General features: G+C 70.9%; 47 protein-coding genes, 1 pseudogene and 1 riboswitch (1 of these 49 cut by a window edge). Of the genes and pseudogenes, 26 read left to right on the top strand and 22 right to left on the bottom strand.

The window, feature by feature from the left end; all coding sequences use genetic code 11:
- The 10 genes in view from nuoE to nuoN are tightly spaced (at most 14 nt apart) and all read left to right on the top strand, a layout consistent with a single transcriptional unit that may run on beyond the window.
- On the top strand, positions 1–382 hold the end of the coding sequence (gene nuoE / locus ACFULQ_RS22855; protein WP_383546677.1) for an NADH-quinone oxidoreductase subunit NuoE. 521 nt of this gene lie to the left of the window's left edge; 382 of the gene's 903 nt are visible here — the last part of the coding sequence; its start codon lies off the left edge, out of view; its stop codon occupies positions 380–382.
- A complete protein-coding gene (gene nuoF, locus ACFULQ_RS22850) occupies positions 382–1,728 on the top strand; it encodes an NADH-quinone oxidoreductase subunit NuoF (protein WP_383546676.1) in 1,347 nt (448 codons plus the stop codon). Before nuoE ends, nuoF begins: the two co-directional genes overlap by 1 nt.
- Positions 1,725–4,229, top strand: a complete 2,505-nt coding sequence (locus ACFULQ_RS22845; protein WP_383546675.1) for an NADH-quinone oxidoreductase subunit G — start codon at positions 1,725–1,727, stop codon at positions 4,227–4,229. Before nuoF ends, ACFULQ_RS22845 begins: the two co-directional genes overlap by 4 nt.
- On the top strand, positions 4,226–5,605 hold the full coding sequence (gene nuoH, locus ACFULQ_RS22840) for an NADH-quinone oxidoreductase subunit NuoH (RefSeq protein WP_383546674.1): 1,380 nt from the start codon (positions 4,226–4,228) through the stop codon (positions 5,603–5,605). Before ACFULQ_RS22845 ends, nuoH begins: the two co-directional genes overlap by 4 nt.
- Positions 5,598–6,239, top strand: a complete 642-nt coding sequence (nuoI, locus tag ACFULQ_RS22835; protein ID WP_383546673.1) for an NADH-quinone oxidoreductase subunit NuoI — start codon at positions 5,598–5,600, stop codon at positions 6,237–6,239. Before nuoH ends, nuoI begins: the two co-directional genes overlap by 8 nt.
- Positions 6,236–7,078 (top strand): NADH-quinone oxidoreductase subunit J, encoded by an 843-nt coding sequence (locus ACFULQ_RS22830; RefSeq protein WP_383546671.1) that lies wholly within the window; start codon positions 6,236–6,238, stop codon positions 7,076–7,078. Before nuoI ends, ACFULQ_RS22830 begins: the two co-directional genes overlap by 4 nt.
- Complete coding sequence (nuoK, locus tag ACFULQ_RS22825; protein WP_003974374.1) at positions 7,075–7,374, top strand: NADH-quinone oxidoreductase subunit NuoK; 300 nt, start codon at positions 7,075–7,077, stop codon at positions 7,372–7,374. The genes ACFULQ_RS22830 and nuoK overlap by 4 nt, the downstream gene beginning before the upstream one ends.
- Positions 7,375–7,388: 14 nt before the next feature.
- Positions 7,389–9,353, top strand: a complete 1,965-nt coding sequence (gene nuoL, locus ACFULQ_RS22820) for an NADH-quinone oxidoreductase subunit L (RefSeq protein ID WP_383546670.1) — start codon at positions 7,389–7,391, stop codon at positions 9,351–9,353.
- A gap of 5 nt (positions 9,354–9,358) precedes the next feature.
- Positions 9,359–10,930, top strand: a complete 1,572-nt coding sequence (locus ACFULQ_RS22815; protein WP_383546669.1) for an NADH-quinone oxidoreductase subunit M — start codon at positions 9,359–9,361, stop codon at positions 10,928–10,930.
- Positions 10,927–12,576: an NADH-quinone oxidoreductase subunit NuoN gene (gene nuoN / locus ACFULQ_RS22810; protein WP_383546668.1), complete on the top strand. Its 1,650-nt coding sequence runs from the start codon at positions 10,927–10,929 to the stop codon at positions 12,574–12,576. Before ACFULQ_RS22815 ends, nuoN begins: the two co-directional genes overlap by 4 nt.
- 63 nt (positions 12,577–12,639) lie before the next feature.
- Here the strand turns inward: nuoN and ACFULQ_RS22805 are convergent, their stop codons facing one another.
- Positions 12,640–13,200: a hypothetical protein gene (locus ACFULQ_RS22805; RefSeq protein ID WP_383546666.1), complete on the bottom strand. Its 561-nt coding sequence runs from the start codon at positions 13,198–13,200 to the stop codon at positions 12,640–12,642.
- Between the two features lie 256 nt (positions 13,201–13,456).
- On the opposite strand from ACFULQ_RS22805, the gene recQ reads away from it, so the two are divergent.
- Positions 13,457–15,457 carry a DNA helicase RecQ gene (gene recQ / locus ACFULQ_RS22800; protein WP_383546700.1) on the top strand — a complete coding sequence of 667 codons (2,001 nt, stop codon included), beginning with the start codon at positions 13,457–13,459 and terminating at the stop codon, positions 15,455–15,457.
- Positions 15,458–15,484: 27 nt separating this feature from the next.
- Here the strand turns inward: recQ and ACFULQ_RS22795 are convergent, their stop codons facing one another.
- From ACFULQ_RS22795 to fahA, 8 genes are all read right to left on the bottom strand, one after another.
- The gene (locus tag ACFULQ_RS22795) at positions 15,485–18,463 is read right to left on the bottom strand and encodes a fumarate reductase/succinate dehydrogenase flavoprotein subunit (RefSeq protein ID WP_383546664.1); all 2,979 of its coding nucleotides are present in this window, start codon (positions 18,461–18,463) and stop codon (positions 15,485–15,487) included.
- 11 nt (positions 18,464–18,474) lie between these two features.
- A complete protein-coding gene (locus tag ACFULQ_RS22790) occupies positions 18,475–19,263 on the bottom strand; it encodes an ABC transporter ATP-binding protein (protein WP_383546662.1) in 789 nt (262 codons plus the stop codon).
- The gene (locus ACFULQ_RS22785; protein WP_383546661.1) at positions 19,247–20,200 is read right to left on the bottom strand and encodes an ABC transporter permease; all 954 of its coding nucleotides are present in this window, start codon (positions 20,198–20,200) and stop codon (positions 19,247–19,249) included. The genes ACFULQ_RS22790 and ACFULQ_RS22785 overlap by 17 nt, the downstream gene beginning before the upstream one ends.
- A complete protein-coding gene (locus tag ACFULQ_RS22780) occupies positions 20,197–21,534 on the bottom strand; it encodes an ABC transporter substrate-binding protein (protein ID WP_383546660.1) in 1,338 nt (445 codons plus the stop codon). The genes ACFULQ_RS22785 and ACFULQ_RS22780 overlap by 4 nt, the downstream gene beginning before the upstream one ends.
- 16 nt (positions 21,535–21,550) lie before the next feature.
- Complete coding sequence (locus ACFULQ_RS22775; protein ID WP_383546658.1) at positions 21,551–21,778, bottom strand: ferredoxin family protein; 228 nt, start codon at positions 21,776–21,778, stop codon at positions 21,551–21,553.
- A 31-nt stretch (positions 21,779–21,809) separates the two neighbouring features.
- Positions 21,810–22,595, bottom strand: a complete 786-nt coding sequence (locus ACFULQ_RS22770; RefSeq protein WP_383546656.1) for a GntR family transcriptional regulator — start codon at positions 22,593–22,595, stop codon at positions 21,810–21,812.
- Between the two features lie 298 nt (positions 22,596–22,893).
- Positions 22,894–23,835 (bottom strand): M56 family metallopeptidase, encoded by a 942-nt coding sequence (locus ACFULQ_RS22765; protein WP_383546655.1) that lies wholly within the window; start codon positions 23,833–23,835, stop codon positions 22,894–22,896.
- A 266-nt stretch (positions 23,836–24,101) separates the two neighbouring features.
- Positions 24,102–25,319, bottom strand: coding sequence for a fumarylacetoacetase (fahA, locus tag ACFULQ_RS22760; RefSeq protein ID WP_383546653.1), 1,218 nt, complete (start codon positions 25,317–25,319; stop codon positions 24,102–24,104).
- Positions 25,320–25,586: 267 nt separating this feature from the next.
- Between fahA and ACFULQ_RS22755 the strand changes: the two genes are divergently transcribed.
- Positions 25,587–26,825 (top strand): ATP-grasp domain-containing protein, encoded by a 1,239-nt coding sequence (locus tag ACFULQ_RS22755; protein ID WP_383546651.1) that lies wholly within the window; start codon positions 25,587–25,589, stop codon positions 26,823–26,825.
- Between the two features lie 72 nt (positions 26,826–26,897).
- Positions 26,898–28,100 (top strand): FAD-dependent oxidoreductase, encoded by a 1,203-nt coding sequence (locus ACFULQ_RS22750; RefSeq protein ID WP_383546649.1) that lies wholly within the window; start codon positions 26,898–26,900, stop codon positions 28,098–28,100.
- 2 nt (positions 28,101–28,102) lie between these two features.
- Here ACFULQ_RS22750 and ACFULQ_RS22745 read toward each other — a convergent pair whose 3' ends face one another.
- The gene (locus tag ACFULQ_RS22745) at positions 28,103–28,468 is read right to left on the bottom strand and encodes a hypothetical protein (RefSeq protein ID WP_383546648.1); all 366 of its coding nucleotides are present in this window, start codon (positions 28,466–28,468) and stop codon (positions 28,103–28,105) included.
- A 200-nt stretch (positions 28,469–28,668) separates the two neighbouring features.
- Entirely contained in the window at positions 28,669–29,826 is a 1,158-nt protein-coding gene (locus ACFULQ_RS22740) for an arabinogalactan endo-beta-1,4-galactanase (protein ID WP_383546646.1), read from the bottom strand.
- A gap of 355 nt (positions 29,827–30,181) precedes the next feature.
- Between ACFULQ_RS22740 and ACFULQ_RS22735 the strand changes: the two genes are divergently transcribed.
- The 5 genes from ACFULQ_RS22735 to ACFULQ_RS22715 all read left to right on the top strand — a co-directional run bounded on the left by ACFULQ_RS22735 (position 30,182) and on the right by ACFULQ_RS22715 (position 35,767).
- Positions 30,182–31,519, top strand: coding sequence for an ABC transporter substrate-binding protein (locus tag ACFULQ_RS22735; protein ID WP_383546644.1), 1,338 nt, complete (start codon positions 30,182–30,184; stop codon positions 31,517–31,519).
- A complete protein-coding gene (locus tag ACFULQ_RS22730) occupies positions 31,516–32,514 on the top strand; it encodes a carbohydrate ABC transporter permease (protein WP_383546642.1) in 999 nt (332 codons plus the stop codon). Before ACFULQ_RS22735 ends, ACFULQ_RS22730 begins: the two co-directional genes overlap by 4 nt.
- The gene (locus tag ACFULQ_RS22725; protein ID WP_383546641.1) at positions 32,511–33,380 is read left to right on the top strand and encodes a carbohydrate ABC transporter permease; all 870 of its coding nucleotides are present in this window, start codon (positions 32,511–32,513) and stop codon (positions 33,378–33,380) included. Before ACFULQ_RS22730 ends, ACFULQ_RS22725 begins: the two co-directional genes overlap by 4 nt.
- Before the next feature lie 35 nt (positions 33,381–33,415).
- The gene (locus ACFULQ_RS22720; RefSeq protein WP_383546640.1) at positions 33,416–34,444 is read left to right on the top strand and encodes a LacI family DNA-binding transcriptional regulator; all 1,029 of its coding nucleotides are present in this window, start codon (positions 33,416–33,418) and stop codon (positions 34,442–34,444) included.
- Between the two features lie 510 nt (positions 34,445–34,954).
- Positions 34,955–35,767, top strand: coding sequence for an HAD family hydrolase (locus ACFULQ_RS22715; RefSeq protein ID WP_383546639.1), 813 nt, complete (start codon positions 34,955–34,957; stop codon positions 35,765–35,767).
- Positions 35,768–35,770: 3 nt separating this feature from the next.
- Here the strand turns inward: ACFULQ_RS22715 and ACFULQ_RS22710 are convergent, their stop codons facing one another.
- Positions 35,771–36,253 (bottom strand): transglycosylase SLT domain-containing protein, encoded by a 483-nt coding sequence (locus tag ACFULQ_RS22710; protein ID WP_383546638.1) that lies wholly within the window; start codon positions 36,251–36,253, stop codon positions 35,771–35,773.
- Positions 36,254–36,258: 5 nt separating this feature from the next.
- Positions 36,259–36,460, bottom strand: a riboswitch (cyclic di-AMP (ydaO/yuaA leader).
- 239 nt (positions 36,461–36,699) lie between these two features.
- Positions 36,700–38,613: a CocE/NonD family hydrolase gene (locus ACFULQ_RS22705; protein ID WP_383546699.1), complete on the bottom strand. Its 1,914-nt coding sequence runs from the start codon at positions 38,611–38,613 to the stop codon at positions 36,700–36,702.
- A 201-nt stretch (positions 38,614–38,814) separates the two neighbouring features.
- On the opposite strand from ACFULQ_RS22705, the gene ACFULQ_RS22700 reads away from it, so the two are divergent.
- The 5 genes from ACFULQ_RS22700 (at position 38,815) to ACFULQ_RS22680 (ending at position 44,386) form a co-directional block, all read left to right on the top strand.
- Entirely contained in the window at positions 38,815–39,825 is a 1,011-nt protein-coding gene (locus ACFULQ_RS22700; RefSeq protein WP_383546636.1) for a polyprenyl synthetase family protein, read from the top strand.
- 124 nt (positions 39,826–39,949) lie between these two features.
- Positions 39,950–40,972 carry a CHRD domain-containing protein gene (locus ACFULQ_RS22695; RefSeq protein ID WP_383546633.1) on the top strand — a complete coding sequence of 341 codons (1,023 nt, stop codon included), beginning with the start codon at positions 39,950–39,952 and terminating at the stop codon, positions 40,970–40,972.
- Between the two features lie 242 nt (positions 40,973–41,214).
- The gene (locus ACFULQ_RS22690; RefSeq protein ID WP_383546631.1) at positions 41,215–42,453 is read left to right on the top strand and encodes an outer membrane lipoprotein carrier protein LolA; all 1,239 of its coding nucleotides are present in this window, start codon (positions 41,215–41,217) and stop codon (positions 42,451–42,453) included.
- Positions 42,454–42,486: 33 nt separating this feature from the next.
- On the top strand, positions 42,487–43,494 hold the full coding sequence (locus ACFULQ_RS22685; RefSeq protein ID WP_383546629.1) for an ABC transporter ATP-binding protein: 1,008 nt from the start codon (positions 42,487–42,489) through the stop codon (positions 43,492–43,494).
- Positions 43,481–44,386 (top strand): ABC transporter permease, encoded by a 906-nt coding sequence (locus tag ACFULQ_RS22680; protein ID WP_383546628.1) that lies wholly within the window; start codon positions 43,481–43,483, stop codon positions 44,384–44,386. Before ACFULQ_RS22685 ends, ACFULQ_RS22680 begins: the two co-directional genes overlap by 14 nt.
- On the opposite strand, the gene ACFULQ_RS22675 is transcribed toward ACFULQ_RS22680, so the two are convergent.
- The gene (locus ACFULQ_RS22675) at positions 44,376–44,966 is read right to left on the bottom strand and encodes a flavodoxin family protein (protein ID WP_383546627.1); all 591 of its coding nucleotides are present in this window, start codon (positions 44,964–44,966) and stop codon (positions 44,376–44,378) included. The two genes, ACFULQ_RS22680 and ACFULQ_RS22675, sit on opposite strands and share 11 nt — an antisense overlap.
- A gap of 100 nt (positions 44,967–45,066) precedes the next feature.
- Positions 45,067–45,531: a hypothetical protein gene (locus tag ACFULQ_RS22670; protein ID WP_383546626.1), complete on the bottom strand. Its 465-nt coding sequence runs from the start codon at positions 45,529–45,531 to the stop codon at positions 45,067–45,069.
- Between the two features lie 163 nt (positions 45,532–45,694).
- Here ACFULQ_RS22670 and ACFULQ_RS22665 point away from each other — a divergent pair, with 163 nt between their 5' ends.
- The gene (locus tag ACFULQ_RS22665) at positions 45,695–47,089 is read left to right on the top strand and encodes a hypothetical protein (protein ID WP_383546624.1); all 1,395 of its coding nucleotides are present in this window, start codon (positions 45,695–45,697) and stop codon (positions 47,087–47,089) included.
- Between the two features lie 14 nt (positions 47,090–47,103).
- Here ACFULQ_RS22665 and ACFULQ_RS22660 read toward each other — a convergent pair whose 3' ends face one another.
- Together ACFULQ_RS22660 and ACFULQ_RS22655 are read right to left on the bottom strand one after the other, a co-directional pair.
- A complete protein-coding gene (locus tag ACFULQ_RS22660; RefSeq protein ID WP_383546623.1) occupies positions 47,104–48,054 on the bottom strand; it encodes a M28 family metallopeptidase in 951 nt (316 codons plus the stop codon).
- Positions 48,055–48,271: 217 nt separating this feature from the next.
- Positions 48,272–48,739 (bottom strand): VOC family protein, encoded by a 468-nt coding sequence (locus tag ACFULQ_RS22655; RefSeq protein ID WP_383546622.1) that lies wholly within the window; start codon positions 48,737–48,739, stop codon positions 48,272–48,274.
- 171 nt (positions 48,740–48,910) lie between these two features.
- Here ACFULQ_RS22655 and ACFULQ_RS22650 point away from each other — a divergent pair.
- Positions 48,911–50,167: pseudogene (locus ACFULQ_RS22650) on the top strand (MFS transporter); the annotation flags it as partial.
- A 32-nt stretch (positions 50,168–50,199) separates the two neighbouring features.
- Here the strand turns inward: ACFULQ_RS22650 and rarD are convergent.
- Both rarD and ACFULQ_RS22640 read right to left on the bottom strand, forming a co-directional pair.
- On the bottom strand, positions 50,200–51,204 hold the full coding sequence (gene rarD / locus ACFULQ_RS22645) for an EamA family transporter RarD (protein WP_383546621.1): 1,005 nt from the start codon (positions 51,202–51,204) through the stop codon (positions 50,200–50,202).
- A gap of 116 nt (positions 51,205–51,320) precedes the next feature.
- The gene (locus tag ACFULQ_RS22640; RefSeq protein ID WP_383546619.1) at positions 51,321–52,175 is read right to left on the bottom strand and encodes an SDR family oxidoreductase; all 855 of its coding nucleotides are present in this window, start codon (positions 52,173–52,175) and stop codon (positions 51,321–51,323) included.
- 91 nt (positions 52,176–52,266) lie between these two features.
- Between ACFULQ_RS22640 and ACFULQ_RS22635 the strand changes: the two genes are divergently transcribed.
- The gene (locus tag ACFULQ_RS22635) at positions 52,267–52,683 is read left to right on the top strand and encodes a winged helix-turn-helix transcriptional regulator (RefSeq protein ID WP_383546618.1); all 417 of its coding nucleotides are present in this window, start codon (positions 52,267–52,269) and stop codon (positions 52,681–52,683) included.
- A gap of 91 nt (positions 52,684–52,774) precedes the next feature.
- Here ACFULQ_RS22635 and ACFULQ_RS22630 read toward each other — a convergent pair whose 3' ends face one another.
- The 3 genes from ACFULQ_RS22630 to ACFULQ_RS22620 form a co-directional block, all read right to left on the bottom strand.
- Positions 52,775–53,854: a 2-oxoacid:ferredoxin oxidoreductase subunit beta gene (locus ACFULQ_RS22630; protein ID WP_383546617.1), complete on the bottom strand. Its 1,080-nt coding sequence runs from the start codon at positions 53,852–53,854 to the stop codon at positions 52,775–52,777.
- Entirely contained in the window at positions 53,847–55,775 is a 1,929-nt protein-coding gene (locus ACFULQ_RS22625; RefSeq protein WP_383546615.1) for a 2-oxoacid:acceptor oxidoreductase subunit alpha, read from the bottom strand. Before ACFULQ_RS22625 ends, ACFULQ_RS22630 begins: the two co-directional genes overlap by 8 nt.
- Positions 55,776–56,007: 232 nt before the next feature.
- Positions 56,008–56,667: a LuxR C-terminal-related transcriptional regulator gene (locus ACFULQ_RS22620; protein WP_383546697.1), complete on the bottom strand. Its 660-nt coding sequence runs from the start codon at positions 56,665–56,667 to the stop codon at positions 56,008–56,010.
- Positions 56,668–56,896 lie beyond the last annotated feature (229 nt).

The raw sequence follows: 56,896 nt of genomic DNA, 5'->3' as shown, positions 1-56,896 counted from the left end.
CGACGACCTGCGCGCGGGACGCCCCGTCGAGCCCACGCGCGGGGCGCCGCTGTGCACCTTCAAGGAGACCGCGCGGATCCTCGCCGGCTTCCCCGACGAGCGGCCCGGGGCCGTGGAGGCGACCGGCGGAGCGGGACCCGCGTCGCTGGTCGGTCTCCGCCTCGCCAGGGGAGAGGCCGGACCCGCGCGCGTGGTCCATCCGCGCGAGGGCGCCCCTGAGGACAGGGACGGTCGGTCGCAGGACCGGGACGGTCGGTCGCAGGAAAGGGACGTCCACGAGCCGTCCCCGTCGGAGCACCTGAGCTCACACGACGCGCCACAGGACACGTCGGCCTCCGACCCGGCCCACCCGGCCGGGCCCGCCGCCGAGGAGGGGGAGTGATGACCTTGGCACCCGAACTCAAGAACAACAGCCCCGAGAAGCTGCTCGCACCCGTGCTGTCGGCCTTCTGGGACGAGGACGAGTCCTGGACGCTGGACGTCTACAAGAGGCACGAGGGGTACGAGGGGCTCCGCAAGGCGCTCGCGATGTCACCGGACGACCTGATCGCGTACGTCAAGGACTCCGGTCTGCGCGGTCGCGGCGGCGCCGGATTCCCCACCGGGATGAAGTGGCAGTTCATTCCGCAGGGAGACGGCAAGCCGCACTATCTGGTTGTCAACGCCGACGAATCGGAGCCGGGGACCTGCAAGGACATCCCGCTCCTGTTCGCGAACCCGCACAGCCTCATCGAGGGCATGATCATCGCGTGTTATGCCATCAGGTCTTCGCATGCCTTCATCTATCTGCGGGGTGAAGTCGTCCCCGTGCTGCGGCGGTTGCACTCGGCCGTGAGCGAGGCCTACGCGGCCGGCTACCTCGGACGGAACATCCTGGGCAGCGGCCTCGATCTCGACATCACTGTGCACGCGGGCGCGGGCGCGTACATCTGCGGTGAGGAGACCGCACTGCTCGACTCGCTCGAAGGCCGCCGTGGTCAACCGCGGCTCCGTCCCCCTTTCCCTGCGGTCGCGGGCCTCTACGCCTGCCCGACTGTTGTAAATAACGTGGAGTCGATCGCGTCGGTTCCCGCGATCCTCCAAAGGGGGAAAGACTGGTTCAGGTCGATGGGCAGCGAGAAGTCCCCGGGCTTCACGCTCTACTCGCTCAGCGGCCATGTCGCCAGTCCCGGCCAGTTCGAGGCCCCGCTCGGCATCACGCTCCGCCAGCTGCTCGAGATGAGCGGCGGAATGCGGCCCGGGCACCGGCTGAAGTTCTGGACGCCGGGCGGCTCCTCCACGCCGATGTTCACCGACGAGCACCTCGACGTCCCCCTCGACTACGAGGGCGTCGGCGCCGCCGGCTCGATGCTCGGCACCAAGGCCCTCCAGTGCTTCGACGAGACGACCTGCGTGGTCCGTGCCGTCACCCGCTGGACCGAGTTCTACGCCCACGAGTCCTGCGGCAAGTGCACCCCCTGCCGTGAAGGGACGTACTGGCTCGTGCAGTTGCTGCGCGACATCGAGGCCGGCAAGGGCGTCATGTCCGACCTCGACAAGCTCAACGACATCGCCGACAACATCAACGGCAAGTCGTTCTGCGCCCTCGGCGACGGCGCCGCCTCGCCGATCTTCTCCTCGCTCAAGTACTTCCGCGAGGAGTACGAGCAGCACATCACGGGCCGCGGCTGCCCCTTCGACCCGGCCAAGTCGACGGCCTGGGCCGACCGCACGGAGGTGAACGCATGACTGTGACCACCAACGCTCCCTCGGGAGGGGGAGAGGCGGCGGTCCCGCCGGAAGACCTCGTCTCGCTGACGATCGACGGCGCCGAGATCAGCGTGCCCAAGGGCACCCTGGTCATCCGGGCCGCCGAACAGCTCGGCATCGAGATCCCCCGGTTCTGCGACCACCCCCTCCTCGACCCGGCCGGCGCCTGCCGCCAGTGCATCGTCGAGGTCGAGGGCCAGCGCAAGCCGATGGCCTCCTGCACCATCACCTGCACCGACGGGATGGTGGTGAAGACCCACCTGACCTCGCCGGTCGCGGAGAAGGCCCAGCACGGTGTGATGGAGCTCCTCCTCATCAACCACCCGCTGGACTGCCCGGTCTGCGACAAGGGCGGCGAGTGCCCCCTGCAGAACCAGGCGATGTCCCACGGCCAGGCCGAGTCGCGGTTCGAGGGCAAGAAGCGGACCTACGAGAAGCCCGTCCCCATCTCCACCCAGGTGCTGCTCGACCGCGAGCGGTGCGTGCTGTGCGCCCGCTGCACCCGCTTCTCCAACCAGATCGCGGGCGACCCCATGATCGAACTGATCGAGCGGGGCGCGCTCCAGCAGGTCGGCACCGGCGAGGGCGACCCCTTCGAGTCGTACTTCTCCGGCAACACCATCCAGATCTGCCCGGTCGGCGCGCTCACCTCGGCGGCGTACCGATTCCGCTCCCGCCCCTTCGACCTCGTCTCCTCCCCCTCCGTCTGCGAGCACTGCTCCGGCGGCTGCGCCACCCGCACCGACCACCGGCGCGGCAAGGTCATGCGCAGGCTCGCGGCCAACGACCCCGAGGTCAACGAGGAGTGGATCTGCGACAAGGGGCGCTTCGCGTTCCGGTACGCGCAGCAGCGCGACCGGCTGGAGCACCCGCTGATCCGCAACCCGGAGGGTGAACTGGTGCCGGCCTCCTGGCCGGAGGCGCTCCAGATCGCGGCCCAGGGCCTGCTCGCCTCGCGCGGCCGGACCGGAGTCCTCACCGGCGGCCGCCTCACCATCGAGGACGCCTACGCGTACAGCAAGTTCGCGCGCGTGGCGCTCGACACCAACGACATCGACTTCCGCGCGCGCGTGCACAGCAGCGAGGAGGCCGACTTCCTGGCCGCGCGGATCGCCGGCCGCGGCCGAGACCTCGACGGTACGGGCGTCACGTACTCCGCGCTGGAGAAGGCCCCGGCGGTCCTGCTGGTCGGGTTCGAGGCCGAGGAGGAGGCGCCCGGCGTCTTCCTGAGGCTGCGCAAGGCCTGGCGCAAGCACGGCCAGAAGGTCTTCTCGCTCGCCACCCACGCCACCCGCGGCCTGGAGAAGGCCGGCGGCACCCTGCTGCCCGCCGCTCCCGGCACCGAGACCGAGTGGCTGGACGCGCTCGCGGGCGGGGTCGGCCTGGAGGAGGGCGGCAGCCGGGCCGCCGAGGCGCTGCGCACCGAGGGTGCGGTGATCGTCGTCGGTGAACGCCTGGCCGCCGTGGAGGGCGGACTGACCGCCGCCGTACGGGCCGCCTCCGCCACCGGCGCCCAGCTGGTGTGGATCCCGCGGCGGGCCGGAGAGCGCGGTGCCGTCGAGGCGGGCGCGCTGCCCTCGCTGCTGCCGGGCGGGCGCCCGGCCACCGACCCGCGCGCGCGGGAGGAGGTCGCCTCGGTCTGGGGCGTGGCCGAACTCCCGCACCGCTATGGACGCGACACCGGGCAGATCGTCGAGGCCGCGGTGTCCGGCGAACTCCAGGCCCTCGTCGTCGCCGGCGTCGAGATCGCCGACCTGCCCGACCCGGCACGCGCGCGTGAGGCGCTCCAGGAGGTCGGGTTCGTGGTGTCGCTGGAACTGCGGCCCAGCGAGGTCACCGAGCACGCGGACGTCGTCCTGCCGGTGGCCGCGGTCGCCGAGAAGGCCGGCACCTTCCTCAACTGGGAAGGCAGGGTCCGCTTCTTCGAGGCCGCGCTCAAGCCCGACCAGATGACCCGCCGCCTCGCGCCGACCGACGCGCGCGTGCTGCAGATGCTGGCCGACGCCATGGACGTCCACCTGGGCCTGCCGGATCTGCGCACCACGCGCGCGGAGATCGACCGGCTCGGCCCGTGGGACGGCCCGCGCGGCACCGAACCCCTGGAGACGGCGGCCCAGTTGCCGCGTCCGGCCGCCGGTGAGGCCGTCCTGGCCGGGCACCGGCTGCTGCTCGACCAGGGACTCCTCCAGCAGGGCGACGAGGCGCTCGCCGGGACCCGGCACGCGGCCCACGCGCGGGTGTCGGCCGCGACGGCCGCCGAGGCGGGCGTCAAGGAGGGCGACCTGCTCGCCGTGACCGGACCCGCCGGAGTCGTCGAACTGCCGCTCCAGGTCACCGAGATGCCCGACCGCGTGGTCTGGCTCCCGCTGAACTCGACCGGCGGCGGTGTCGCCTCCGACGCCGGCGTACGGCCCGGCTCCCTCGTCCGCATCGGCCCGGCCGGCCTCGCCGCCGACGCCCCCAAGGAGGTGGAGGCATGAGCCCGTACACCGGTCCTTACGTCGCCGCGGAAGACCTCTCGATGTTCGGCACCGACCCCTGGTGGCTCGTCGTCGTCAAGGCCGTCTTCTGCTTCGCGTTCCTGATGGTGACCGTGCTGTTCTCCATCGTGTGGGAGCGCAAGGTCGTCGCCTGGATGCAGCTGCGCATCGGCCCCAACCGGCACGGCCCCTGGGGCATGCTCCAGTCGCTCGCCGACGGCATCAAGCTGATGCTGAAGGAAGACGTCATCGTCAAGCGCGCCGACAAGGTCGTCTACGTCCTCGCGCCGATCGTCGCGGCCATCCCGGCCTTCATGGCGATCGCGGTGATCCCCTTCGGCCCGTCCGGCAACGAGATCTCGATTTTCGGCCACCGCACCGCGATGCAGCTCACCGACCTGCCGATCGCGATGCTCTACATCCTCGCGGTCGCCTCGGTCGGCATCTACGGCATCGTGCTCGCGGGCTGGAGCTCCGGATCGACGTACCCGCTCCTCGGCGGTCTGCGCTCCTGCGCCCAGATGATCTCCTACGAGATCGCCATGGGCGCCGCCTTCGCCTCGGTGTTCCTCTACTCCGGGTCGATGTCGACCTCGGCGATCGTCGAGGCCCAGCAGGACCGCTGGTACATCATCCTGCTGCCGGTCTCCTTCATCATCTACGTCATCACCATGGTCGGCGAGACCAACCGCGCCCCCTTCGACATGCCGGAGTCCGAGGGCGACCTGGTCGGCGGCTTCAACACCGAGTACTCCTCGATCAAGTTCGCGATGTTCATGCTCGCCGAGTACGTGAACATGGTGACGGTCTCGGCCGTGACGACCACGCTCTTCCTCGGCGGCTGGCGGGCGCCCTGGCCCATCAGCACCTTCTGGGAGGGCGCCAACCACGGCTGGTGGCCGCTGCTCTGGTTCGTCATCAAGGTGCAGCTGCTGCTGTTCTTCTTCATCTGGCTGCGCGGCACGCTCCCCCGCGTCCGCTACGACCAGCTGATGAAGCTCGGCTGGAAGGTCCTCATCCCGGTCTCCGTGGTCTGGCTGATGCTCGTCGCGACCGTGCGCACCCTGCGCAACGAGAACTACGACTTCGCCGACATCGCCCTCTACGTCGGCGGCGCGGTCCTGGTCCTGCTGCTGCTCTCCTTCGTCGCCGACATGTTCCGCGAGAAGTCGAAGGCGGCCGCCGGAGCCGCCGCGGAGCCGGTCGGCTTCGACCCGATGGCCGGCGGATTCCCCGTACCGCCGCTGCCCGGACAGGAGGCGCCGCCGGTGCCCAGGCGCCGCCCCCGCCGGGAGCGGGAGCTGATTGTCAGTGGTGGGTCCGATACTCAGAGTGACGGCGGATCTACGGATGGAAAGGAGGCGTCCGATGGCTGAGGAGCCGAAGGAGACCAAGCCCGGTTTCATGAATCCCGTAGCCGGCTTCGGCGTGACCTTCAAGGCCATGTTCAAGAAGCGGCTGACCGAGCAGTACCCGGAGCAGCAGAAGACCACCGCTCCGCGGTTCCACGGACGGCACCAGCTCAACCGCCATCCGGACGGCCTGGAGAAGTGCGTCGGCTGCGAGCTGTGCGCCTGGGCCTGCCCCGCCGACGCCATCTATGTGGAGGGCGCCGACAACACCGACGAGGAGCGCTACTCCCCGGGCGAGCGGTACGGCCGCGTCTACCAGATCAACTACGCCCGCTGCATCCTGTGCGGACTGTGCATCGAGGCGTGCCCCACGCGCGCGCTGACGATGACCAACGAGTTCGAGCTGGCCGACTCCAGCCGCGCCAACCTCATCTACACCAAGGAGCAGCTGCTCGCCGGTCTCGAAGAGGGCATGGTCGACTCGCCCCACGCCATCTACCCGGGCATGGACGAGCAGGACTACTACCGCGGCCTGGTCACGGAGGCCGCGCCCGGCACCGTCCCCCAGGTCGCCGCCTCCAAGGGCGAGGTGGTCCAGGAGGCCGACTCCACCTTCGGTGAGGACGAACCGGCCTCGGAGAAGGTGATCGGGCGATGACCGCACCCCTCCAGCTCGCCGCCTCCACCACCTCCACCGGCGAGGCCTTCCAGTTCTGGGTCCTCGGCACCGTGGCCGTGATCGGTGCCCTGTGCACCGTCTTCATGAAGAAGGCCGTGCACAGCGCGCTCTGTCTCGCCGGCACCATGATCATCCTGGCGGTGTTCTACCTCGCCAACGGCGCCTACTTCCTCGGCGTCGTGCAGATCGTCGTCTACACCGGCGCGATCATGATGCTGTTCCTGTTCGTGGTCATGCTCGTCGGCGTGACCGCGGCGGACTCCCTGAAGGAGACCATCAAGGGGCAGCGCTGGCTGGCCCTGGTGTGCGGACTCGGCTTCGGCATCCTGCTGTTCGCCGGCATCGGCAATGCCTCCCTGCACCAGTTCAACGGCCTCACCCAGGCCAACTCCGGTGGCAATGTGGAGGGACTGGCGACCCTCATCTTCACCAAGTACGTCTTCGCCTTCGAGATCACCGGCGCCCTGCTGATCACGGCCGCCGTCGGCGCCATGGTGCTCACCCACCGAGAGCGCACCGAGCGCGCCAAGACCCAGCGGGAGCTGGCCGAGCAGCGGGTGCGCGAGGGCAAGCACGTCCCGCCGCTGCCCGCCCCCGGCGTCTACGCCCGGCACAACGCGGTGGACATCGCGGGCCTGCTGCCCGACGGCACCCCCTCCGAGCTCACGGTCAGCAAGACGCTGCGCGACCGCGGTCAGATCCGTGACGTGTCGGCCGAGGCGATCAACGACCTCAAGGCGCTGGAGCAGCGCGCGGAGGAACGCCTGGAGCGGACCGAGATCGAACCGGCCACCTTCAAGAGGGAGGCGTCGAAGTGAACCCGGTCAACTACCTCTACCTCGCCGCCCTGTTGTTCACGATCGGCGCCACCGGCGTCCTGATCAGGCGCAACGCGATCGTCGTCTTCATGTGCATCGAGCTCATGCTCAACGCCTGCAACCTCGCGTTCGTCGCCTTTTCCCGGATGCACGGCAATCTCGACGGCCAGATCATCGCCTTCTTCACGATGGTCGTCGCCGCCGCGGAGGTCGTGGTCGGGCTCGCGATCATCGTGTCGCTGTTCCGTTCCCGCCACTCGGCCTCGGTCGACGACGCCAGCCTGATGAAGCTGTAAGGGGTCGCTGAATCGTGGAGAACCTGATCGCGCTGCTCATCGCGGCGCCCCTGCTCGGAGCGGCGGTCCTGCTGACCGGCGGCCGGCGGCTGGACGCCGTGGGCCACTGGATCGGCACCCTGCTCGCCGGCGCCTCCTTCGTCTTCGGCGCCATCCTCTTCGCCGACCTGCTCGGCAAGGACGCGGAACACCGCACGCTCACCCAGCACCTGTGGAGCTGGATCCCGGTCGAGGGCTTCCAGGCGGACGTCACCTTCCGCCTGGACCAGCTGTCCATGACGTTCGTGCTGCTGATCACCGGCGTCGGCTCGCTCATCCACCTGTACTCGATCGGGTACATGGAGCACGACGAGCGCCGCCGCCGCTTCTTCGGCTATCTGAACCTGTTCCTCGCGGCGATGCTCCTGCTCGTCCTCGCCGACAACTACCTGCTGCTGTACGTCGGCTGGGAGGGCGTCGGTCTCGCCTCCTACCTGCTGATCGGCTTCTGGCAGCACAAGCCCAGCGCGGCCACCGCGGCGAAGAAGGCCTTCCTGGTCAACCGCGTCGGCGACATGGGCCTGTCGATCGCGATCATGCTGATGTTCACGACCTTCGGCACCTTCGCCTTCGGCCCGGTCCTCGGCAGCCACGAGGAGCCCGGACTCGTCACCGGCGCCTCCGAGGCCACACTCACCGGCATCGCCCTGATGCTGCTGCTCGCCGCCTGCGGCAAGTCCGCCCAGGTGCCGCTCCAGTCCTGGCTCGGGGACGCGATGGAGGGCCCGACCCCGGTCTCGGCCCTCATCCACGCGGCGACCATGGTGACCGCGGGTGTCTACCTGATCGTCCGCTCGGCCAACATCTTCAACCTCGCCCCGGACGCCCAGCTGGTCGTCACCATCGTCGGCGCGGTCACGCTCCTGTTCGGTGCGATCGTCGGTTGCGCGAAGGACGACATCAAGAAGGCCCTCGCCGGCTCGACCATGTCGCAGATCGGCTACATGGTCCTCGCCGCGGGCCTCGGGCCCATCGGCTACGTCTTCGCGATCATGCACCTGGTGACGCACGGCTTCTTCAAGGCCGGGCTCTTCCTCGGCGCCGGTTCGGTCATGCACGGCATGAACGACGAGGTCGACATGAGGAAGTACGGCGGCCTCAGGAAGTACATGCCGATCACCTTCGTGACGTTCGGCCTCGGCTACCTGGCCATCATCGGCTTCCCCGGTCTGTCCGGCTTCTTCTCCAAGGACAAGATCATCGAGGCGGCCTTCGCCAAGGGCGGCACCGAGGGCTGGATCCTCGGCGCCTGCGCCCTGCTGGGCGCGGCCATCACCGCCTTCTACATGACGCGCGTGATGCTGATGACCTTCTTCGGCGAGGAGCGCTGGCGTCGGGCCGAGACGCCGTCCCCGGCCGAGCCGAGTGTCGAGCCGGCCGCGGAGACCCACGGCGAGCACGCTGAGCCCCACCCGCACGAGTCCCCCAGGTCCATGACGATCCCCATGATCGTGCTGGCCTTCGGATCGGTCTTCGCGGGCGGCTTCTTCAGCATCGGCGACCGCTTCCTGCACTGGCTGGAGCCCGTCACCGGGCACAGCCACGGAGACGCGCCGATCAGCGCGGCCACCGTCACGGCGGCCACCGTCACCGTGATGGTCATCGGCGTCGCGATCGCCTGGCTCCAGTACGGCAGGCGCCCGGTCCCGGCCGTCGCCCCGCGCGGGTCGCTGCTCACCCGGGCCGCCCGGCGCGACCTGCTCCAGGACGACTTCAACCACGTGGTCCTGGTCCGCGGCGGAGAACACCTCACGCGCTCCCTGGTCTACGTCGACCACACCCTGGTCGACGGAGTCGTCAACGGCACGGCGGCCTCGGTCGGCGGCCTCTCCGGGCGCATGCGCAAGCTGCAGAACGGCTTCGCGCGGTCGTACGCGGTCTCGATGTTCGGCGGCGCGGCGATCCTCGTCGCCGCGACCCTGCTGATGAGGGCGGTCTGATACCGATGTCGTTTCCTCTGCTGACAGCGACGGCGGTGCTCCCGGCGGTCGGGGCGATCGCCACGGCAGCCGTACCGGCCGCGCGACGCACCGCCGCCAAGTGGCTGGCGCTGCTCGTCTCGCTCGCCACCCTCGCCCTCGCGATCACCGTCCTGGTCCGCTTCGACCCCGACGGCGCCCGCTACCAACTCACCGAATCCCACGCCTGGATCGCGGAGTTCGGGGTCCGCTACGAACTCGGCGTCGACGGCGTCGCGGTCGCGCTCATCGCACTGACCGCGCTGCTGATCCCGTTCATCGTCCTGGCGGGCTGGCACGACGCCGACCCGCTGGAGACCGGCAGCAAGCGGTGGCGGCCGACGCAGGGCTTCTTCGCCCTGATCCTGGCCGTCGAGGCGATGGTGATCATCTCCTTCGAGGCCACCGACGTCTTCCTCTTCTACATCTTCTTCGAAGCCATGCTGATCCCGATGTACTTCCTCATCGGCGGCTTCGGGGACCGGGCCCACGCCGGCACCGACGAGAACGCGGCGGCCCAACGCTCGTACGCCGCCGTGAAGTTCCTCCTCTACAACCTGGTCGGCGGTCTGATCATGCTGGCCGCGGTGATCGGCCTCTACGTGGTCGCCGGGAACTTCAGCCTCCAGGAGATCGCCGAGGCGCGGGCCAACGGCACGCTCGACATGGCGACCAACACCGAGCGTTGGCTGTTCCTCGGGTTCTTCTTCGCCTTCGCGGTGAAGGCGCCCCTGTGGCCGCTGCACACCTGGCTGCCCAACGCGATGGGGGAGGCCACCGCCCCGGTCGCCGTCCTCATCACCGCGGTCGTCGACAAGGTGGGCACCTTCGCGATGCTCCGCTTCTGCCTCCAGCTCTTCCCGGAGGCCAGCAAGTGGGCCACGCCCGCGATCCTCGTCCTCGCGGTGATCAGCATCATCTACGGGGCGCTGCTCGCGGTCGGCCAGCGTGACATCAAGCGCCTGGTGGCGTACGCGTCGATCTCCCACTTCGGCTTCATCATCATGGGCATCTTCGCGATGACCAGCCAGGGCCAGTCCGGCGCCACGCTCTACATGGTCAACCACGGGATCTCCACGGCCGCGCTGATGCTGGTGGCCGGCTTCCTGATCTCGCGGCGCGGCTCGCGGCTCATCGCCGACTACGGCGGTGTCCAGAAGGTCGCCCCGGTGCTCGCCGGCACCTTCCTGATCGGCGGCCTCGCCACCCTCTCGCTGCCCGGGCTCGCGCCCTTCGTCAGTGAGTTCCTGGTCCTGGTCGGCACGTTCGCGCGCTACCCGGTGATCGGCATCATCGCCACCTTCGGCATCGTGCTCGCCGCGCTCTACACCCTCGTCCTGTACCAGCGGACGATGACGGGCCCGGTGAAGCCGGAGGTCTCCGCGATGCCCGACCTGCGGCTGCGTGAGCTCGTGGTCGTCGCCCCGCTGGTCGTGCTGTTGATCTTCCTGGGCGTCTACCCGAAGCCGGTCACCGACATCGTCAACCCGGCGGTGAAGTCGACCATGTCCGACGTACACAAGAAGGACCCCAAGCCCGAGGTGGAGGCGGCCAAGTGAGCGCAGTAGCCGTCCACAGCCTGTGGACAACCGCGGCCGACCCGATCTCGAAGATCGACGCGCCGAAGATCGAATACGGGCAATTGTCGCCCACCCTGATCGTCGTGGGCGCGGCGATCATCGGGGTGCTGGTCGAGGCCTTCGTCCCGCGCAAGTCCCGTTACTACGCCCAGCTGTTCGTGTCCGTCGTAGCGCTGTGCGCGGCCTTCGCGGCGGTCGTCGCGCTCGCCGCGGACGGGTACGCCACCACCAAGGCGGGCATCGCGGCCATGGGCGCGATCGCCGTCGACGGACCGGCCCTGTTCCTCCAGGGCACGATCCTGCTGGCGGGCCTGGTCGGCCTGTTCACCTTCGCCGAGCGGCGGCTCGACCCCGAGGCGCACGGCAACAGGGTCGACTCGTTCGCCGCCCAGGCCGCGTCCGTGCCGGGCAGCGACAGCGAGAAGGCGGCCGTGAAGGCCGGGTTCACCACCACCGAGGTGTTCCCGCTGCTGCTCTTCGCCGTCGCCGGCATGCTGATCTTCCCGGCCGCCAACGACCTGCTGACGCTGTTCGTGGCCCTGGAGGTCTTCTCGCTCCCGCTGTACCTGCTGTGCGCCTTGGCCCGCCGCAAGCGGCTCATGTCGCAGGAGGCCGCGGTCAAGTACTTCCTGCTCGGCGCGTTCGCCTCCGCGTTCACCCTGTTCGGGATCGCGCTGCTGTACGGCTACGCGGGCTCGGTGTCCTACGGCACCATCGCGCGCGTCGTCGACGGCACGATCGGCACCGTGGACCCGGCGCTCGCCGACACCATGGGCAACGACGCGCTGCTGCTGATCGGCTCCGCGATGATCGTCATGGGCCTGCTGTTCAAGGTCGGCGCCGTGCCGTTCCACATGTGGACGCCCGACGTCTACCAGGGCGCGCCGACCCCGGTCACCGGCTTCATGGCCGCGGCGACCAAGGTGGCCGCCTTCGGCGCGCTGCTGAGGATCCTCTACGTCGTGCTGCCGGGCCTGCGCTGGGACTGGCGGCCGGTCATGTGGGCCGTAGCGATCGTCACCATGCTGGGCGGCGCGATCGTCGCCATCACCCAGACCGACATCAAGCGGCTGCTGGCGTACTCGTCGATCGCGCACGCCGGGTTCATCCTCGCGGGTGTCATCGCGACCACGCCGGACGGGGTCTCGTCCGTCCTCTTCTACCTGGCCGCGTACTCCTTCGTCACGATCGGCGCCTTCGCGGTGGTCACCCTGGTCCGCGACGCCGGGGGCGAGGCGACCCACCTGTCCAAGTGGGCGGGGCTCGGCCGGCGGTCACCACTGGTCGCCGCCGTGTTCGCGGTGTTCCTGCTCGCCTTCGCCGGTATCCCGCTGACCAGCGGCTTCGCCGGGAAGTTCGCCGTGTTCAAGGCGGCGGCCGAGGGCGGGGCGGCACCGCTGGTCGTGGTCGGTGTGATCTCGTCCGCGATCGCCGCGTTCTTCTACATCCGGGTGATCGTGCTGATGTTCTTCAGCGAGCCGCGCCCGGAGGGACCGACGGTCGCCGTGCCGTCGCCGCTCACCATGACGGCGATCGGCGTCGGCGTGGCGGTCACGCTGGTGCTCGGTGTGGCGCCGCAGTACTTCCTGGACCTGGCGAACCAGGCGGGAGTGTTCGTGCGCTGACCGGCGGCGTTCTCGCACAAAGGGCCCGGCTCCCGCCAAGGGATCCGGGCCCCTTGCGTGCGCTCAGGTGACCAGCTCGGTCCAGTCGAGGCCGGCGAGCCAGTCGGGCTCGGCAGCCGTGCTCGGGGCCGACGCGGGAGCGCACGTCACATCGGGATGCGTGGGGCTGAACAGGCCGCTCGGATTGGTCCGGTAGATCCACGCTCGCAGGGTGTAGCTCGACACCAGAGGCGTGGGGAGCGTCTCCGGGCCCTGGAACTCCTGGCCGAACAGCGTCGGCCTGGCGACCCCCGCCCCCGCCGGCACGATCCACTCCACACCGATGAGCCGGCGCCCGTTCGGGCCGTCGTCGTAGAGGAGCGCCGCGGGCTCCTCCGCTTCGGTCTCCCCGACGTTGTCCGTGTTGACGTACCGGTAGCCCACGCCGGGCACGCAGGCCAGGGGAGTGAAGCCGTCGGCGACGGCGAGCGGCGCGTAGGCGTACTCGCCGGTCGCCGTGTACGTGTCGGTCAGGTCCGTCCAGACCGACGGGTCCGGGTCGGCTGCCTGGGCGGGGACGGCGGACAGCGAGAAGGCCGCGGCCGCCGCCAGGGTGAGGGCTGCCTTCAGAGGCCGAGAGGCCATGGGATTCTCCTTGAGGCGCGTGAGAGTTCGGGACGGGAGACACGCACACGCGGGGCACGCCGTCGGTCGGGAGGGCGGACCGCTCCGGCCCGCCCCAGCAGCATCTCCTCGCCTCGAACGAGTGCGCCATGTGACAGCGGCCGATCGAATGACCACAGGACGTCACCGGACCAGCCTGTGGATAACTCCGGCGGTGTCGGTGCGGACCCCTATCGTGGACGCAGTGGTCGAGGGACGACGTACGGGGGACGGGACTATGGGCGCGATGGGCGGGATCAGCGAGATGCCAGGGATCACCGGGACACCGGGGAGCACCGACAGCGAGGCACTGGCCACGCTCCACCGGGTCTTCGGATACGACGCCTTCCGCGGCGAGCAGGAAGAGATCATCGAGCATGTGGTGGCCGGCGGGGACGCCGTCGTCCTCATGCCGACCGGCGGCGGCAAGTCGCTGTGCTACCAGATCCCGTCCCTGGTCAGGCCGGGCACCGGGATCGTCGTCTCACCGCTCATCGCGCTGATGCAGGACCAGGTCGACGCGCTCAGGGCGCTCGGCGTGCGCGCCGGGTTCATGAACTCCACGCAGGACTTCGACGAGCGGCGCGTGGTGGAGGCGGAGTTCCTCGCCGGAGAGCTCGACCTGCTGTACCTGGCACCGGAGCGGCTGCGCCTCGACGCCACCCAGGACCTCCTCTCCCGCGGCAAGATCGCCGTCTTCGCCATCGACGAGGCGCACTGCGTCTCCCAGTGGGGCCACGACTTCCGGCCCGACTACCTGACGCTGTCCGTGCTCGGCGAGCGCTGGCCGGACGTCCCGCGGATCGCCCTCACCGCGACGGCCACCCGGGCCACGCACGAGGAGATCACCCAGCGGCTGCACATGCCGACGGCCCGGCACTTCGTGGCGAGCTTCGACCGGCCCAACATCCAGTACCGGATCGTGCCGAAGGCCGACCCCAAGAAGCAGCTGCTGGCCTTCCTGCGCGAGGAGCACGCGGGGGACGCCGGCATCGTGTACTGCCTCTCCCGCAAGTCGGTGGAGGCCACCGCCGAGTTCCTCTCGCGCAACGGCATCGAGGCGGTCCCGTACCACGCGGGCCTCGACGCGGGCACCCGCGCCGCCCACCAGTCCCGCTTCCTGCGCGAGGACGGCCTGGTGGTGGTGGCGACCATCGCCTTCGGCATGGGCATCGACAAGCCGGACGTCCGGTTCGTCGCCCACCTCGACCTGCCCAAGTCGGTCGAGGGCTACTACCAGGAGACCGGCCGCGCGGGCCGGGACGGCCTCGCCTCCACGGCCTGGATGGCCTACGGCCTGGGCGACGTCATACAGCAGCGCAAGCTGATCCAGTCCGGCGAGGGCGACGAGGCGTTCCGCCGCCGGGCCGCCGCCCACCTGGACTCCATGCTGGCGCTGTGCGAGACCTCCCAGTGCCGGCGCGGCCAGCTCCTCAACTACTTCGGCCAGGAGCCCGAGCCGACGGGCTGCGGCAACTGCGACACCTGCCTGACCCCGCCCGAGACCTGGGACGGCACGGTCGCGGCCCAGAAGGTGCTGTCCACCGTGGTGCGGCTGCAGCGGGAGCGGGGACAGAAGTTCGGCGCGGTCCAGATCATCGACATCCTGCTCGGCAAGCGCACCGGCAAGGTCATCCAGTTCGACCACGACCAGCTGTCCGTGTTCGGCATCGGCGAGGAGCTCTCCGAGGGCGAATGGCGGGGCGTCGTCCGCCAGTTGCTGGCCCAGGGGCTGCTCGCGGTCGAGGGGGACTACGGCACGCTGGTGCTGACCGAGGCCAGCGGGACCGTGCTGCGGCGCGAGCGGGAGGTGCCGCTGCGCAAGGAGCCCAAGAAGCCGGCGACCGCCAAGTCCACCTCCTCCTCGGGCCGGGGCAAGGCCAAGGCCGCGGTGGCAGAGCTGCCCGAGGCGCTGGTGCCGGCCTTCGAGGCGCTGCGGGCCTGGCGCGCCGAGCAGGCACGGGAGCAGGGCGTCCCGGCATACGTCATCTTCCACGACGCCACGCTTCGGGAGATCGTGACGGCCTGGCCGACCTCGGTGCGGCAGCTCGGCGGGGTCAGCGGGGTCGGCGAGAAGAAGCTGGTGACGTACGGCGAGGGTGTGATCGGGGTGCTGGCCGGTCTGGCGGGCGACGGAGTGGCGCCGCAGACACCGGGCGGTGCGGACGGCGCGGACCCCGGGGCCGACCACTGGCCCGAGATGGATGCGGAGCCGGAGCCCGAGGACGACTGGATATAGCCGCCACCGGACTCCGCTCGGCTCACGTCACACGGCCCGTGCCGCATACGCCCTGACGTCCGCGTCCGAGTCGGCCGTCGCCGTGGCCAGGGCCGCACGGGCGTCCTCGGTGCCCGAGTGGCGGGTCAGCGCCAGGACGGCGGCCTTGCGGACATCGGCGTTGGGGTCGGCGAGGGCCTTGGCGAGGGCGGGGACGGCCACGTCGTGATCCGCCGCGCCCAGAGCGGCGGCGGCACCCGACCGGACCTGCCAGGCGGAGGCGTCGAGGGCGGACACGGCACGGGCGGCCAGGGGCACCGGGCAGCCCGTGGTGCCGAGCGCGCCGTAGGCGGCGGCCTGGACCAGGACGTCGGGGTCCTCGGTGAGGCGGGAGAGGGCGGTGAGGACGGCCTGGGGTTCGGCTCCAGCGGCTGCCGTGGGCGCCGTGGGGGTGGAGTCGGCCGTCGCGAGGCCCGTGCCGGCGTCGGCGGTCGTCGATTTCGGAGCGTCGGCGCCCGCGCCTGCGTTCGCGTCGGCATCGGCGTTGGTGTCGCCCGGTCCGCTCAACATCTGTCCTGCTGTCTGCCCCACCCACACCGTCGCCAAGGACTTGGCGATCGTGACCCGGACCTCCCGGGACGGGTCCGTCGTGGCCGCGCGGGTGAGTTCCGTGACTGCGTCCACCGAGACCAGGGCACGCACAGCCTCGATGCGGACGGGGATCTCGGCGTCCGACAGGGAGCCGGCGAACAGGGCCGCGTCGCCGAGGCGCAGGGCGCGCAGGACGTCCAGGGCGGCGGCGCGGACCACCGGGTCGGGCTCGGTCAGGGCGGCGGCGAGGCCGTCGCGCAGGGCGGGGTCGGGCGGGAGCGTCTCGACGAGCTCGCGCAGGGACGCGGCCGCGGCGGCGCGGACCTCGGCGGCGGGGTCGCGCAGGGCCTCGGCGAGGGCGGGGCCGGTGCCAGGTGGCAGGGTCTCGGTCAGCACGGCCACGGCCTCGCGCCGGACGGCGGGTGCCGGGTCGGTCAAGTAGGGCCGCAGTGCGTCGAGTTCGGGTTCTTCCTCGGCGAGGGCGACGAGTTCGAGGAGGCGGGCGGGGGAGTTTTCGGGGGTGGGGTGGGGAGGGGGGAGGGGCCCCCTCCCCGAAGCCGACGACAGTGCCGATGACACCAGCGGATCCACCCCGGCCCCCGTCTCCCCGGCCCCCGCCACCCCGGTAGCCACCGGTGCCCGATCCCGTGCCCCCGCCGTCGCCACCTGCTCCGCGTGCACCTCGCCGAGGTGTCGGGAAGGGCCGCCGACCGGGGTGAACTCCTCGATCGGGACCAGGTAGGGAGCCACGGGGCGGGCCGTGAACTCCATCGTGCCGGAGGGGGACTTGTGCAGGTCGAGATGGTGGAACCAGGAGGTGTCGTCGCGGTGCGGGTGGTCGAGACGGTCGTGGTAGAGACCCCAGCGGGACTCCGTGCGGGCCAGGGAGGCGCGCGCGGCCATCTCCGCGCAGTCACGGATGAAGGAGACCTCGGCGCAGCGCATCAGCTCGTGCGCGGTGCGGGCGCCCATCGAGGCGATGTCGTCCCGCATCCGCTCGAAGGACTCCAGGGCCAGGGACAGCCGCGCGCCGGACTTCGGCGGGGCCACGTAGTCGTTCACGAAGCGGCGCAGCTTGTACTCGACCTGGGGCTGCGGCGGGCCGTCCGGGTTGCGCAGCGGGCGGTAGATCAGTTCGTGCGCCTCGCGGAGCTGGTCGGGCGGCAACTCCCCTTCGTACGGCGTGTACTGGGAGGCGTCCGCGCCCGCGAGGTCGCCGAAGACGAACGCGCCGATCATGTAGTTGTGCGGGACGCAGGCCAGGTCGCCGGCGGCGTAGAGGCGGGGGACGGTCGTGCGGGCGTGGTCGTCGACGCGGACCCCGGAGGCCGAGTGGCCGCCGCACAGGCCGATCTCGGAGATGTGCATCTCGATGTCGTGGGTGCGGTAGTCGTGACCGCGGCCGGAGTGGAAGGTCCCGCGGGTGGGCCGTTCCGTGGAGTGCAGGATCGACTCCAGGGACGAGATCGACTCCTCAGGCAGGTGGCTCAGCTTCAGGTACACGGGGCCGCGGTCGGAGGCGACCTCGGCGGCGAACTCGGCCATCATCTGGCCCGACCAGTAGTCGGAGTCGACGAAGCGTTCGCCGTGCCGGTTGACCTGGTAGCCGCCGAAGGGGTTGGCGACGTAGGCGCAGGCGGGGCCGTTGTAGTCCTTGATCAGCGGGTTGATCTGGAAGCACTCGATGCCGGTGAGCTCGGCGCCGGCGTGGTAGGCCATGGCGTAGCCGTCGCCCGCGTTGGTCGGGTTCTCGTAGGTGCCGTACAGGTAGCCGGAGGCGGGCAGGCCCAGCCGGCCGCAGGCACCGGTCGCCAGGATCACCGCGCCCGCGCGGACCGTGACGAACGCGCCGGTGCGGGTGTTGAAGCCGACCGCACCCACGGCCCGCCCCTCGGCGGTGAGCACCCGCACCGGCATCACCCGGTTCTCGATGCGGATCCTCTCCCGCATCTCGCGCCGCCGCAGCTGCCGGTACAGGACCTTCTTGACGTCCTTGCCCTCCGGCATCGGCAGCACGTAGGAGCCGGAGCGGTGGACCTGGCGGACCGCGTAGTCGCCGTGCTCGTCCTTCTCGAACTTGACGCCGTACGACTCCAGTCGCTGCACCATGCCGAAGCCGCGGGTGGCGGTCTGGCGGACGGTGGACTGGTCGACGATGCCGTCGTTGGCACGGGTGATCTCGGCGACGTAGTCGTCGGGCTCGGCGCGGCCGGGGATGACCGCGTTGTTGACGCCGTCCATGCCCATGGCGAGGGCACCGGAGTGCCGGACGTGGGCCTTCTCAAGGAGCAGCACGTCCGCGCCGTGCTCGGCGGCGGTCAGGGCGGCCATGGTGCCGGCGGTGCCGCCGCCGACGACGAGGACGTCGCAGCGGATCTCCTCGGCGTCGGTGAGGGCGGGGATCTCCAGAGGCGTGTTCAAGGAGGCGGTGGTCACCGGGGGGCCTTTCAGGTACCGAGCGAGGAGAGGACGTCGCGCCGCAGTGCCAGGCGCGCGGGATCGTCGTGCGCCGACCGGTCGCGCGGGCGCGGGACTTCGCGTACGGCGATCAGCCGGCCGCCGCCGAGGAGGGCGACACGGTCACCGAGGAAGAGGGCCTCGTCGACGTCGTGGGTGACGAAGACGACCGTGGCGCCGGTGCCCTGGAGCACCTCGACCAGCAGGTCCTGCATGCCGGCGCGGGTCTGGGCGTCGAGGGCGCCGAAGGGCTCGTCCATGAGGACGGCGCGGGGCGCTCCCGCGAGGGCCCTGGCCAGTTGGGCGCGCTGGCGTTGCCCGCCGGAGACGCGGTGCGGCAACTGCCGGGCGTGGTCGGCGAGTCCGACCCGCCCCAGCCAGGACTCGGCCTGGCCGCGCCGTTCGGTGCGTGGCGATCCCTTGATGGCCAGGGGGAGTTCGACGTTGGCGCGCAGGGTGCGCCAGGGCAGGAGGGCGTCCTCCTGGAAGACCAGGGCGCGTTCGGCACTGGGCCGGGTGAGCGGCCGGCCGTCCTGGGAGACCTCGCCCGCGAGGAGGGGGAGGAGCCCGGCCAGCGTGCGCAACAGTGTCGACTTGCCGCAGCCGGAGGATCCGACGACGGTGAGGATCTCGCCGCGGGCGATGTCCAGGTCGACGCCGGAGAGCACCGGCGCGTCGGGGCGCCCGAGAGCGGCGCCGCTGAGGGTGAGGCGGGTGCCGTGGGTCGCGGGCGGTGCCTGGGCCGCCGTGTCGACGACGGTGTCAGACGAGGTGCTCATCGCGTGTCTCCCCGGTCTTCTCGGTCTCACCGGTCTCCCCGGTCTTCTCTGCCTTCTCCGTCCTCGGCGCGGGCGCGGCCGTGGGGGACCCCGGGGCCCCGGGGGTGACGGCGGTGACGGCGGTGCGGGCGTTCCTCGGCCGGCTTCCGGCGTCGTACGACGTCCTCGGCAGCCACCGGGTCAGGCGGCGGCCGAGGAGTTCCACGGCGGTGGAGGTGAGCCAGCCGAGGACGCCGACGGTGACCATGCCGACGAAGACGCCCGCGTAGTCGACGACGGTGTAGTCCTGCCAGGTGCGGTAGCCGACGCCGTACTGGCCGGAGATCATCTCGGCGGAGATCACACAGATCCACGAGACGCCGATGCCGACGGACAGTCCGCCGAAGATGCCGGGCAGGGCGCCCGGCAGGACGACCGAGGCGAGGATCCGCCACCGGCCGCCGCCCATGGTCAGCACCGCCTCCTCCCACACCGGGGTGAGCGCGCGGACCGCGTGCCGGGTGGAGACGAGGACGGGGAAGTAGGCGGCGGTGCAGGTGATGAAGACGATGCCCTGTTCGTTGGAGGGGAAGAGGAGGATCGCGACCGGGACGAGGGCGATCGCGGGGATCGGCCGGATCACCTCAAGGACCGGTCCGAGCAGGTCCTCGGCGAGGCGGGAGCGGGCCACGAGCACGCCCGTGGCCACGCCGAGCACCGCGGCGAGCAGGAAGCCGGTGAGGATGCGGGTGAGGCTGTCGGTGAGGTCCGTCCAGTAGTCGGGGCCGGCGAGGCGGTCGGCGAAGGCGCTCGCCACGTCGGTGACCGTGGGGAACTGCGAGAAGCGCAGCCACAGGTCGACGTCCAGCCCGGTCAGCAGCTGCCACACGCCGAGGGCGGCCGCCAGGGAGACCGCCCTGAGCGCGTACCGGACCGCCTTCGGCAGGGGCCGGCTCACGACGCCTGCTCCAGCGCCTGGGCGTAGGTGACGATCCGGGCGCCGCCGTGCGCGGTGACGTACGCCCGTGCGGTCTCCGGGGCGACGAAGGGCAGCAGCCGGCCGCCGTCGGCGACCCAGACGGCCTTGTCGGCGAACCAGAGGGTGCCGGTGGTGGCGTCGGGGACGTAGGCGGCGCGGATGCCGTCCCGGTGCGCCGAGACGTACTTCAGCAGTGCCACGGGCGTCGTGAAGCTCCGGGTCTCGGAGGCGCCCTTGGGCCAGACCTCGCTCGCGGAGGCGGCGGGCGTGGCGGCGAGGCGCTTGGTGTAGTCGGCGCCGAGGGCCTTCTTGACGTACTGGTCGTCGACGAAGGAGTCCACGTCGATGTCGCCGGTCAGCTTGGCCGCCTTCAGCCCCGAGACGTCCTGCTTCAGCGCGGAGACCAGCTGGGGCTTGAGGGCGGGGTCGAAGGTGGCGATGCCGTGGGCGCCGTTGTAGAGGTAGACGACCTCGGCGGGCAGGCCGGTGGCCTTGGCGACCGACTCGGCGGCGGCGACCGGGTGCGTGTTGAGGTAGTCCGTGGCCTCGGCCTGGGCCTTCAGGAACGCCTCCAGGACCGCCGGGCGCCGCTCGGCGAAGTCCTCGCGGGCGGTGACGCCGTGGAAGGTGGGGAGGTTCAGCTCGGCACCGTCGTAGAGCGCCTTCGCCTTGCCCTGGTAGGCGAGCAGTCCGGGCCAGGCGACGAACTGGGAGAGCGCGTCCGTGCTGCCCGCCGACAGGGCCGAAGCGCCCACCGCGGGCTGCTGGTTGAGCTTCTCGATGCCCTTGCCGGGGTCGATGCCGGCCCGTTGGAGGGCGCGTACGAGGGTGCCGTCGGCGGCCGAACCGACGCTGGTGGAGACCTTCTTGCCCTTGAGGTCGCCGAGGGAGGCGAGCTGGGAGTCCGGGGCGGTGACGACGGTGTTGAGGCCGCCGCGGAGGTTGTAGCCGGTGACCGAGACCAGGTGGGTCGGCTTGCCGAGCTGCTTGCCGCGGGCCGCGTTGATGAGGAGCGGGAAGTCGCCCATCGAGCCGATGTCGATCTTCCCGGCGGTCATCTGGGCGGTGATGGGGGCGCCGGTGGCGTAGTCCTGCCAGTCGACCTTGTAGGTCTTGCCGTCGTGCAGCGAGTCGAGCTCCTTCTCGAAGTAGCCGAGGGAGCGCAGCAGGGTGCCGGCGGTGACGGTGTTGATGGTCTTGGACTGGTAGCCGACGGTGACGGTGACCGTGGAGCTGTCTCCGGCCTGGGCGCTGCCGCAGGCCGTCAGCGGTGCCAGCAGCAGGAAGGTGGCGACGACTGGTTTGGTCTTCATGGGAGTTCGGGGCCTCTCACCGGAGCAGATAGGGCATGTTGACCGTGACGGCTCCGGTGGGACAGCGGGCCGCGCACGGGCCGCAGTACCAGCACTCGTCGACGTGCATGTAGGCCTTGCCGCTGCTGCTGTCGATGGCGAGGGAGTCCAGCGGGCACATGTCCACGCAGAGCGTGCAGCCGTCGATGCACTTCGACTCGTCGATGGTCACGGGCACGTCGGCCCGCTGGGGCGCCAAAGCCATGGCTGTCTCCAGGAAACGGCTCGGAAAGAGGTCAGAGGGAGCGGCGCAGTTGGCCGCTCATGGTGATGCGGTCGCCGCGGAAGCGGATGAACTCCAGGTCGACGGGGCGGCCGTCGGCGAGGTGCGTGAGGCGTTCCAGCATCAGGACGGCCGCACCGCGCGGCGCTTCCAGTACGGCGGCGGAGTGGGCGTCCGCGTTGACCGCCTCCAGGGTGATCTCGGCGTGGCCGAGGCCCTGGCCGGTGATCGTCTCCAGGAGGCGGAAGACGTCGGTGTTCTCCAGGTCTGCGCCGAGCAGGGCGGTGCCGATGTCGAGGGGGATGTAGGTGAGGTCAAGCGAGAGGGGCAGGCCGTTCAGCCGGCGCAGGCGTTCGATGTAGAGGACGTCGGTGCCGGGGGCGACCTGGAGGCGCTGGGCCACCGGGTGCGGGGCGGGGGCGGGGCCCATGGTGCGGACCTCGTTGGTGACCGTGCCGTGTTCGTGGAGGGTCTCCGCGAGGCCCATCAGACGGTCCAGGCCGTGGGGGTACTTCTGCCCGACGACGACGGTGCCGACGCCGGGGTGGCGGGCGACCAGGCCTTCCGCGCGGAGCAGGTCCAGGGCTTGGCGGACCGTGTTGCGGGAGGCGCGGTAGTCGGCGGCGAGGGTCGTCTCGTGGGGAAGGGTGCCGCTCTCGTAGCCGCCGGTGAGGATCTGATGGCGGAGGAGGTCGGCGAGCTGTCGAGCCTGGTCCGCACGCAGCCGGCGCCGGGCCCGGGCGGCGACGGTGGTCGCGCCCTGACCTGCGTGGTCCCGGATACGGTCGGTGGGTGGCATGGCTGGAACCATACCGACGCGGTAGGAAAACGAGTGTTGCCGCATTGTTGCGCCACTTGACGGGGTGACGGATGCGCCACTGACCTGCGCTTTCCACTGCTGTGGGGCTACATGTGCCACCTGACGCGGGCCGGGAGTGGGTCTCGCTCACCGGCGCTTGCCGGGTGCCGCTGCGCCCACCCGTGCCGCCCCAGCGGCACGACTGCCCGCAGTCAGGGAGGCGGCAACTGCAGCCCACCCAGGGGCGCGGGGAACTGCGCGACCAGCCCCCACCGGGCCGCACCCGAAAACCGACCGTCTACGCCAGCGCCGACAACCCCGGCCCAAAAACGATCAGCAACGGCAACAGAGGGATCAGCGCAGCCGTCGCAGACGTAAGCGCCCTCTGCCGCCGCAACAACCGCGGCGGCGGCTCCAGCAACCGATCCACCCGCTCACCCAGCAACCGATGACTGGACGCACACGACAGCACCCCCCGGTGCTGGTTCAACGTGATCAGCGCGAGCGCCGTCGTCAGATGCCCGCACCGCCGCGACGCCGCGTCGTCCGCCGCCAGCTCCACCAACCGGTGCGTCTGGTCGCAGAAGTGGGCGAACAGCGGCACCCGCGGAAACCCCGTGGCCAGCGCCGTGGACAGATGCAGCAGCCAGTCGTGGCGGGCCCGCGCGTGCCCCCGCTCATGCGTGAGCACGGCGTCCAGCTGATGGTCGGTGAGCCGGTGCAGCGCCCCCGTCGTGACGATCAGCTGCGGCGGACTCCCCGGCATCCACCACGCGTCCGGGTACTCGTCCTCAAGCACCAGCAGCGGCCCCCGTTCCGGCGTCCCGAGCCCCGCCGGCAGATCCGGCGCCCGCTCCCGCAGCTGCGCCCGCGCGGCGCCCCGGCGGCGCCGGGTCTCGACCAGCTCGCGGGCCAGCATCGCCGTCGTCCAGGCCGCCCCGGCCGCCAGCAGCAGGGTCGCGGCGACCGTCCAGACCGGGGCCGCCGACAGGTCGTACGCCGCGGTCACGGCGGGCGGTGCCGGGGCGAACACATGGTCGCGGACCGTGTGGAAGACGGCCGCCGCCCCGAGGACCAGCGCCGTGAGGCAGCACAGCAGCACGGTCGCGACGAGGCACTGCCACACCCACAGGCCGACCACCGGTTCCCGTTCGGGCCACGCGGCCCGGGTGAGCGCGCGCGGCACCGGCACGGCGGCCGCCACGGCGACGGTGCTCAGCAGGAGCAGGCAGAGTGTCATGCCACGGGCTCCGGATCCTGATCGGAGACAGGGGAGGGTGGGGCGGTGTGACGAGGTGCTGCGGGGGCGGTCGCGACGCGTCCCACGCGGACCCCCCGCCGCCAGTATGCCGTGAGCGGACGCCCTGCGGCAGGACTCGAACAGCCCCAACCGCCCCGAACACCCCTTTCCCGCACCCTCACCTCACCGCCCGCCGCCCACCCTCACCTCAGGGTCCGCCGGACACCCTCACCGCCCGCCCTCACCTCACGGCCCGCCGGAGACCCTCACCCCCCGCCCGCCACCACCCGCCCCACCACATCCCCCAACCCCACCCGGACCCCGTCCGGACCCGGCGCCCACGCCGACAGCGTCACCACGTCCCCGTCCTCCAGGAACGTCCGCTTGCCGTCCGGGAGTTCCAGGACGTCCCGCCCGTTCCAGGTCAGCTCCAGCAGGGAACCCCGCTCGTCGGCCGAGGGCCCGCTCACCGTCCCGGAGCCGTACAGGTCGCCGGTGCGCAGCGAGGCCCCGTTCACCGTCATGTGCGCGAGCTGCTGGGCCGCCGTCCAGTACATGGTGGAGAACGGCGGCCGGGACACCACCTGTCCGTTGATCGCGACGGACATCCGCAGGTCGTAGCCGCCCGGCTCCACGTCCGGGGCCGTGTCGTCCAGGTACGGCAGCAGCTCGTGCGTGCGCTCCGGCGGGGCCACCCGCGCCTCCTCCAGCGCGTCCAGCGGGGTGATCCACGCGGACACCGAGGTGGCGAAGGACTTGCCGAGGAACGGGCCGAGGGGGACGTACTCCCAGGCCTGGACGTCCCGCGCCGACCAGTCGTTGAGCAGGCACAGTCCGAAGACGTGCTCGCGGAAGTCACCGAGCCCGACCGGCCGGCCCAGCTCGGACGGCACGCCGACCACGAAGCCGACCTCCGCCTCGATGTCGAGCCGCACGGACGGTCCGAAGACGGGCGCCGGGTCGGTGGGAGCCTTCCGCTGCCCCGACGGCCGTACGACGTCCGTCCCCGACACCACCACCGTGCCCGAGCGGCCGTGGTAACCGATCGGCAGGTGCTTCCAGTTGGGGGTCAGGGCCTCGCCGTCGGGGCGGAAGATCCGGCCGACGTTCCGCGCGTGGTTCTCGGAGGCGTAGAAGTCGACGTAGTCCGCGACCTCGAAGGGGAGATGCAGCTCGACCGAGGACAGCGGGTGGAAGAGGTCCGCGATCACCTCCTGGTGCGCGGGCACCGTCACCCACGCCGTCAGCGCCCGCCGCACGTCCGACCAGGCCGTACGGCCGGCGGCGAGCAGGGGGCCCAGGGTCGGGCGGGCCAGCAGCGAGACGTACGGGGATCCGAGCGCCGCGGCCGCCGCGCCCGCGTCGAGGACGTGGTCGCCCAGCCGTACGCCGACCGTCCGTTGCGAGGACGGAGTGGAGAAGACGCCGTAGGGGAGGTTGTGCGGGCCGAAGGGATCGCCCTCGGGGACATCGAAGGGGGGCATGGGGTGCTGCCTCACTTTCGGGCATGCCGAGCGGTCGCGGGCATGCCGTGCGGTGCCGGTGGTCGGGCCACACGTTACGTCCGAGCCGCCCCCGACGGGAGTGTCTAAAGGGTTAGCAATGGGACCAAAGAGTTGGCAATGTCCCGTTAAGGGATAGTCGGAGTAGAGCATTCCGGCTTAGCGTCCTTTGCGAGACACGGACGGGATGGGTGGGGTCACGTCCGTTGGGGGACGCGTGGGGGGACCGTGGCCAGGAGTGCGAGCAGTGTGCCTTTCGAGGCCGACAAAGACGTACCGGCCTTGATCGTCAAGTTCGGCGACTACCCGCTGCACCACGGCGGCGTGGGCGCGATCCGCAGTCTGGGCCGCCTCGGCGTGCCCATGTACGCCGTCACCGAGGACCGTTGGACACCCGCGGCCGTCTCCCGGTACCTCACCCGCGCCTTCGTCTGGCCGACGACCGGCACCGAGGACCCGGGCCGACTGGTCGAGGGACTGGTCCGGATCGGGCGCCGCATCGGCCGCCCCGCCGTCCTCGTCCCGACCGACGAGGAGGCCGCGGTCCTGATCGCCGAGCACCGCCGGGACCTCTACGGCCGCTTCCTCTTCCCGAGCGTGGAACCCGGCCTGCCCCGCCGCCTCGCCAGCAAACAGGGCCTGCACGAACTGTGCGTGGAGCACGGCATCGCGAGTCCCGAGGCCGCCTTCCCGCAGTCGTACGACGACATCGTGGCCTTCGCCGAGAAGGCCCGCTTCCCGGTGGTGGCCAAGAACCGCGAGGCGTTCGTACGGCGCCGGCGGCCCGCGGTGGGCGGCACCACCCGCATCGCCACCCGTGAAGGGCTGCTCGCCCTCGCCCGTGACTGGGGCGAGCAGCCCGGGGTGATCCTCCAGGAGTACCTGCCCCGGCAGGAGGCCGAGGACTGGATCGTGCACGCCTACTTCGACGCCAACTCCACCCCGCTGGCCCTGTTCACCGGCGTCAAGGTGCGCTCCTGGCCGCCGCACGCGGGCATGACGGCCAACGCCTACGTCGTCGACAACCCGGAACTCGCCGATCTCGCCGCCCGGTTCGTCAAACAGATCGGCTACAGCGGCATCATCGACCTCGACCTGCGCTTCGACCGGCGCGACGGCCAGTACAAACTGCTCGACTTCAACCCCCGCATGGGCGCCCAGTTCCGGCTCTTCGAGAGCGAGTCGGGGGTGGACGTGGTGCGCGCCATGCACCTGGACCTGACCGGGCGGGCCGTCCCGGAGGGCGAACAGCGGGCCGGCCACCGCTATGTCGTGGAGAACATCGACCTGCCCGCCCTGCTCGCCTACCGCCGCAGCGGCTATACGACCCCGCACGCGCCGAAGCGGCCCAGCGGGACCGAGCTGGCCTGGCTCGCGGGTGACGACCCGCTGCCGTTCCTCACCATGCTCGGGCGCTTCGTGCGGCCCGGCGCCAAGCACCTCTACCAGCTGTGGCGCACCAACCGCCGCGGCGGCTCGACCAGTTGAACCAGCGGCACGCGACCTGCCGAGCGGTCGCACACCACGAAGTGACGAAGTGACGTCCTGGGGAGGGACTTCGTGATCCATCCGGTAGCAGTCATCGGCGCCGGGCCCTTCGGCCTGTCCACCGCGGCCCATCTGCGGGCGCGCGGCCTACCCGTGCGCGTCTTCGGCGACCCCATGGTCAGCTGGCGCGACCACATGCCCGCGGGCATGCTCCTCAAGTCCACCCCGGCCGCCTCCAGCCTCGACGCGCCCCAGCCCGGCCACACCCTCGTCGACTACTGCGACGCGGCGGGCATCCCGCGGCTGGTGACGGACGAGGACATCGTCCCGGTGGAGACCTTCATCGCCTACGGCCAGTGGTTCCAGCAGAAGCTGGTGCCCGAGCTGGAGCAGGTGCGGGTGGTGTCCGTGGACCGCAGCGAGCAGGGGGGCTTCCAGCTCAAGCTCGACTCGGGCGAGTCCTTCACCGCGCGCGCGGTCGTGGTCGCCACCGGCCTGTCGGGGCTCTCCCACCTGCCCCCGGAGCTGACCGCGGCCGCACCCGACGGCCCCGCCCCCACCGCCCCCGTGTCGCACAGCTCCCAGCACCACGACCTCACCCGGTTCGCGGGCAAGGAGCTGCTCGTCGTCGGCGCCGGCCAGTCCGCGCTGGAGACGGCCGCCCTCGCGGCGGAGGCCGGCGCGCAGGTCAGGGTGGTCGCCCGCGGCCACGGCAGGGTGGCCTTCGGTGCCCCGCCGTGGCGGCAGCCGAGGCTGCGCCCGGAGTCGCCCTTCGGCCGCGCCTGGTCGCTGTGGGCCCTGACCTACTACCCGCACCCCTACCGGCTGCTCCCGGCGAGCACCCGCCACTACCTGGTGCGCCGGGTCCTCGGCCCGCTCGGCGCGTGGTGGCTGCGCGACCGCTTCGAGGGCAAGGTCCAGGTCACCGAGGTGGACCGGATCGTCGGTGCGGACGCGAACGACGGGCACCCGGCCCTGGAGGTGCTCGGCCACACCGGCCGCAGGGACCGCCTCTCGGCCGACCACGTCATCGCGGCCACCGGCTACCGCGTCGACATCGCCGCGATGGACTTCCTCGGCCACGAACTGCGCACCGCGCTGGCGGTCAGCCGCGGCACGCCCAGGCTCGGTGCCGGATACGTCTCCTCCGTGCCGGGTCTGTACTTCACCGGCCTGCCCGCGGCGGCCTCCTACGGCCCGGTGATGCGTTTCGTGTGCGGCACGGAGTTCGCCTCCCCGAGGCTGACGCGGCACCTGGCGGCGGCGCACGGCTGACCTCAGGAGGTGCAGAGGTCCTTCAGCCGGTCGGCGGCCGCGTCGATCCGGCTGGAGTCGGGGTCGGTGTCGCCGTTCAGGACGGCCTTGTTGTAGTCCTCGACGGCCTTGTCGAGATCCTTGACCGCCTTCTCGACCTTGCTGTCGTTGGTCTCGTCGCCGATCCTGTCGAGCTTCTTCCTGATCGTCTCGGGGGAGTCGCCCTCGTGGACGGCCCGCAGACCGTCCGCGAGGGTGTCGGTCCAGGACACGCAGTCCAGGGAGTTGTCGGCGCCGTCCGGGTCGCAGCCGGTGACCAGTACGGCGGTGAGGGCGACGGCGGTCAGGGCGGTGACGACGGTGAGGATACGGCTACGGCTACGGCGCATGGGGTGGCCGACCTTTCTCGGGGCGGGACGCGATGCCCTCCACGATTCCGCCGCCCGCCCCGCCGCCACGAGGGAGCTGCCCGGCGTATCCGGGGTGTAGCCCCCTACACCCCGAGCGCGGTCTAGCCCCCTACACCCCGTGCGCGGTGCAGCCTCCTACACCCGCAGCGCGGTGCGGCCCCCAACACCCGCAGCGTGCCCTACGCCCGGTAACGCCCCAGCGTCCGCAGCCCCGGCAGCTCCCGGTCCTGGAAGTCGAACAGGGCCAGGTTCTCCCACGCGTTGCCCGAGGCCGCGTCCGTCGGGTCCCAGCCGCTGCCCGCGCGGTAGGTCCACAGCCCCTCCCAGTAGCAGTAGCCGAGGCCCTGCCCGCCGGGGACACCGGCGGCGAGGTCGGCGACCGTGCGCAGCCACGCGGCCTGGCCCGCGGGCGTGGCCGGGTAGCCCTCGGTCAGCTGCGAAGGGTCGTTCATGATGTCGTTGACGTCGTCCTCGCTCTCCAGCGTGAACGGGTACGCGGTCTCGGCGATCACGCACGGCTTGCCGTAACGGGCTGTGATGTCGGCCATGTTGGCGGCGGCGTTCGCGAGCGGGCCGTGCCAGAACGGGTAGTACGAGAGCCCGATGATGTCGAAGTCGACGCCGTACGACACCACGTTGTCGAACCACCAGCGGTACAGCCCGTTGTCGCCGCCGTTCGCCAGGTGCAGGATCGTGCGGACGCGCGGGGTGGTGTCGCGGGCCGCGCTGAGACCTGCCTTGAGGAAGGCGGTCATGTTGTCGAAGTGCTCCCAGTTGCCCTCCGGCCAGATCAGCCCGCCGTTCAACTCATTGCCGATCTGCACGAGTTGGGCGGGCGTGCCCTGCCTGCGCAAAGCGCCCAGCACATCGGCCGTGTGGTCGTGCACCGCCCTGGCCAGGCCCGGCACGTCCAGGCCCGCCCACGCGGCCGGCTTGGTCTGGTGCGCCGGGTCGGCCCAGCCGTCGGAGTAGTGGAAGTCGATCCAGATGCCGACGCCGGCCCGCTTCAACCGCCGTGCCAGCGGCAGGATGTGCGCCTTGTTGTTGTAGCCGTCCGCCGGGTTCACCCACACCTTGAGGCGGGCGTGGGTGACGCCGGCCCGCGCGATCAGCCGGACCGGGTCCTCACGGCGGCCGTCGGCAGTCCGGTACACCGCTCCGTGGTCCTCGTTCTTCGGCAGCGACGAGATGTCGACGCCCCGGATCTCCAGGCACCGGTCACCCGAGGAGCCGGAAGAGCCGGCTGAATCCGGAGCGGCCACGGCCTGAGCCGCCCCCAGCACCGGAGCGGCCAGCGCGGCGGCGCCGGCGGCGGCGAGGACACTGCGTCTGCGCATGTCAAAGGGTCCTTTCACGGACGGTCACGGCGGTGCCGGCGCGGTGGTGAGTCCGACGGCCCGGGGGAGGGCCGGGAACGGGGTGAGGGGGCCGGCGGAACGCTGTACGACCCAGAAAACCCTCATTTTCTGTGATCGTGCACAGCTCCCCTCGCCCCTGTCATCGGCGGGCAACAAGTAGGTAACCCCACACCCCCGCCATTGACAAGGGGCTGAAACAATTCTCTACTGTGCACGATCACAGAGCCGCGCGGCCCTCGCGCACAGCCTCACGGACACGTCCGCAGAACCTCCCCCCACGGCGGTTGCCGCGTACGCGGGATGTCCGAGACCGGCTGGTTCCAAGTCAGGGGAGATGAAGATGTCGATCAACCGCCGCCAGATCAGCAGGCGCAGCATCCTTGCCGGGGCCGCAGCCCTCGGCCTCACCAGCACCCTCGCCGCCTGCGGCGGTTCCGACGACAAGGACTCCGGCGGCGACAGCGGCCCGGTCAAGCTGACCTACTGGTCGTGGGCTCCGAACATGGAGAAGGTCGCCGCGATCTGGAACAAGAAGAACCCGGACATCACGGTCACCGTGTCCAAGCAGGCGAGCGGCGGCGAGATCGTCTCCAAGCTGATCACCGCGAAGAAGGCCGGCAACGCCCCCGACCTCATCCAGGTCGAGTACCAGTCGCTGCCCACCCTGGTCTCCAACGACGTCCTGGCCGACATCACCAAGTACGCCGGGGACACCAAGTCCCAGTTCGCCGAGGGCCTTTGGGGGATGGTCACGCTCGGCACGGACGCGCTCTACGCGATCCCGCAGGACGCCGGGCCGCTGATGTTCTACTACCGCGAGGACCTCTTCAAGCAGCACGGTCTGAGCGTCCCGAAGACCTGGACGGAGTTCGCGGAGACCGCCCGCGCCGCCAAGAAGGCCGTGCCGGACGCCTACCTGACCACCTTCTCCTCCAACGACCCCGGCCTGTTCGCGGGTCTCGCCCAGCAGGCCGGCGGCAAGTGGTGGACCGTCGACCCGTCCGGCAAGTGGACCGTCGGCATCGACGACGCGGCCACCAAGCAGGTCGCCGAGTTCTGGGGCGGCCTGGTCCAGGAGGGCGTCATCGACAACCAGCCCATGTACACCCCGGCCTGGAACAACGCCCTCAACAAGGGCACCCACCTCGCCTGGGTCTCCGCGGTCTGGGCGCCCGGTGTGCTGGTCTCCTCGGCGCCCGACACCAAGGGCAAGTGGCGCATGGCCCCGCTGTCGCAGTGGAAGTCCGGCGAGAACGTCACCGGCAGCTGGGGCGGCTCCTCCACCGGTGTCTCCACCGACTCCAAGCACGCCGAGGCCGCCGCCAAGTTCGCCACCTGGCTGAACACCGACCCGGAGGCGCTGGCCGCCCTGGTCAAGGAGGTCGCGATCTACCCGGCGGCCACCAAGGGCCAGTCCGGTGACGTGCTGACCACGCCGGAGTTCTTCTCGAACCAGGCCGACTTCTACACCACGGCCGGTCAGATCGCCGCCACCACGGCCGCCGCGGCCTGGGGCCCCAACGTCAACACGGCCTACACCACCTTCCAGGACGCCTTCGGCAAGGCCAGCAAGGCGAAGAAGGAGGCCCAGTTCGACTCCGCCCTCGCCACCGTGCAGTCGAAGACGTTCGCCGACATGAAGAAGCAGGGCTTCGAGGTGACCGAGGCATGACCAGCGCTCCGCTCAAGGGCGCCGACCTCACCGAGGCCGGCCCCTTGGCGGACGGCACCGGCACCGCCGCCCAGTCCGTCCGCCCCAGCCGCCCCCGCCGCCGTGGCCGCAGCGCACCGTACTGGTTCCTGGTGCCCACCCTCACCCTCTTCGCCGCCTTCACCGTGGTGCCCATCGGGTACGCGATCTGGCTGAGCCTGCACAAGGTCCGGGTCAAGGGCATCGGACTCGGCAAGGGCGCCCGCGAACAGGTCTGGAACGGTCTCGGCAACTACACCGACGTCCTGAAGGACTCCGAGTTCGGCCACAGCGTGCTGCGCGCCTTCGGCTACGGCCTCATCGTCATCCCGACCATGCTGGGCCTCGCGCTGCTGTTCGCGCTCATGCTCGACACCCCGAAGGCCCGCAGCGCGCCCTTCGCCCGGCTGATGATCTTTCTGCCGTACGCGGTCCCGGGCATCATCGCCGCCCTCATGTGGGGCTTCCTCTACCTGCCGGACGTCAGCCCCTTCTACTACCTGCTGGACAAGCTCGGCCTCCCGGGGCCCGACCTGTTCGACGGCGGCAACCTCTACCTCTCCTTCGCGAACATCGCGGTCTGGGGCGGCACCGGCTTCAACATGATCGTCATCTACACCGCCCTCAGGGCCATCCCGCCGGACATCTACGAGGCGGCCAGGATCGACGGCGCGACCGACCTGAAGATCGCCCTGCGGATCAAGATCCCGATCGTGATGCCCTCCCTGGTGCTCACCTTCTTCTTCTCGGTGATCGCCACCCTCCAGGTCTTCACCGAGCCGATGGCCCTCAAGCCCCTGACCAACGGCCTGCCCAGCTCGTGGAGCCCCCTGATGGCCATCTACGACAAGGCCTTCCTCCAGTCCGACATCTACGGCGCCTCCGCCACCGCGGTCGTCCTGGCCCTGGCCACGTTCGTCCTCTCCTTCACCCTGCTGCGCATCTCCGACCGCTACACCCGGGAGGACCGGGCATGACCCCGCTCACCCTCACCGCCGACACCGCCGCGAGGACGCGCCGTACCGCCTGGGTGCCCACGCTCGTGCTGCTCCTCGGCGCGCTGTACTGCCTGATCCCCATCGCCTGGGTGGTCATCGCGGCGACCAAGGACCGGTCGGAGCTGTTCTCCACCTTCACCTTCGCCCCCGGCTCCGGCTTCCTCCAGAACCTGCGCGACCTGACCGCCTACCGGGACGGCATCTTCTGGAAGTGGATGGCCAACTCGGCCTTCTACGCCGGTCTCGGCGCCCTGCTCTCCGCCGCGGTCTCCGCGGCCGGCGGCTATGCGCTCGGCCGGTTCGCCTTCCGGGGCCGTGAGGCCGTCTTCAAGATGATCCTGGCCGGCGTCCTGGTCCCGTCCATCGTGCTCGCCGTACCGCAGTACCTGCTGCTGTCGAAGCTGGGCATGGCCGACTCGTACGGGGCGATGCTGCTGCCGTCGATCCTCTCGCCCTACGGCGTCTACCTGGTCCGCATCTACGCGGCCGCGTCGGTGCCCGCCGAGCTGATGGAGGCGGCCCGCATGGACGGCGCGAGCGAGTGGCGGATCTTCTCGCGGATCGCCGTACCGATGATGATGCCCGGCCTGATCACGGTGTTCCTCTTCCAGTTCGTCGGCATCTGGAACAACTTCCTGCTGCCGTACGTGATGCTCGCCGACGACGAGAAGTTCCCGATCACCCTCGGCCTGTACACGCTGCTCGCCCAGGGCGCCTCGCAGCCGGCCCTCTACACCCTGGTGATCACCGGCTGTCTGCTGGCGATCCTGCCGCTGATCGCGCTCTTCCTGGTGATCCAGCGGTTCTGGTCCCTGGACCTGCTGAGCGGCTCGGTCAAGGCCTGAACACCCCCTGCTGACGTCTCTAGTTGACGAGGAACATGACCACGAGTGCGAACGGGCGCCGCAAGCCCCCCACCATCCACGACGTGGCCCGCGAGGCGGGCGTGTCGCGGGGGACCGTCTCCCGCTTCCTGAACGGCGGCCACTACGTCTCGGCCGCCGCCGGGCGGGCCGTCGAGGCCGCCATCAGGAAGACCGGGTACGTGGTCAACCGGCATGCGCGCAGCCTCAGTACGGGCCGCTCGGACTCGGTGGCGTTCCTGCTGACGGAGCCGCAGGAGAAGTTCTTCGAGGATCCCAACTTCAACGTCCTGCTGCGGGGGTGCACCGAGCGGCTGGCCCAGCACGACATCCCGCTGCTGCTCATGCTCGCCGAGAGCGACGACGACCGGCGGCGCCTGACCCGGTACATCACCTCGGGCCACGTCGACGGGGTGCTGCTGCTGTCCAACCACAGCGGTGACCCGGTCGCGGCCGAACTGCACGACGCCGGGATCCCGTTGGTGGTGTGCGGCAAGCCGATCGGGCTCGGCTCCAGGGTGAGTTACGTGGCCGCCGCCGACCGGGACGGTGCGCAGGACATGGTCCGGCATCTGATCGCGGGCGGGCGGCGCCGCGTCGGCATGGTCACCGGGCCGCTGGACATGCCGGGCGGCCCGGACCGGCTGGCCGGCTACCGGGACGTGCTCGCCGAGGCGGGCCTGCCCTACGACCCGGCGCTGGTGGTGGAGGGCGACTTCCGGCGCAGCGGCGGCGAGCGCGCGGCCCGGCGCCTGCTCGCCCAGGCCCCCGACATGGACGCGGTCTTCGTCGCCTCGGACCTGATGGCCCTGGGTGTCGTCAACGTCCTTCAGCAGTCCGGGCGTTCGGTCCCCGACGACATCGCCGTCGGCGGCTTCGACGACTCCCCGGCGGCCACCGCCATCGCCCCGGCCCTCACCACCATGCGCCAGCCCTTCGACCGCATCAGCGCCGAGATGGTCCGCATGCTCCTGGCCCAGATGTCCGGCGAGAACACAGCGGGAGTCATCCTCCCGACCCAACTGGTGGTAAGGGACTCGGCGTAGCGCTCCGCGGGCAGGGCAGGGCAGGGCTGTGTGAGGGCCGCGGGATGGGCAGGCGGGGGAGCCCACCGGTCCCTGCGTCACGGGCCCGTTGAATGAGGCAGGGGGAGTCGCGACCGGTCACGGTGGCGCGGGTCACGTCGGCATGAGGCAGTCGGGGCGCCTTCGGTCCCCCCGCCCCAACCGCGGCCCAGCGCGGCCGCCTTGTCACGGACGGGGGCAGCCGGGGCGGCGGGCGCCATGGGGGCATCGGCACAAGGCGGGCGGGGTCGCGACCGGTCACCGCGGCATGGGGAGCCCCGCACTGCCCGCCCCACCCCTTCGCCATCTCAACCTGCCGGAACCGCACGGGACATGCCCCCGAACCGCCCGCACACCGGGGCGCGGCGCGCGGTGGCGGTGCGCAGCACACCGCCGCACCCCCCGAACCGGAACTGCCGTCAACAGATGTGAAAGCAGCAGCCGTCCGGTTCGCGTCGAGTCGGAGGGGCCAACCATCCGTATTCTCTGATCATGGCCGCCTCCCCCGCATATTCACTCATCGCCACCGACCTGGACGGCACGCTGCTCCGCGCCGACGACACCCTCTCCGACCGGTCGTTGGCCGCGCTCGCGAGGGTGGCGGAGGGCGGGGCCCAGCACCTCGTCGTGACCGGACGGCCGGCGCCCAGAGTGCGGCCGCTCCTCGACGACCTCGGCAGCACGGGGCTCGCGGTGTGCGGACAGGGCGCGCAGGTGTACGACGCCGGCGCGGACCGTCTGCTCTGGTCGGTGACCCTGGACCGGGAGCTGGCGGAGACCGCGCTGGGGAAGATCGAGGCCGAGGTCGGGCTGGTGTACGCGGCGGTGGACCAGGACGGTGTCGACGGGCTCACGCTCATCGAACCGGGCTATCTGATGCCCCATCCGACCCTGCCCGCGGTGCGGGTCGGCCGCCGCGACGACCTGTGGTGCGAGCCGATCAGCAAGGTGCTGCTGCGCCACCCCTACCTGTCGGACGACGAGTTGGCGGTCACGGCACGCTCGGTGGTGGGTTCGCTGGCCACGGTCACCATGTCGGGACCCGGGACCGTCGAACTCCAGCCATGCGGCATCACCAAGGCGACCGGCCTCGCGCTGGCCGCCGAACACCTGGGCCTGGGACCCGAGGTGACGATCGCCTTCGGGGACATGCCCAACGACATCCCGATGTTCGACTGGGCGGCCCACGGCGTCGCGATGGCCAACGCCCACCCCGAACTCAAGGCCGTGGCCGACGAGGTGACCCTGTCGAACGAGGACGACGGCATCGCCGTCGTCCTCGAAAGACTCTTCAGCCGGGCGTAGTTCCTAGTAGGCGCCGAACACGTTGTCGATGGACCCGTACCGCGCCGCCGCGTAGTTGCAGGCCGCGGTGATGTTGGCGACCGGGTCGTACGGGTCCCACGAGGTGTTGGCCACGTGGTAGGCGTTGAACGTCGGGTCGATCACCTGGAGCAGGCCCTTGGAGGGCGTGCCGGCGGCCGCGTTGGAGTCCCAGAGGTTGATGGCGTAGGGGTTGCCGGAGGACTCGCGGATGACGTTGCGGTAGATGCCGTCGTAGGAGCCGGGGATCCCGTGCTCCGCCATGACGGCGAGGGAGGCGCGGATCCAGCCGTCGAGGTTGTTGGCGTACCCGAGGCTGGTCGCGGTCTGTACGGCCGGGGTGGCCGCGGACGCGGTCGTCGCACCGATGAGCGGGAGCGCGAGTACGGCGACTCCGGTGCCGGCGACGGCGAGCTTGCGGACGAGACGGTGGGTGCGGGAAGCACGGTGCTGAGCGGCAGCAGGCATGGCGAAGTTCCTCTCCGTCGCCTGCGAGGTGAGCTGTCGGGTTCGGGCGGGGAGTTGCCCGGCCATGCCCGTAAAAGGCATGACTTCACCCCAAGCCGTACCGGTATGTCCGAAGACGACCGTTCCGGCGACTTACCTGGGTCCCCCGCTCCTGCCGTGGTTCTCGGTGGGTGTACGGGCGGCGGCAGGATTCGGCGTCCGCCCGACAGGCCGGGAACGTATGCGAGAGCACATGTCCGGAACAAGTGGCGAATTCACGTGGAGTGCCTATTGACCTTGGTCGGGGGCATTTGAGGCACTTGATCCTTTGCGGTCGCAAGTCTCAACTGACGCAGCCGAAAAGGCGGATTGAGGAATTCCGGATATCTGTCGATCCGTCGGCTGGAGTGAGTCAAGTCACGCCCATGCGCAAGACGTGCAAAACGGGCAAGAGACCCAACTCATAGTCAACCGGCCGTCCGTGGGATCCGCTGCTCCCATGTCCGGTGGAAGACCACCTCACCGCCGTCGGTGCACATCACCTCGTTCGAGGTGGAAAAGTCCGTCCCGTCGCAGCTGATCTCCGAGCGGGAGCGCACGGTGGTGTCCCAGGCGAGCTCGGGTCGGTGCAGCCGGATCGACCGGTCCGAGCGGGTGCGCGCGGACAGCGGGTCCTTCTCGTCGATCGTGTACGTCTCCCGCGCGTCCTCGGTGAACTCCAGCCCGTCGGGGTACACGCGCGTGCCGCCGTACCGGGGATCGACCTCCAGACGCCACTCGCCCTTGGCCACGTCCCGCACGACCAGCCGCTCGGGTCGCGGCTCGTCCAGCGTGACCGGGCTCCATCCGTCGGCGGCCACGCCCTGCGTGCCTCCCGGCGGCGCGGCCTGCTCCGGCTCCGCGAACGTGATGTCCGGGGACGCCTCACGCGCGCGTACCGGCAACTCCAGGAAGCTGCCCGCGGGGTCCAGCGTGAAGCCCGCCTGCGACTCGGGCTGCGGCCAGATCCACGGCCAGTACGCCGAGGACACGGCGAGCCGGATCCGGTGGCCGGGCGGGAAGGCGTGCCCGGTGCCGCTCAGCTCGAAGGCCACCTCCTGCGTGGCCCCCGGCTCCCAGGGCACCGCCCGGTCCGGGCCATGGCGTGCGGAGAGGTTCAGCGCCCCCCGCGTCACGAGGGTCGACGAGCCGTCCGGCGCGACATCGCACAGCCGTGCCACGACCTGCCCGCGCGACACCTCCGAGGTCACCCTGAGCCGCACCCGCGGCCGCCCCAGCACGCACGTCTGCTCACCCACCGCGAACTCGAAGCAGGCCGAACGGGCGTCCTCCTCCCGCTGGTCCGGCGGCAGATCGGCGTCGCCGCCGGACGGGACGAACGGGCCGGCGTCCACGCCGGTGTGCTGCGGCGAGCGGACCAGCACGGCGGGGCCCTGAAGGCCGTACGACACCGTCGTGACGTGGGGGGAGGGCCAGGCGGGCTCGCCGACCCAGCGGCCGGGCAGGGTGCCGTACGCCGTCGCCGGGGGGTGGGAGTGGCTGACGTAGGTGCCGCGGTCCGGGTACTGGTGGGACCAGGGGCCGACGATCCCGCGGACCCGGTCGGCCGGCAGGTGCTCGACCAGCCGCAGGACCGTGTCGCGGTACGGGTCGTGCCAGCCGCCCACTGCGAGGACCGCCGCGTCGATGGAGCCGTAGTCCTCGCGGACGCTGTCATGGCGCCAGTGTTCGTCACGGGTCTGGTGGGCGAGCCAGGTGTGGAGCGGCGGGTCCAGGGCCTCCAGGCGCTTGAGCCACATGTCCCGCCAGTCGTCGCCGACATGGAGCGGGTCCGGCGGCCGGGAGGCGAGGGCGAGCATCGTCGCCGCCCACGCGTGCGTGTCCGCAGCGAGGACGGAACCTCCCAGGTAGTGCACGTCGTTGTCGTAGCGGTCGTCGGTCGCGCAGACGGTGACGACCGCCTTGAGCGGCTCGGGTGCGAGGGCCGCGATCCGCAGGGAGCCGAAGCCGCCCCAGGAGATGCCGACCATGCCCACCCTGCCGTCGCACCAGGGCTGCGCCGCCAGCCAGTCGACGACCTCGACCCCGTCGGCGAGCTCGGTCGCCGAGTACGCCTCGCCCGGCACGCCCTCGCTGTCGCCGTGCCCGCGCACGTCCACGCGCACGGAGGCGTAGCCGTGGCCCGCGTACCAGGAGTGGCGCTGCCCGTCGCGGGGCGCGGTGCCCTCGGTGAGGCGGTACGGCAGGTATTCGAGGATCGCGGGTACCGGTTCGGGAGTGAGCGGCCGCCACACCCGCGCGTGCAGCCGCGTCCCGTCCGGCAGCGGGACGCGGACGTCGTCGTGCGTCGTCTCGTGGGGGAAGGGCGTACGGATGTGCATCATTTCCCTATAAGGAGATAGATGTCCGTTCTTTTCAGGTGATCAAAAACATACCGGTCGTGATCCGATACCGCCTGGCATGGACGGGGCGGGCGCTATCGGTGATCCAAAGGTGACCGGATACGCTGACTTGAGTGATGGCAGCGACCTATCGACATTCCGCGTAACCGCCAGAAGACACCAGCAGACAGGAGACCCCTCGTGACCGTCGTCGGGCCGTTCGGGCTGAGCGTGCGGGACCAGGCTCTGGAAGCCGATGTCCAGGCCGGAATGACGGCTGTCGAGGAGGGACTGCTCGAAGCCACCAAGAGCGAGGTCCCCTTCATCACGGAGGCCGCCCAGCATCTGGTGCGCGCGGGCGGAAAGCGGTTCCGGCCGCTCCTCGTGATGCTCGCCGCCCAGTTCGGCGACCCCTATGCGCCGGGCGTGGTGCCGTCGGCCGTGGTGGTGGAGCTGACCCACCTGGCCACGCTGTACCACGACGACGTGATGGACGAGGCCGCGGTGCGCCGCGGGGTCGACAGCGCCAACACCCGCTGGGGCAACTCGGTGGCCGTGCTGACCGGCGACTTCCTCTTCGCCCGCGCCTCGCACATCCTCGCCGACCTCGGCCCCGAGGCGGTCCGGGTGCAGGCGGAGGCGTTCGAACGCCTGGTCACCGGCCAGATCCTGGAGACCGCGGGCCCGATGGACGGCCGCGACCCGGTCGAGCACTACCTGGACGTGCTCGGCGGCAAGACGGGCTCCCTGGTCGCCGTCTCCTGCCGCTTCGGGGCCATGATGTCCGGCGCCGACGAGACGGTCGTGGACGTCCTGACCCAGTACGGCGAGCGCCTCGGCGTGGCCTTCCAGCTCGCGGACGACGTGCTGGACATCGCCTCCGACTCGCACGAGTCCGGCAAGACCCCGGGCACCGACCTGCGCGAGGGCATCCCCACCATGCCGGTGCTGCGGCTGCGCGAGCGGGCCGCCCGCCTCGGTCTCGCCGAGGACATCGCCCTGTGCGAGCTGCTCGACTCCGACCTCACGGACGACACCCGGCACGCCGAGGCGCTGGCCGCGCTGCGGGCGCACCCCGCCCTGGAGCAGGCCCGCAAGGACACCGTGCAGTACGCCCAGGACGCGCGCGCGGCGCTGGCCCCCCTGCGGGAGTGCGACGCGAAGGCGGCCCTGATGGAGCTGTGCGACGCGGTGGTGCACCGCGCGGGATAGGGACGCACCCGGATGTGACGTACGTCACTACCTTGGACTCAATCCAACCTGAGATCTCCTCCGAATTGCCTGTACGAAGCCGACGCAGGGGGCGTCGGCCGCATTACGGGGAGAAATCAGAATCATGGGCATCAATACGACGTTCTCGAACCGCCGTAAGAGCCTGCTCGTCACCGCCGTCGCGGTGGCCACCGCCGGTGGTGTCGCCGCCGCGGTGATACCCGCCTTCGCCGCCGGAAGCGCCCGTGCCGACCACACGGCGCACTCCGGCCACGCGGCCGGCGGACAGGAGATCGTGAGCCGGAGCGTGGCCGCGTCCGGCGGCAAGGGCGGCACCCTGCTTGCCGCGAGCCTGCGCGGGGCCAACGAGGTGCCCGTCGCGGGCGGCCCCGCCGTCGGCGACAAGGACGGCGCCGCACTGGAGTTCATCAAGGTCAAGGGCGACAAGGTCTCCGTCGCCGTGAAGTGGGCGGGGGTCGCGAGGCCCACCGCGCTGCACATCCACGAGGGCGCGCGGGGCGTCAACGGCGGCATCAAGGTCGACTTCACCGACCTGCTCAAGAGCAGCCGCCGCCACACCGTCACCGGCACCGTGAAGGTCGGGGACAAGGCCCTGCTGGCCCGGCTGAAGGCCGACCCGAACGCGTTCTACGCCAACCTGCACACCGCCGAGTTCCCCGGCGGAGCCGTCCGCGGCCAGCTCCACAAGGTCACCGTCGCCGCCTTCGACTTCCGGGACGCGCTGCACAACTTCCAGGCCTCCGTGGTCAAGGGCAAGCAGATCTACCAGTGCAAGCCGGCTGCGGGCGGCGGTCACGCCTTCGCCCAGCGGGACGTCGCCGCGGTGCTCGGTGGAGGGATCGCGCACTCCTTCGTGAAGCCCAACTCCGGTACCCCGCAGTGGATCGCCCCCGACCGCAGCGCGGTCACCGGAGCGCTGCTGTCCAAGACGGCCAACGGGGACCGGAACATCCCCGAGCTGGACCTGAGGGCCACCCAGTCCGGCCGCCACCACGGCCTGCTCGCCGACACCGTGGAGATCCTGCGGCTGAACACCGTCGGCGGCGTCGCCCCGGCCGGCTCCTGCTCCCCGGGCACGATCGTCGGGGTGCCGTACCAGGCGGACTACGTGTTCCTGCGCGGCTGATCACCGGGTTTCGTCACGGGTGCAGGGGGCGCCCCCTACGGGTCGTAGGGGGCGCCCGCATGTCGTGTCATACCCCAGGTGTACGCGGAGTTGCCTCCGTGGGCTGACGCATGTTCACGGCCGATTTGGTCAGATGGACACCACGGAAAACACCACTCCTCACCGATTCGGGTGAGAATGGCGGCTACGGGGTGGACGCACGGGAGTTGACAGCCGCCGCCGACGACGGAGGTAAGGCACACATGGCACCGTACGAATCCGACGACAGCGCGACCGCCGCTGACGCCGAGGAGCTGCGCTCGGCGCGCCGGCGCAAGGCCGCGCGCTACGTCGTGCCGGCCACGGTGGTGGGAGTCGCGGCGGCGACCATCGGGCTCGTCCCGGCACTCGCCGACTCCGGCGACCCCGACCTGCCCAAGATCAGCGCACAGGAACTCATCGAGAAGATCGCCGCGTCGGACGTCCAGCAGCTGTCCGGCACCGTGAAGATCACCACGGACCTCGGCCTGCCCGACCTCGGCGGCCTGGAGAACTCCCTCGGCTCCGCCGCCGGCCCCTCCGGCTCGGGCGACGGCGCCTCCGCCGACCCGTCGAGCAAGCTCACCGAGCTCGCCTCCGGCACCCACACCCTGCGCGTCGCGGCCGACGGCGAGAACAAGCAGAAGGTCTCCCTGCTGGAGGACGCGGCCGAGTACAGCCTCATCCACAACGGCAAGGACGTCTGGGGCTACGACAGCAAGTCCAACTCGGTCTTCCACACCACCGCCTCCGAGAGCGACGGCAAGCAGAAGGAAGAGCTCCCGGCCACGCCCAAGGACCTCGCCGAGGACGCCCTCAAGGCCGCCGACAAGACCACCTCGGTGACGGTCGAGGGCACCGCCCAGGTCGCCGGCCGGGACGCCTACCGCCTGGTCATCAAGCCCAAGGACGAGGGCACCACGGTCGGTCAGATCACCGTGGCGGTGGACGCGAAGACCGGCCTGCCGCTGAAGTTCACCCTCACCCCGGCGAGCGGCGGCGCCGCCGTCGTGGACGCGGGCTTCACCCAGGTCAGCTTCGCCAAGCCGGCCGCCTCCACCTTCGACTTCACCCCGCCGAAGGGCGCGAAGGTCGAGGAGGAGGACGCCTCGAAGGCCCCCGAGCACTCCGAGGGCTCCAGGGACTTCGGCAAGGACTTCGACAAGGGCCCCTCCGCGGACTTCGGCAAGGGCGGCCCCGAGGGGCTGAACGTCATCGGGGACGGCTGGGACTCCATAGCCACCTTCGACACCGGCGGCCAGGGCGTCCCGTCCGGCTCCGAGGTCGGCGGTGACGTCGGCGGCTTCCTGGACTCGCTCGGCGACAAGGTCTCCGGCAAGTTCGGCCAGGGCACCGTCTTCAAGACCCGCCTGATCAACGCCCTGATCACGGACGACGGCAAGGTCTACGTCGGCGCGGTCACCAAGGACGCGCTGGTGAAGGCGGCGGACGCGGGCAAGTAAGTCCCCCACGGGTACGACGAATCGAGGGAGCCGATGGACCAGCCGTCCGCCACGGAACCGGACCCGGAGGGGTTGGGTGACAGCGCAGGCGGTGACGTGGGTGCGCGGGACGAGAGCGTCATCCACACCCACGCCCTCACCAAGCGCTACCGCGGCGGACAGCTCGCCGTGGACGGTCTCGACCTGACCGTCCCGGCGGGCAGCGTCTTCGGCTTCCTCGGCCCCAACGGCTCCGGCAAGACCACCACCATCCGCATGCTGATGGGCCTGATCGAACCCACCTCCGGCTCGGCGCGCGTCCTGGGCCACCCCATGCCGCGCGCCTCCCGGACCGTCCTGCCGCACGTGGGCGCCCTCATCGAGGGCCCGGCCCTCTACGGCTTCCTCTCCGGCCGCGACAACCTCGTCCGCTACGACGCCGCCGACCCGACCGCCGACCCGCGCACCCGGCGCGCCCGCGTGGGAGCGGCCCTGGACCGGGTGGGCCTGGCGGCCGCCGCGGGCAAGAAGGCGAAGGCGTACTCCCTGGGCATGAAACAGCGCCTGGGCCTGGCGGCGGCCCTCCTCCAGCCCCGCAGACTCCTGGTCCTCGACGAACCCACCAACGGCCTCGACCCCCAGGGCATGCGCGAGATCCGCTCCCTGATCAGGGAACTGGCCTCGGACGGCACGACGGTCTTCCTCTCCTCCCACCTCCTGGACGAGATCGAACAGGTCTGCACCCACGCGGCGGTGATGGCCCAGGGCCGCCTCATCACCCAGGGCCCGGTGGGGGACCTGGCGGCGGGGGCGAGGGGACGGCTGGTGGTGACGACCCCGGACCCGACGGACGCGGCGCGGGTCCTGAAGGAACAGGGCGTCGCTGACGTGGTCATCGCGGAGGACCGGGTCACCGCCGACCCTCCGGAGGGCGAACTGGCCGACATCAACGCGGCGTTGGTGGCGGCGGGGGTGAGGGTGCGGGGCTTCGCACTGGAGCGAGCCTCCTTGGAGGACGCCTTCGTGGCGCTGACGGGGGAGGGCTTCGATGTCGCAGGCTGACCTCAAGGGGCGCGAGGAACTGCGCGACCAGCCCCCACACCGCGCAAGCCGCCGTACGACCTTCTACGGCACCCTCTTCCGCAACGAACTCCACACCACGTTCCGCCGCTGGCGCACCCTCGCCCTCCTGGCGGTCCTCGCAGCGGTCCCGATCCTCGTGGGCATCGCGGTGAAGATCGAGACCGGCGACGGGGGTTCGGCAGGTGACGGTGGTGGAGGCGGACCCGCCTTCATCTCCCAGATCACCAACAACGGCCTGTTCCTGGTCTTCACCGCCCTCGCCGCGACCCTCCCCTTCTTCCTCCCGATGGCCATCGGCGTCATCGCTGGCGACGCGATCGCGGGCGAGGCCAACGCCGGCACCCTCCGCTATCTCCTGGTCGCCCCCGCGGGCCGCACCCGCCTGCTCCTCACCAAGTACGCGACGGTGATGACGTTCTGCCTGGTCGCCACCCTGGTGGTCGCCCTGTCGGCGCTGGCGGTCGGAGCGATCCTGTTCCCCCTGGGCGATCTGACGACGATCTCCGGCACACAGATCAGCTTCGCGGAGGGGCTGGGAAGAGCCCTGCTGATCGCCCTCGTGGTGGCCGCGTCACTGACCGGCGTGGCGGCCCTGGGCCTGTTCATCTCGACGCTCACCAACAGCGGCATCGCGGCGATGGCCACGACCGTCGGCCTGCTGATCACGGTCCAGATCCTCGACCAGATCCCCCAACTGCACGCTTTGCAGCCGTACTTCTTCTCCCACTACTGGCTGTCCTTCGCCGACCTCATGAGGGAGCCGGTCTACTGGGACGACCTGGTGAAGAACCTGGGCCTTCAGGCGCTGTACGCGGCGGTGTTCGGCTCCGCCGCGTGGGCGAGGTTCCTGGCGAAGGACATCACGGCGTGAGCTGCTCGTAGGGGAACCGCGCGAGCGGAGCCTCCTGCGCGAAGAAGGTCTTCGCGCGGGTGAGGGCCTCGGTGTCCTTGAGGACGTCACCGGGCTTGCTGCCGTTGCCGAGCAGCACCCCGCCGAAGTGCATCCCCATGTACGCGGCGGAGTTGCGCAGGGTGCCGACGAGCGGGTCGGCGACCTCGAACTCCTCGTGGGCCAGCGCGGTGACGCCCCACAGGGTGCGTCCCGCCATGGTCGCCTTGAAATCGACACCCGGGGTGCGCAGCCAGCCCGACCAGTGGTCGAGGTAGCGCTTGACGTGCGCGGAGACCGAGTACCAGTACAGCGGGGAGGCGATCACGATGTCGGTCGCGGCGAGCGTCGCGTCGAAGAGCAGGGCGGTGTGGCCGAGGGTCGGGCGCACATGGTCCGTGTCGTGCCGGAGGTCCTCGAAGTCGGGCAGCGGGTGCTCCGCGAGGTCGATCCACCGCTGCTCGACGTCCGAGGGCAGTTGTTCGGCGGCCCTGCGGGCCAGGAGTTCGGTGTTGCCGTCGCTGCGGCTGCTGCCGAGCACGAACAGGAAGCGGCGCGTCATGGAGATCTCCCGGATGGGCGGCGTACGAAAATAATCGCACGTGCATTATATGCGTACGCATTCACATGTCCAGGGTGGGCCTTTCGGCGGGCCCGGGGTGTCAGTGGGCGGTGGTGGGCTGGACGAGTCGGACCAGGGGCTCCGTGCCGCGGGGCGGTCTGCCGCTCAGGTCGCCGAGGCGCCAGTCGGACACCCAGGGCACCCGGTACACGTCGACGGCGGACTCGATCTCCTTGATCCGGCCGGCGAGGGGGCGGGGGAGCCGCCCGGGGGCGTCCGCGACGAGCACGACGGCGTCGAGGTCGAGGCCCGGCGGATGCTCCCCGTGCCGGAAGCTTTCCAGGGCGCGGCCGACGGCGAGCAGGCCGGCGGCGTGCGTGCGGGCGACGAGCAGCACGGAGGTGGGGGCGCCGGGGCCCGGCCAGTCGCGCCCGCTGTCGTGTCCGCCGTAGACGGTGGCCAGGGTGGAGACGCCGGCGCCACCATGGGTACCGACCCATGCGAACCGCCTCCCGGCCGGGGTCACCGGGCCGCGGATCCAGATCTCCGGCCCCTGATGCTGCACGTTGCTCCGCCTCTCGCCGTACGTCGTCTCGCCTGCCCGCGCCCCGACCCTGTCATCCCACCCGTCCCGCACCTCCTGGAACAGGCCTGTGACAACACGGTGACGTGAGGACCGGGGGCGAGCGGAGAGACTCGACAGTACGCGCACGACCGTGAGGGATGAGATGTCTCGACTCAGCCGCGACAAGAAGCGGGACCAGCAGTGGGGGGCGACCCCGATCGACGTCCGCGTCCCTCTGACGGGCGAGTGCGCGACGGTGGCCGGAACACCGGTCAGCGCACCTCCGGGCGAGGAACTCCACCAGGCCGTCCTGACCCACCTCCACCACCTCGCCCTCACCTCGGGCCACCCCGTCCACGCCACGGTCCACGACGCCCGCATCGGCTACGTGGTCCCCCTGGAGGTCACCACGGACGGCACCAGCCGCTTCACCGCAGACCCTGTACGAATGCCTCCGCCCCCGGAACCGCCCCACGACCCGGCGAAGGCCTTCGAGGCACCGAGCGGCCCGATCCTCCTCGCACCGACTCCGGGTGGGGCGCCGGGAGCCCGGCCGCCGGTGGACGAGCCTGCGCAGGAGGCAGCCCCCACCTTCCGGATGCGGAAGCTCTCCGCGCCGGAGCCGACGGACACCGAACCGTCCCCGACCCACGTCCTACGCCAACTCCCGGACACACAGCCACCCGGCCCGGCTACCTCTCCGGACCACACTTCGGCCCCCACCTGGCCCCCGGCCCCCGGCACCGCCGTACCCCCCACCGGCGCGTTCGGCCCGCCCCCCGTCATGGACGCGCGCCCCGCACCCGCCGCCGAGCCGCTCGCCCCGACCCACTCCGCCTACACACCGAGCCCCCTGCCCCCGACCCCCCTCGCCTCACCCCCCACCGACACGCCATCAACCCCCCTCCCCTCAACCGACTTCCCCACCCCACCCCAACCCCTCCCCTCGGCCGGCTCCGCTCCCACCCCCACCCCCCGTCCCGCCCCCCTCCTCACCCCCGTCCCCCTTCTCGACGATCCCGATCCCCAGCCGGCCCCCGTGCGGGGGTTCGATGCTGTGGCTGAGGCTGTGATGGGGGATGGGCTGGTCGTCGGGGACACGGGCGTGCTCGGGGAGGGGGTCGAGCGGATCAGTGAGGCCGTGCGGGAGGGGCGGACCGAGGTCGCCGCGGAGTTGGCCCAGGAGGTCGTCGGCGAGGCCTCGCGGAGCCTTGGCGCCGAGCACCCCGACGTGCTGCGCGTGCGTGAACTCGCCGCCTACATCGCCTACTTGGGCGGTGAGCCGGTACAGGCCGCGGAGATCTCCCTCGACCTCGCCCGCATCCAGCACCGCGCCGGAGACGCCGAGTCGGCCTACGGCAACATGCAGAGCGCGGCCACCGCGTGGAAGGCCGTACGGGATCCGTCACGCGGCCTGGCCCTCGGCAGCGACCTGCTCGCCCTGTGGACGGAGCTGGCCGCCGGGGAAGGCCCGGCGGCCGACGAACCGGAAAAGCTGGAGTCGGCCCGCTCCCGCATGCTCCGCCTCGCGGAACGCGCGCGGAACGCCAACTCCTAAAGCAGAAAGGACTGTTACTGCGACAGCCCCCACACCGCATACGCCACCGCGTCACTGTTGCGGTCCAGCGCCGTGTCGTCGATGTTGGCCGTCGTGTCGCACGACGAGTGGTAGCAGCGGTCGAAGGCCCGCCCGGACGTCCCGCCCCACTTCGCCGCCTGCGCCGCCGTCTTGACGTAGTCCGCCCCGCTGAACAGCCCGCCCACCGGCACGCCCACGTTCTTGAACGGCGCGTGGTCGGAGCGGCCGTCGCCCTCCGTCTCGATCTCGGTCGGGACACCGAGGCCGGCGTAGTACTCCTTGAAGGTCTTCTCGATGGCCGGGTCGTCGTCGTAGACGAAGTAACCCGGGTTCGGCGAGCCGATCATGTCGAAGTTGAGGTAGCCGCTGATCTTCGCGCGGTTCGCCGTCGACAGGCTGTTGACGTAGTACCGCGATCCCACCAGGCCCAGCTCCTCCGCCCCCCACCACGCGAACCGCAGGTGCTTGGTGGGGTGGAAGCCCGCCCGGGACACCGCCAGCGCGGTCTCCAGGACGGCCGCCGAACCGGAGCCGTTGTCGTTGATGCCCGCGCCCGCCGTCACGCTGTCGAGGTGCGAGCCGGACATGATCACCTGGTTGGTGTCGCCGCCCGGCCAGTCGGCGATCAGGTTGTAGCCGGTGCGGCCGGAGGACGTGAACTGCTGAACGGTCGTGGTGAACCCGGCGGCGTCCAGCTTGGCCTTCACATAGTCGAGCGAGGCTCTGTAGCCGGTGCGGCCGTGTGCGCGGTTGCCGCCGTTGGCGGTGGCGATGGACTGGAGCTGGGTCAGATGCGCCTTCACGTTGGCCACCGGGATGTCCGGGGCCGCGGCCACCGCGGATGTTCCCGCGGGGGCCGCGCCGGCTATGGATCCGCCGGCCAGGAGGGAGACGGTGACGACGACGGCGGCGGCCGTGACGCGTCCGGGAACCGAGAGCTTCATGTGGGGGGCTCCGAATTCCATGGGAGTCCCTGACGTCACAGGAACTCCACTGCGAATGGTGCCTGGATCGTGAAGCTGAGGCTGACTGACCGTCAAGAGCGCAATCCGGACAGGGGAGTTCGTATACCGGATCACCGGACCCACACGCCATCCCGGACCGCACGCCATCCTGAACGCCGTCCCCCGACCGCCACCCGGAACCCGATCCCGACCGCCCTCAGTGGACGCAGAACTCGTTCCCCTCCGGATCCGCCATCACCACCCACGCCCCCGACGGCTCGCTCACCTCGCGCAGCACCCGCGCCCCGAGTCCCGTCAGCCGCTCCACCTCGGCCGAGCGCCTGCCCTCCCCGGGGTGCAGGTCGAGGTGGAGCCGGTTCTTGACCGTCTTCGGCTCCGGCACGCGCTGGAAGAGCAGCCGCCGCCCCAGCCCGGTGCCGCTGTCCTTGTCGTACGGGTCGTCCGGATGCCGTACGGCGACCAGGTCCCGGAAGGCCAGCCGGGCTTGGTGCTCGACGGTCGCCTCGCGCGGCAGCGCGCCGAGCTCCAGCAGCCGCTGGATCAGGGCGTCGTTGTCCTCGGTCTCGTAGTGCAGGGCGGCGGCCCAGAAGTCGGCCTGGGCGTGCGGGTCACCGGCGTCGACGACCAGTTTCCAGTGCAGGGGTGCGGGTGCGGTCTGCGTCATGGAGCCACTTATAGCGGCGAATCAGGTCGCGGGCTGTCCTCTTCGGCGTCACTCGGGAGCGGATCCTCGTGTGCGGGGCCCCGCCCTGATCTCCTGGCGGGTGTCTCATGGGAAGGGGGACGATGTCCCCTCACGTGTTGCCGTGGCCGGTGTCCGCGCGGTGACCCGGTGATGTCGAAGCGCCCGCTTCGGTCGATGCCGCCGGAGGCTGGAGGTGGTCGGGTCATGGGCGCACGCGCCTGGGCGCTGCTGCTCGTCCTCTGCGGAACGATCTTCCTGGAGGGCGCCGACATCGCGATGATGGCCGTAGCGATCCCCTCGGTCCGCGCCGACCTGGGTCTCGCGACCGACACCGCGGCCTGGGTGATGAGCGCCTATGTGCTCGGCTACGCCGGCTTCACCCTGCTCGGCGGGCGCGCGGCCGACCTGCTCGGCCGCCGCCGGATGTTCCTGCTCTGGCTCACCGTCTTCCTTCTCTTCTCGGGCCTCGGCGGCCTCGCGACCGAGGGCTGGATGCTGATCGTCGCCCGCTTCGTCACCGGCGTGGCCGCCGCCTTCATGACCCCGGCCGCGCTGTCCCTGATCACCACGTCCTACGAGCAGGGCCCGCAGCGCGACAAGGCCCTGCTGGTCTACGCCGGCACCGGCGCCGCCGGTTTCTCCCTCGGCCTGGTGATCGGCGGCCTGCTGACCGCACTCGGCTGGCGCTGGGTGTTCTTCGCCCCGGTGCTGATGTCCGCGGCCCTGCTCCTCGCCGCCTTCCGGCTGATCCCGCGCCGGCCCGCCCCGCCCCCGACCGGTCACGGCTTCGACCTGCTCGGCGCCCTGACCGCCGCCGGCGCCATGCTGCTGGCCGCCTACACCGTCGTACGCCTGGAACACGGTCTGGAGGCGTGGTGGTCGACGGCGGCGGCCGCCCTCGCGGCGCTGCTGCTCGGGGTGCTGTTCGTGGTCGTGGAGCGCCGGGCCGCGAGTCCGCTGGTGCGGCTCGGGATCCTGCGGTCGGGGGCGGTCGCGCGGGCGGACCTCGGGGCGCTGCTGTTCGTCGGGGCCTTCTTCGGCTTCCAGTTCGTGGTGACGCTCTACCTCCAGGAACTGCGCGGCTGGTCCTCGGTGCGCACCGCGATCGCCCTGGTGGTCATGGGCTGTGACGCGGTGCTGGCCCCCACCCTCACCCCGAGGCTCGTCGCCCGCTTCGGCAACGTGCGGGTGATCGCCGGCGGCTTCCTGCTGGCCGTGCTCGCCTACGGCCTCTTCCTGCCCGTCGGCATGGACTGGCCCTACCTGGCGATGTTCCCGACGCTGTTCATCGCGGGCACCGCCTTCGCGCTCGCGTACGGGCCGCTGACGATCGAGGCGACGGACGGGGTCGCCGAGTCGGAGCAGGGCCTGGCGAGCGGGCTGCTGCACACGGCGTCCCAGTTCGGCTCGGCGATCGGGATCGCGGCGGTGACGGCGGTCTACGGCCTCGCGGCGGGCGAGTCCAGCGGCTCCGGACCCGAGGCCAGGCTCTCCGCCTTCCGTACGGCCCTGACGGTGCCCGTCGTCATGGTCGTACTGGGCCTGCTGATCTCCCTCCTCAGCGTCCGCGCGGTACGCAGGGCGTCCCAGGTGAGCAGCGTCAACGCCAGCCAAACCAGCGCGAACCCGGCCCAGCGCTCGGGCGGCATCTCCTCGTGGAAGTAGAGGACGCCGAGCAGGAACTGGAAGACCGGCGCCAGGTACTGGAGCAGCCCCAGCGTGGACAGCGGCACCCGGATCGCGGCGGCGCCGAAGCAGACCAGCGGGAGCGCGGTGACGATGCCGGTGGAGGCGAGCAGGGCCGCGTGCCCCGGGCCCTCGGCGGCGAAGCTGAGATCCCCCTGCGAGCCGAGCCACAGCAGATAGCCGAGCGCGGGCAGGAACTGGATCGCGGTCTCGGCGGCCAGCGACTCCACACCGCCGAGGTTGACCTTCTTCTTGACCAGGCCGTAGGTGGCGAAGGAGAAGGCGAGCGTGAGGGAGATCCACGGCGGCCGGCCGTATCCGATGGTCAGGACCAGCACCGCGGCAGCGCCGACCCCGACCGCCGCCCACTGCACGCGGCGCAGCCGCTCCTTCAGCAGCAGCACGCCCATGGCGATGGTGACGAGGGGGTTGATGAAGTACCCGAGCGAGGCCTCGACGACATGGCCGGAGTTCACGGCCCAGATGTAGACGCCCCAGTTCACGGTGATCACGGCGGCGGCCACGGTGACCAGCGCCAGCCTGCGGGGCTGCCGCAGCAGCTCACCGGCCCAGGCCCAGCGCCGTACGAAGGCCAGCGCGACGGCCACGAAGACGAGCGACCACACCATCCGGTGGGCCAGGATCTCGGCGGCCCCGGCGGGCTTGAGCAGCGGCCAGAACAGGGGCACGAGCCCCCACATCCCGTACGCGGCGAAGCCGTTCAGCAGACCTATGTGCCGCTCGCCCCTCGACTTCACGGACCCTCCTCCTCGCACCTTCTCGCCTGCACGAAGGTAACGCCGAGCACCCCCGCCTGTCATGCCCGTATCGCCATACGGTCATGACAGGCGGGGGTGAGGTGCCCGCGGGGGTGTCAGCCCTTGAGCGCGGCCTCGATCGACGCGGCGATCGGGGTGGCCGGGCGGCCGGTCAGGCGGGAGAGGTCACCGGTGGAGACGACCAGCTCGCCCTTCTCGATGGAGGCGTCGACGCCGGCCAGGATCGCGGCGAACGGGCCGGGCAGGCCGGCGCCGGTCAGGATCTCGGTGTAGGCCTCGACGGACACCGGGCTGTAGGCGATCTCCTTGCCGGTCTGCTTGCTGAGCTCGGCCGCGTACTCGGCGAAGCCCCAGGGCTCGTCGCCGCCGAGCTCGTACGTCGAGTTCTCGTGCCCCTCGCCGGTCAGGACGGCCACGGCGGCGGCCGCGTAGTCGGCGCGCGCGGCGGAGGAGATACGGCCGTCACCGGCCGCCTGTACGACGGCGCCGTACTCCAGGGCGGGGGCCAGGTTCTCGGTGTAGTTCTCGTTGTACCAGCCGTTGCGCAGCAGGGAGTAGGGCAGGCCGGAGGCGAGCAGGGCCTTCTCGGTGGCGCGGTGGTCGTCCGCGAGGGCGGCGGTCAGGGTGCCGGGGGCGCTGGTGTAGGCGAGGAGGGCCACGCCCGCGGCCTTGGCGGCGTCGATGACGACCTGGTGCTGGGCCGGGCGGCCCTTGTCGAACTCGTTGCCGGAGATCAGCAGCACCTTGTCGCCGGCGGCGAAGAGGCCGTCGAAGGTCTCGGGGCTGTTGTAGTCCGCGACGGCTATCTTCACGCCCTTCGCCGCGAGGTCGGCGGCCTTCTCCGGGGTGCGGACGACGGCGGTGACCTGCTCGGCCGGAACCTTCTCGATCAGCTGCTCGACGACGTGACGGCCGAGGTGTCCGGTGGCTCCGGTGACGACGATGCTCATGGTGTGCGATCTCCTTGTGGGGTGCGGTTGCACTAACCCTAGGGGAGGCGCTAACTAAGCGAAAGTACCCACTTTGAAGTAAGGTACTGGCATGGCAGTAAGTGCGGTACCTACTGAGCAGATCCTCTCGGAGTCGATGGCGCCGGGCGAGGCGATGTGCCCCCACCGCCTGATCCTGGAACACGTGACGAGCCGCTGGGGCGTCCTGGTCCTGATCCAGCTCCTCGACCGCCCGCACCGCTTCAGCGAACTCCGCCGCGCGATCGCCGGCTACGGCCGCAACGTCAGCGAGAAGATGCTGACGCAGACGCTCCAGACCCTGGAACGAGACGGCTTCCTCCACCGCGACGCCAAGCCGGTAATCCCACCCCGCGTCGACTATTCCCTTACCGACCTGGGCCGCGAGGCAGCGGAACAGGTCCGGGGGCTGGCGGAGTGGACGGTGAGGAGGATGGGGGCGGTGGAGGAGGCGCGGGAGAGGTACGACGCGGCGAAACGGCAGGCCTGAGCGCCTCCCCCCGCCGCGCGTCCCTGACACGTGAACGACGAAGGGCCCGGAAGCCGAGTCGCCTCCGGGCCCTGCGTATGCCGTGCGGCGGTCAGCCCACCACCGTCCAGGTGTCGCCGCCCGCCAGCAGTGCCCCCAGGTCCCCCTTGCCGTTCTGTTCGATCGCCGTGTCCAGTTGGTCCGACATCTGGGTGTCGTAGACCGGGCGGTGCACCGAGCGGAAGACGCCGATCGGGGTGTGGTGGAGGGTGTCCGGGTCGGCCAGGCGGGAGAGGGCGAACGCCGTGGTCGGGGACGCGGAGTGCGCGTCGTGGACCAGGATCTCGGCCTCGTTCGACGGCGTCACCGGCACCACCTTCAGATCACCCGTCGCCGCGTCCCGGACAACTCCCTTGGACAGGTCCGCGCCGAAGCGGATCGGCTGCCCGTGTTCGAGGCGGATCACCGCCTCCTCCGCCTGCTGCTTGTCCTTCAGGGCCTCGAAAGCGCCGTCGTTGAAGATGTTGCAGTTCTGGTAGATCTCGATCAGGGCCGTCCCGGGGTGGGCGGCCGCCTCCCGCAGCACCGACGTGAGGTGCTTGCGGTCCGAGTCCACCGTGCGCGCCACGAAGGACGCCTCCGCGCCGATCGCCAGCGACACCGGGTTGAAGGGCGCGTCCAGCGACCCCATCGGCGTCGACTTCGTGATCTTGCCGACCTCGGAGGTGGGGGAGTACTGCCCCTTCGTCAGGCCGTAGATCCGGTTGTTGAAGAGGAGGATCTTCAGGTTCACATTGCGCCGCAGGGCGTGGATGAGGTGGTTCCCGCCGATCGACAGCGCGTCGCCGTCACCCGTCACCACCCACACCGACAGGTCCCGGCGCGAGGCCGCGAGCCCCGTCGCGATCGCCGGCGCCCGGCCGTGGATCGAGTGCATGCCGTACGTGTTCATGTAGTACGGGAAACGGGACGAGCAGCCGATGCCCGAGACGAAGACGATGTTCTCCTTGGCCAGCCCCAGCTCCGGCATGAAGCCCTGGACCGCCGCGAGGATCGCGTAGTCACCGCAGCCGGGGCACCAGCGGACTTCCTGGTCGCTCTTGAAGTCCTTCATGCTCTGGCGCGCCTCGGCCTTGGGGACGAGTGAGAGCGCCTCGATCGTGCCCGTGCCTTCCGTGGACGTCTCAGCCATCGATGGCCTCCTTGAGAGCCGTGGCGAGCTGTTCGGCCTTGAACGGCATGCCGTTGACCTGGTTGTAGCTGTGCGCGTCGACCAGGTACTTCGCCCGCACCAGCGTGGCGAGCTGCCCGAGGTTCATCTCGGGGATCACGACCTTGTCGTACGCCTTCAGCACCGCGCCCAGGTTGCGCGGGAAGGGGTTGAGGTGGCGCAGATGGGCCTGCGCGATCGACTCACCGGCCGTCCGCAGCCGCCGTACCGCCGCCGTGATGGGCCCGTACGTCGACCCCCAGCCCAGCACCAGCGTGCGCGCCCCGTGCGGGTCGTCCACTTCCAGATCCGGTACGTCGATCCCGTCGATCTTGGCCTGGCGGGTGCGGACCATGAAGTCGTGGTTGGCCGGGGCGTAGGAGATGTTCCCGGTCCCGTCCTCCTTCTCGATGCCGCCGATGCGGTGTTCGAGACCGGGGGTGCCGGGCACCGCCCAGGGGCGGGCGAGGGTCTGCGGGTCACGCTTGTAGGGCCAGAAGACCTCGGTGCCGTCGTCCAGGGTGTGGTTCGGGCCCTGGGCGAACTGCACGGTGAGGTCCGGGAGTTCGTCCAGCTCGGGGATGCGCCAGGGCTCGGAGCCGTTGGCCAGGTAGCCGTCCGAGAGCAGCATCACCGGCGTGCGGTACGTCAGCGCGATACGGGCCGCCTCCAGCGCCGCGTCGAAGCAGTCGGCCGGGGTGCAGGGCGCGACGATCGGCACCGGCGCCTCGCCGTTGCGCCCGAACATCGCCTGGAGGAGGTCCGCCTGCTCGGTCTTGGTCGGCAGACCGGTGGACGGGCCGCCGCGCTGGATGTCGATCACGAGGAGCGGCAGCTCCAGGGAGACGGCGAGTCCGATGGTCTCCGACTTCAGCGCCACACCCGGGCCGCTCGTGGTGGTGACGGCCAGGGACCCGCCGAAGGCCGCGCCCAGGGCGGCACCGATGCCCGCGATCTCGTCCTCGGCCTGGAAGGTCCGGACGCCGAAGTTCTTGTGCTTGCTCAGCTCGTGCAGGATGTCCGAGGCCGGGGTGATCGGGTACGAGCCCAGGAACAACGGCAGGTCCGCCTGGCGAGACGCGGCGACCAGCCCGTAGGACAGCGCGAGGTTCCCCGAGATGTTGCGGTAGGTGCCGACCGGGAAGGCCTTGGTGGCCGGCGCGATCTCGTAGGAGACCGCGAAGTCCTCGGTCGTCTCACCGAAGTTCCAGCCCGCCCGGTAGGCCGCCAGGTTCGCCTCGGCGATCTGCGGCTTCTTCGCGAACTTGGTCCGCAGGAACTTCTCCGTGCCCTCGGTGGGCCGGTGGTACATCCACGACAAGAGGCCGAGCGCGAACATGTTCTTGCTGCGCTCGGCCTCTTTGCGACTGAGGTCGAAATCCTTGAGTGCCTCGACGGTCAGCGTGGTCAGGGGGACCGGATGCAGGCTGTATCCGTCGAGCGATCCATCCTCCAGCGGCGAGGCCGCGTACCCCACTTTCTGCATCGCCCGTTTGGTGAACTCGTCCGTGTTGACGATGATCTCCGCGCCGCGCGGCAGATCCGCGATGTTCGCCTTCAGGGCGGCGGGGTTCATGGCCACGAGCACGTTCGGCGCGTCACCCGGGGTCAGGATGTCGTGGTCGGCGAAGTGGAGCTGGAAGGAGGAGACGCCGGGCAGGGTTCCGGCAGGGGCCCGGATCTCGGCGGGGAAGTTGGGAAGGGTGGACAGGTCGTTGCCGAAGGACGCCGTCTCCGAGGTGAAACGGTCACCCGTGAGCTGCATCCCGTCACCGGAGTCGCCCGCGAAACGAATGATCACCCGGTCGAGACGGCGGACATCCTTCACGCCCGGCTCTTTGCGCTGCTCTCCCACGACGGCTTCGTCGGCCTGCTCCGCTGGGCTGCTGACCTGACTGGTCACTGAACTGGACCTCCCTCGAGGCGGCTGTTCGGGAGCGGCCTTCCCGCAGGCCTTCCCAGGATCAACCCTACGACCGCAGGGGTCCCCTTCCCTCGGCCATTCGCATGATGGACGTGGTTTTGAGACGGTACGGCGCCCTGACTTGTCACCATTTGCACGCCCCCGGCGCTTTCCTTGAAGACGCTCCCTGGGTTCCCGTGGTTCTCCCACTTCCTGACACGGTGTCAGATGCTCATGAGTTCAGATAGGTGAGCACGGCCAGCACCCGTCGGTGGTCCCCGTCGCTCGGGGACAGCCCGAGCTTCAGGAAGATGTTGCTGACGTGCTTCTCGACGGCCCCGTCGCTGACCACGAGCTGCCGCGCGATCGCCGAATTGGTCCGGCCCTCGGCCATCAGCCCGAGCACCTCCCGCTCCCGGGGCGTGAGACCCGCGAGCACGTCCTGCTTGCGGCTGCGTCCCAGCAGCTGAGCGACCACCTCGGGGTCCAGGGCGGTACCGCCCTCGGCCACCCGCACCACCGCGTCCACGAACTCACGCACCTCCGCGACCCGGTCCTTGAGCAGGTACCCCACCCCGCGGCTGGACCCGGCCAGCAGCTCGGTGGCGTACCGCTCCTCCACGTACTGCGACAGTACGAGTACCCCGAGACCGGGATGTTCCTTGCGCAGCTGTACGGCGGCTCGCACGCCCTCGTCCGTGTGCGTCGGCGGCATCCGCACATCGGCCACGACCACGTCGGGCAGCTCGCCCTGGGCGCCCAGCTCACCGATGGTCTTGATCAGCGCGTCCCCGTCGCCCACACCGGCCACGACGTCGTGCCCGCGGTCGGTCAGCAACCGGGTCAGGCCCTCCCTCAGCAGCACCGAATCCTCGGCGATGACCACCCGCACCCTGTCCTCCACGACCCTCGGCCCCCCGCCCACTCCCTGCCCACCCACTGAACAGGTCCAGCATTCCAGCATTCGGATGCGGAGGGGCGCGGGCAACGGGATTAGGGGCCCCAGATACGAACAAAGGCCCGAGAGCGGGGGGTCACGGCTGGATCCCGGCGCGGGGGGTCGGGTGCGTGGCTTCTGGTCGCCGGTTCAGCTGTGTCAGCCCGTCCGGCGTTTGAGGACG

Source organism: Streptomyces sp. NPDC057253, assembly GCF_042669125.1.
Classification (GTDB): domain Bacteria; phylum Actinomycetota; class Actinomycetes; order Streptomycetales; family Streptomycetaceae; genus Streptomyces.
The sequence above is the reverse complement of the archived record's forward strand: the minus strand, read 5'-3'. Positions and strand labels throughout refer to the sequence as shown.

Bases quoted from the DNA above. Each gene is read 5' to 3' on its own strand.
- nuoF (WP_383546676.1), top strand. From the start codon at position 382: ATGACCTTGGCACCCGAACTCAAGAACAACAGCCCCGAGAAGCTGCTC.
- ACFULQ_RS22845 (WP_383546675.1), top strand. From the start codon at position 1,725: ATGACTGTGACCACCAACGCTCCCTCGGGAGGGGGAGAGGCGGCGGTC.
- nuoH (WP_383546674.1), top strand. From the start codon at position 4,226: ATGAGCCCGTACACCGGTCCTTACGTCGCCGCGGAAGACCTCTCGATG.
- nuoI (WP_383546673.1), top strand. From the start codon at position 5,598: ATGGCTGAGGAGCCGAAGGAGACCAAGCCCGGTTTCATGAATCCCGTA.
- ACFULQ_RS22830 (WP_383546671.1), top strand. From the start codon at position 6,236: ATGACCGCACCCCTCCAGCTCGCCGCCTCCACCACCTCCACCGGCGAG.
- ACFULQ_RS22815 (WP_383546669.1), top strand. From the start codon at position 9,359: ATGTCGTTTCCTCTGCTGACAGCGACGGCGGTGCTCCCGGCGGTCGGG.
- ACFULQ_RS22805 (WP_383546666.1), bottom strand. From the start codon at position 13,200: ATGGCCTCTCGGCCTCTGAAGGCAGCCCTCACCCTGGCGGCGGCCGCG.
- recQ (WP_383546700.1), top strand. From the start codon at position 13,457: ATGGGCGCGATGGGCGGGATCAGCGAGATGCCAGGGATCACCGGGACA.
- ACFULQ_RS22790 (WP_383546662.1), bottom strand. From the start codon at position 19,263: ATGAGCACCTCGTCTGACACCGTCGTCGACACGGCGGCCCAGGCACCG.
- ACFULQ_RS22780 (WP_383546660.1), bottom strand. From the start codon at position 21,534: ATGAAGACCAAACCAGTCGTCGCCACCTTCCTGCTGCTGGCACCGCTG.
- ACFULQ_RS22775 (WP_383546658.1), bottom strand. From the start codon at position 21,778: ATGGCTTTGGCGCCCCAGCGGGCCGACGTGCCCGTGACCATCGACGAG.
- ACFULQ_RS22770 (WP_383546656.1), bottom strand. From the start codon at position 22,595: ATGCCACCCACCGACCGTATCCGGGACCACGCAGGTCAGGGCGCGACC.
- ACFULQ_RS22765 (WP_383546655.1), bottom strand. From the start codon at position 23,835: ATGACACTCTGCCTGCTCCTGCTGAGCACCGTCGCCGTGGCGGCCGCC.
- fahA (WP_383546653.1), bottom strand. From the start codon at position 25,319: ATGCCCCCCTTCGATGTCCCCGAGGGCGATCCCTTCGGCCCGCACAAC.
- ACFULQ_RS22745 (WP_383546648.1), bottom strand. From the start codon at position 28,468: ATGCGCCGTAGCCGTAGCCGTATCCTCACCGTCGTCACCGCCCTGACC.
- ACFULQ_RS22740 (WP_383546646.1), bottom strand. From the start codon at position 29,826: ATGCGCAGACGCAGTGTCCTCGCCGCCGCCGGCGCCGCCGCGCTGGCC.
- ACFULQ_RS22735 (WP_383546644.1), top strand. From the start codon at position 30,182: ATGAAGATGTCGATCAACCGCCGCCAGATCAGCAGGCGCAGCATCCTT.
- ACFULQ_RS22730 (WP_383546642.1), top strand. From the start codon at position 31,516: ATGACCAGCGCTCCGCTCAAGGGCGCCGACCTCACCGAGGCCGGCCCC.
- ACFULQ_RS22725 (WP_383546641.1), top strand. From the start codon at position 32,511: ATGACCCCGCTCACCCTCACCGCCGACACCGCCGCGAGGACGCGCCGT.
- ACFULQ_RS22720 (WP_383546640.1), top strand. From the start codon at position 33,416: ATGACCACGAGTGCGAACGGGCGCCGCAAGCCCCCCACCATCCACGAC.
- ACFULQ_RS22715 (WP_383546639.1), top strand. From the start codon at position 34,955: ATGGCCGCCTCCCCCGCATATTCACTCATCGCCACCGACCTGGACGGC.
- ACFULQ_RS22710 (WP_383546638.1), bottom strand. From the start codon at position 36,253: ATGCCTGCTGCCGCTCAGCACCGTGCTTCCCGCACCCACCGTCTCGTC.
- ACFULQ_RS22705 (WP_383546699.1), bottom strand. From the start codon at position 38,613: ATGCACATCCGTACGCCCTTCCCCCACGAGACGACGCACGACGACGTC.
- ACFULQ_RS22695 (WP_383546633.1), top strand. From the start codon at position 39,950: ATGGGCATCAATACGACGTTCTCGAACCGCCGTAAGAGCCTGCTCGTC.
- ACFULQ_RS22690 (WP_383546631.1), top strand. From the start codon at position 41,215: ATGGCACCGTACGAATCCGACGACAGCGCGACCGCCGCTGACGCCGAG.
- ACFULQ_RS22685 (WP_383546629.1), top strand. From the start codon at position 42,487: ATGGACCAGCCGTCCGCCACGGAACCGGACCCGGAGGGGTTGGGTGAC.
- ACFULQ_RS22680 (WP_383546628.1), top strand. From the start codon at position 43,481: ATGTCGCAGGCTGACCTCAAGGGGCGCGAGGAACTGCGCGACCAGCCC.
- ACFULQ_RS22675 (WP_383546627.1), bottom strand. From the start codon at position 44,966: ATGACGCGCCGCTTCCTGTTCGTGCTCGGCAGCAGCCGCAGCGACGGC.
- ACFULQ_RS22665 (WP_383546624.1), top strand. From the start codon at position 45,695: ATGTCTCGACTCAGCCGCGACAAGAAGCGGGACCAGCAGTGGGGGGCG.
- ACFULQ_RS22660 (WP_383546623.1), bottom strand. From the start codon at position 48,054: ATGAAGCTCTCGGTTCCCGGACGCGTCACGGCCGCCGCCGTCGTCGTC.
- ACFULQ_RS22655 (WP_383546622.1), bottom strand. From the start codon at position 48,739: ATGACGCAGACCGCACCCGCACCCCTGCACTGGAAACTGGTCGTCGAC.
- ACFULQ_RS22640 (WP_383546619.1), bottom strand. From the start codon at position 52,175: ATGAGCATCGTCGTCACCGGAGCCACCGGACACCTCGGCCGTCACGTC.
- ACFULQ_RS22635 (WP_383546618.1), top strand. From the start codon at position 52,267: ATGGCAGTAAGTGCGGTACCTACTGAGCAGATCCTCTCGGAGTCGATG.
- ACFULQ_RS22630 (WP_383546617.1), bottom strand. From the start codon at position 53,854: ATGGCTGAGACGTCCACGGAAGGCACGGGCACGATCGAGGCGCTCTCA.